This window comes from Mycolicibacter senuensis (assembly GCF_002101885.1).
GTDB lineage: Bacteria > Actinomycetota > Actinomycetes > Mycobacteriales > Mycobacteriaceae > Mycobacterium > Mycobacterium senuense.
Genome location: NZ_LQPS01000028.1, coordinates 113,746 through 156,747, shown reverse-complemented (window position 1 = coordinate 156,747; position 43,002 = coordinate 113,746). Strand labels below are relative to the sequence as shown.

The following is a 43,002-nucleotide window of genomic DNA, read 5'->3' as shown; positions in this document are numbered from 1 at the left end:
CTCAACGTCGGGCTACAGCTCCGGCGTCGTCAACCCCTGTACCCACCGCCAGTTGACAAGACCTACAGCCAGTTAGCAAGGCTCGACGAAGGAGAGCCGACGCTGGACCGCCGCATAGACCCCGCGGCTAGGTCTCGTCGGCCGGCCAGGTATTGGGCATCATCGGGCTGACCGCGCCACCGCCGAACCCGTCGTCGGCCAGCGCGGTCAGCCCGGCCGGGCGGGCGCCCGCCACCCGGTGCGAGCCACCGGCGAAGCCTTGTGCCGCACCCCGATCCGAAGCCGCCACCAGTGCCGGCTCGGGTTCCAGATCCATGTACTCATGGCCGCGGCCCAACATGTCGGCCTTCGGCTTGCGCCGCCGCCGCCGGGGCGCGGTCTGCTCGGCCGCCTCGGCTGCGGGGACGTCCGCGCTGTCCGGCTTGGGCACCGGTCTCTTGCGGGCACTGGTCCCTGATGCGCGCCGGGCACCCATGTCCAGGCCGCCGACCATGTACATGTAGGCCGGCATGGTGACCGACGGCGGTCCGGCAGGCGTGGGCGGCGGCGCACCGGGCGGCGGGGTGGGTGCTGCGGCCGGAGCGGGCGCCGGTGCGGGCGCCGGGGCCGGCGCCGGGGCCGGCGCGGGCGCCGTGGCCGGCGGCTGGGCCATCACCAGTCCGGGCGGCGGGGCGGGCGGCGGCACCGCGGCAGCCGTCGCGAAGTGGTGCGCCAGCCCGCCGATACCCAGGCCGCCGAGCACCCCGGCCGGGGCCAGCACGCTCGTGGCGGCCAGCGCCGGCAGCAATGCGGGTATCAGCGCCGTCTGGGTGACCAGGTAGTTGAGCGCCTGAATGGTGTTGCCGATCGTCGCCCCGACGATCTCGACCATCGCCAGCGGTACCACCAGGCCGAGTCCTTGCGGATTGAACAGCGCCGTGTACATGATCGCCAGCAGATCGTCGACGATGACGATGCTGGTGAACGCGAAATACGATCCCGGATCCAGGGGCACCGAGAAGATGTAGGCCAGGTTTGCCGGGTTGAAATAGCTCAGCGGGTTGCCGGTCCACCCCAGCCACGAGCCGGGCACCCCCCACGGCGGCAGCAACGACGATCCGCTCTGCAGGCTCGCGAAGAAATCGGCCAGCGGACCCGAGATACCGGTGAAGCCGATCTTGTCGAAGAACTCCGTCAACTGCGCATACAGCGGGTACTGACTGCTGTCGGGATACGGCGGGCTGGGGACGAGGCCTTCGAGCCATTTCGCGAAGTCGAGGAACCACTGGGGCGGCTCCGGCGCGGTCGCGTCGGCGCTGCCGGCAGTCTTGAGCACCGCGGGCGCCGGCGCGGTCTGCGGCGTCGCCGCCACCGCGGTGGTCGCGGTCGCCTGGTAGGCGGTCATCACGGTGGCGGCCTGCAGCCACATCCGCGCGTAGTCGGCCTCGTTCAGCGCGATCGGAATGGTGTTGACGCCGAAGAAGTTCGTGCCCACCAGCACCGCATGCGTGACATGGTTGGCCACCAGCTCGGCCATCGTCGGCATCGCGGCCAGCGCACTGGTGTAGGCCGCACCCGCGGTCTGCTGCTGCGCGGCGGTGGCCGCGCTGTCGGCGCTGGCCTGCAGCAACCAGGCCAGCAACGGCGCGTGGGCGGCCACGAACGCCTCCGCGGACGGGCCCTGCCACGCCCCGGATTGCACCGCGCCCAACAGGGCGGTCAGCTCATCGGCGGTGGCGGTGTAGTCAGCGGCCAGCGCGGCCCACGCGGCGGCCGACGCCAGCAGCGTGCCGGCGCCAGGACCGGCCGATAACAACGTTGAATGCACTTCCGGCGGAGACGCCATCCAAATAGGCGCGGTCACGTCGACCAGCTCTCTCGGGGTACACCGCCCCGGGTAGCAGGATGCGACGACGTGAGTGTCCTGACTCTCGGATCATCGCTCGCCTCGCCTTCCAACTCCCTGCGGAGCCGTGGCTGTTGAGGGTCGCTCCCCGATCACAGTGGCGGGACCGTGCCGGATTCTCACCGGCTTCCTGCACCGTCGTTGCCTTACCGGCGCATTATCGCACGCTGTGGCCTCCCGTCTCGCGGTACTGCCGGGCGAATCTCAGACGATGTAGTACAGCTGCGACATCGGCACACTGTCGGCCGGTTCGACCTCGGCGAGCTTGCCGTCCAGGTAGACCTGATGCGTCGAGGGGTCGATGCGGATGTCCGGCGTGGCATTGTTGCGCACCATCTGCTGCTTGCCGATAGTGCGGCAGCCCCGGACCGGCTCGACCCACCGGTCGATCCCGATGCGTTCGGGCACACCGGCTTCCACCGCGGCGTGGGACATGAACGTCATGGCGGTGTGTCGTGTCACGGCGGCTTCGCTGCCGTACAACGAGCGCAGCATCACCGGTTCGGCGGTGGGGATCGAGGCGGTGGGGTCGCCCATCGTCCCCCATGCCACCATGCCGCCCTTGAGGACGAACTTCGGCTTCACCCCGAAGGTGTTGGTGGGCCACACCACGATATCGGCGATCTTGCCCGGCTCCAGCGAGCCCAGCAGGTGCCCGATGCCGTGGGTCAGCGCCGGATTGATGGTGTACTTCGCCAGGTAGCGCAGAATCCGGCCGTTGTCGTGGGCCTCCGGGTCGCCCTCGAGCTTGCCGGTCTGTTTCTTCATCTTGTCGGCGGTACGCCAGGCGGTGGTGATGGTGTCACCCATCCGGCCCATCGCCTGGGAGTCCGAGGTGTTCATCGACACCACACCGAGATCCTGCAAGACGTCCTCGGCGGCCTCGGTGGCGCCGCGGATGCGGGATCGGGCTAACGCACTGTCCACCGGGTTCTGCGGATCCAGGTGATGGGTCACCGTAGTCATGTAGAACAGGTTGTCGAGCGTGTCGGTGGTGAACGGCCGGGTGGGGTTGGTCGAGGACGGCAGCACATTGGGTAGGCCGGCCATCACCATCACGTCCGGCGCATGACCGCCGCCGGCACCTTCGATGTGGTAGGCGTGGATCGCCCGGCCGTTGATCGCGTTGATGGTGTCGGTGACGTAGCCGGCTTCGTTGAGCGAATCGGTGTGAATCGCGATCTGGACGTCGTAATCGTCGGCGACGCTCAGCGCGCAGTCGATGACCGCCGGGGTGGCGCCCCAATCCTCATGGACCTTCAATCCGCATGCCCCGGTTTCGATCTGCTCCATCAGCGGGTCGGGTTGGCTGCTGTTGCCCTTGCCCAGAAACCCGACGTTGACCGGGAAGCGCGACGTCGCCTGCAGCATGCGGGTGATGTTGTGCGAACCGGGCGTGCAGTTGGTCGCCCGGGCGCCGTCGTCGGAGCCGGTCCCGCCGCCGTGGTGACACCGGCGGACAGCCCGTGTTGCACCTGACCCGGGGAGATGAAGTGCACGTGCGTGTCGACTCCGCCGGCCGTCGCAACCAGTCCTTCGCCGGAGAGCACCTGGGTTCCGGCGCCGACGATCAGGCACGGGTCGACACCGTCCTGCATGTAGGGGTTGCCGGCCTGGCCGATGCCGGCGATCCTTCCGTCCTTGATGCCGATGTCGGCCTTGACGATGCCGACGATCGGATCCATCACCACCACACTGGTGATGACGAGGTCCAAGGCGCCGTCGACGTTGCGGACGCCCGGGACCTGGCCCATCCCGTCGCGCACCGACTTGCCGCCGCCGAAGACGAGTTCTTCACCGGGCGTGAGCAGGCTGCGTTCCACCTGTGCGACCAGATCGGTGTCGGCAAGCCGGAACCGGTCGCCGGTGGTGGGTCCGTATAACGCCGCGTAGTCGCGGCGGGGTATCAAGCTCATCGGGATCCCTTGCCTTTCCGGCTGCGGGCCGGTGTCGTGGGTTTCGACGACGCATCGTCGGTCCCGTCATCGTCGTCACCGCAGAATCCGGATTCCCTGGCCCGACGCAGGATTCGTGCCGTGATCAGCTCATCGCCGAGAGAGCCGTTCACCAGTCCGTTGAACCCGAGGATGCGGCCGGTACCGCTGAGCTTGACCAGCTCCACCTCCTGCTGCTCCCCCGGATCGAACCGGATCGCCTGCCCCGCCGGGATGTTCAAACGCATCCCGAGCGCTCGCCGGCGGTCGAAGCTCAATGCCCGGTTCACTTCGAAGAAGTGGTAGTGCGAGCCGACCTGGACCGTCAGCTCGCCGGTATTTCGCACCGTGATCTGCTGGGTGGGCCGGCCCGCGTTGAGTTCGAGCGGTTCGTCGGTAAGAAGCCATTCACCGGGGATCATGGCGAATCCTTTCTGCCGCAGTCACGAGAATGGCTCGGCCACTGAAATCAATTGCGTACCGGTCTTGAACGTCGCCTCCACCTGCACGAGCGTGACCATCTCGGTGACACCGGGCATCACGTCATCGCGGGTGAGAACGCGTTTGCCGCGCTCGATCGTGTCGGCCAGCGACACGCCATCGCGTGCGGCCTCCAGCAGCGTTTCGCAGATCAGCGCGATCGATTCGGTGGCGTTGAGCTTGGTGCCGCGTTGTTTTCGGCGGCGGGCGAGTTCAGCCACCTGATAGATGACCAGCTTCTCGGTCTCCCGCGGCGTCAGCATCATCGACGACAGCCAGGTCTGTGCCCCCGGCGTCGAGGTGTCGCGCATGACCGAGCCGGAACGGTCTGCCGAACGGTCTTGTTTGGTCTGTTGTTTCCGCGCCACTGCACTGCCCCCAACCCGTCGAACCAGCCCCCGCGGGTGCCCTCGCAACCAACTACCCGCCGGGCGACGGCGACAAACCGGTGGGTTAGGACTCCCAGGTGCTCGGCATCATCGGCGTGGTGGCTTGCCCGTCGAAGGAATCCCGCGTCAGCGTCGTCAAGCCGCCGACGGCGCCGGCCGTCGTCGCCGCCCCCAGCGTGCCGGCCCCCCGAGCCGACGCCGCCGTATCAGGTCCGTCCTCGGCGTCCTCCAGATCCATGTACTCATAGCCGCGGCCGAGCATGTCCGCCTTGGCTTTCCGGCGCCGGCGGGTCTTGGCCGGCACCTCGGCGGCGGCCGCGTCCGCCGGGGCGTCGGCGGCATCGGGCTCGGGTGCTCTGCGGCGGCGCGCGCTGGTGCCCGCCGCTCGGCGGGCCTGCTGACCCAGGCCGGCCACCATGTATATGTAGGACATGCCGTCCACCGGCGACAGCGGCGGTGCGGGCGGCGGCGGGGGTGCGGGAGGTGCACCGGGGACCGGAGCGGGCGCGGGAGCCGGCGCCGGAGCGGGCGCGGGAGCCGGCGCCGCGGCCGGCGGAGTGGGGGCCACCGTCAGACCGGCGAACGGCGGGACCACCGGAACGACCGGAACCGGCACGGCGTGCAGCGCGGCCAGCCCGGACAGTCCCGCCAGCCCGGTCAGCGGCGCCACGGCCAGCGGCGCCAGGGCGGCGGTCAGCATCGGCAGCATCACCGGGATCAGCACGATCGCCTGCTCCAACAGCGTCTTGAGCAGGGCGATCACGTCGGTGATGATGGTGCCGATCGCCTCGACGGCGGTGAACAGCAAGGTGGCGGCGATGGTGCTGGGGTTGCCGCTGGCGAACGCCGCGGCCAGGTCGGCGGCGATGAACGCGAAGGTCTGCGACAGGTAGGCGGCGAACGACCCGAAGTCCATCGGGTAGCCCAGCGCGAACGCGATGTTGTAGGGGCTGAAGAAGCTGAGCGGGTTGCCCAGCACCGGCAGCCAGGGGTTGAAGCCGGAGAAGAGCGGCTCAAGGAAGGGGTTGGCCGCCAGCTCGTTGATCATCGGCTGCAGCACGTTGTTGTAGAAGTCGGTGTAGCCGCTGTTCTGCAGCCACTCCATGATGTCGTTCTGCCGGTCGGGCGGCAGCTGCGGCTGGCTGGCAGCGCTCGAACCGGCGGCTCCGGCCTTGGCGATCTGCGGCGCGGCGAGGGTCTGCGGACTCGACGCGACCGCCGCGCCGGCGACGGCCTGATAGGTGGCCATCACGGTGGCGGCCTGCAGCCACATCCGGCCGTAGTCGGCTTCGTTGAGTGCGATCGGGATGGTGTTGACGCCGAAGAAGTTGGTGGCCACCAGCACCGCGTGGGTGGCGTGGTTGGCAGCCAGTTCGGCCATCGTCGGCATGGCCGCCAGCGCCGCGCTGTAGGCCGAGGCCGCGATCTGCTGCTGGACGGCCATCACCGAACTGTTGGCGGCGGCGTGGGTCAGCCAGGCCAGGTAGGGCGCGTTGGCCGCCAGGTAGGCCTCGGCGGACGGTCCCTGCCACGCCCCGGCCTGCACCGCGCCCAGCAGGGCCGTCAGCTCGTCGGCGATCTCGGTGTACTCGATGCTCAACGCGCTCCACGCCGCCGACGACGCCAGCAGCGGACCGGCGCCGGGGCCGGCCGACAGGAGCGTCGAATGGACTTCGGGAGGAGACGCGATCCAAATCGGCGCGGTCACGTTCGCCAGCTCTCTCGGGGTGCCCCGCCCCGAATCGCAGGATGCGACGACGCGAGTATCTGACTCACAGCGGAGAGTTCACTCCGACGATCACAGTGGCGGGACCGCGCCGGATTCGCACCGGCTTCCTACGTCGTCGTCGCCTTACCCGGCGAATTGTCGCACGTGAATGCCGATCGGGAAGGACAAACCCTGCGGTCAGACCCGGCCCCGAGCGTGGCCAACGGGCAAACGCGACGAACAGCCACCCGAACACCACGGCGCCGCACGGGCGAACCCCTCACTCCTTGCCGTCGATCACCGCGTTCAGCGTCGGGCTGGGCCGCATCACCGCCGCCGTCAGGTCGTGGTCGGGGGCGTAGTAGCCGCCGATGTCCACCGCGTTGCCCTGCACCACGGTCAGCTCGTCGAGGATGACGTCCTGGTTCTTCTCCAACCCGTCCGCGACCTCGGCGAAGTGCTTGGCCAGTGCGGGGTCCTCGGTCTGCGCGGCGAGCTCCTGCGCCCAGTACTTGGCCAGGAAGAACTGGCTGCCGCGGTTGTCGAGCTCGCCGGTCTTGCGCGACGGGCTCTTGTTGTCGGCCAGCAGCCTGCCGATCGCGGTGTCCAGCGTCTGCCCGAGGATCTCGGCGCCGCGGTTGCCGGTCTTGACGCCCATGTCGTCGAAGCTGGCGCCCAGCGCCAGGAACTCACCGAGCGAGTCCCAGCGCAGGTGGTTCTCCTCCACCAGCTGCTTGACGTGCTTGGGCGCCGAGCCGCCCGCGCCGGTCTCGTACATGCCGCCGCCGGCCATCAGCGGCACGATCGACAGCATCTTGGCGCTGGTGCCCAGCTCCAGGATCGGGAACAGGTCGGTGAGGTAGTCGCGCAGGATGTTGCCGGTCGCGGCGATGGTGTCCTGGCCGCGGATCAGCCGCTCCAGGGTGTAACGCATCGCCCACACCTGCGGCATGATCTGGATCTCCAGGCCCTCGGTGTCGTGGTCGGCCAGGTAGGCCTTCACCTTCTTGCGCAGCTCGGCCTCGTGCGGACGCTCGGTGTCGAGCCAGAACACCACCGTCATGCCGGAGACGCGCGCCCGCTCCACGGCCAGCTTCACCCAGTCCCGGATGGCGGCGTCGGTGACCGTGCACAGCCGCCAGATGTCACCGGCCTCGACGTTCTGGGTCAGCAGCACCTCACCGGTGTCCAGGTCCACGATGTCGGCGACGCCGGCCTCGGGGACCTCGAAGGTCTTGTCGTGGCTGCCGTACTCCTCGGCCTTCTGTGCCATCAGGCCGACGTTGGGCACGGTGCCCATGGTGGCCGGGTCGAACTGCCCGTGGGTCTTGCAGAAGTTGATCAGCTCCTGGTAGATCCGCGCGAAGGTGGATTCGGGGTTGACCGCCTTGGTGTCCTTGGTCCGTCCGTCGGCGCCGTACATCTTGCCGCCGGCCCGGATCATCGCCGGCATCGAGGCGTCGACGATGACATCCGACGGCGAGTGGAAGTTGGTGATGCCGTTGGCCGAGTCCACCATCGCCAGCTCGGGGCCCTGCTCGTGGCAGGCGTGCATGTCCTCGATGATCTCTTCGCGCTGCGAGGCCGGCAGCGTCTCGATCTTGTCGTACAGGTCGACCAGGCCGTTGTTGACGTTGACGCCCAGGTCGTCGAAGAGCTTCTGGTGCTTGGCGAACGCGTCCTTGTAGAACACCTTGATGGCGTGGCCGAACACGATCGGGTGGCTGACCTTCATCATGGTCGCCTTGACGTGCAGCGAGAACATCACACCGGTCTTGCGGGCGTCCTCCATCTCCTGCTCGTAGAACTCGCGCAGCGCCTTGACGCTCATGAACATCGAATCGATGATCATGCCGTCGAGCAGGGAGATCTTCTGCTTGAGCACAATCGTCTTGCCGCTCTTGGTCTTCAGCTCCATCTTCACGTCGCGGGCGCGGTCCAGCGTCATCGACTTCTCACCGTGGTAGAAGTCGCCGTGACGCATGGTGGCCACGTGGGTGCGCGACGCCTGCGACCACTCCCCCATGCTGTGCGGGTGCTTGCGGGCGTACTCCTTCACCGCCTTGGGCGCACGACGGTCCGAGTTTCCTTGTCGCAGAACCGGGTTCACTGCGCTGCCCAGGCACTTGGCGTAGCGTGCGCAGATGTCGCGTTCGGCGTCGGTTTTGGGGTCCGCCGGATAGTCCGGCAGCGCGAAGCCCTTGCCCTGCAGCTCCTTGATCGCGGCGAACAGCTGCGGCACCGACGCGCTGATGTTGGGCAACTTGATGATCGTGGTGTCGGGAAGTTCGGTCAGGCGCCCGAGTTCGGCCAGGTTGTCGGGGACCCGCTGCTCGTCGGTGAGCACGTCGGGGAACTCCGCCAGGATGCGGGCGGCCAGCGAGATGTCACTGGATTTGACGTCGATGCCCGCGGGCTTGGTGAAGGCCTGCACGATCGGCAGGAACGAGTACGTCGCCAGCAGCGGCGCCTCGTCGGTCAGCGTGTAGATGATGGTCGGCTGGTCGGCGCACATGGCTGTTCTCCCGGCGTCAGGGTTCGTATGTCTGTTGTTCCGCGTGGTACACGGCGGCCTCAAGTATCGCGTACTACCGGATGGCTGCCACCGGCGGTGATCAGGTGGCGGCACCTCCGCTGGATGCGATAGGCTGCGAAGCGGTCATGAGTGCCAGCGCGAAGCCCCGGCTTGCTGGCCGGCAACCCTCCAACCGCGGTGGGGTGCCCCGGGTGATTGACCGGGTTGAGTAGCCGCCGCAGGCTACGCGGCAAGCGCGGGTCCGCCACAACGGGCCCCCCGAGTAGACAGGGGAACCTGATGCGTGCCTCCTTGCGCCGATCAGACCGTTGTTGTCGTCGCTGATACCACTCCTGCCCCAGCGATAACACTCTCTTCAGAAAGCATCTACCTATGACCGCCGGTAACAACTGGTCGTTCGAGACCAAGCAGATCCACGTCGGCCACGCCGGTGACCCGGAGACCGGGTCGCGCGCCCTGCCGATCTACCAGACCACCTCGTATCTGTTCAGCGACACCGACGAGGCCGCCGCCCGCTTCGCGCTGGCCGAGCCGGGCAACATCTACACCCGGCTGACCAACCCCACCAACGCCGTCATCGAGGAACGCATCGCCGCGCTCGAGGGCGGGGTGGGCGCCACCTTGCTCTCGGCCGGCCAGGCCGCCAGCACGTTCGCGATCTTCAACCTGGCCGGCACCGGCGACCACATCGTGGCCAGCCCGCGACTGTACGGCGGCACCTACAACCTGTTCCGCTACTCGCTGCCCAAGCTGGGTATCGAGGTCAGCTTCGTCGACGACCCCGACAGCCTGGAGTCCTGGGCCGCGGCGGTACAGCCGAACACCAAGGCGTTCTACGCCGAGAGCATCTCCAACCCCAAGATCGACATCCTCGACACCCCGGGCGTCTCGGCGGTGGCCCACGAGCACGGGGTACCGCTGATCGTCGACAACACCATCGCCACCCCGTACCTGATCCAGCCGATCAGCCAGGGCGCCGACATCGTCGTGCACTCGGCCACCAAGTACCTGGGCGGCCACGGCACCGCGATCGCCGGCGTGATCGTCGACGGCGGCAACTTCGACTGGACCCAGGGCCGCCACCCCGGCTTCACCACGCCCGACCCCAGCTACAACGGCCTGGTCTACGCCGACCTGGGCGCGCCGGCCTACGCAGTCAAAATCCGCGCCCAGCTGATGCGCGACTACGGGTCGGTGGCCTCGCCGTTCAACGCCTTCCTGATCGCCCAGGGCCTGGAGACGCTGAGCCTGCGGGTCGAGCGCCACGTCGCCAACGCCCAGCGGGTGGCGGAATTCCTGGCCGCCCGCGACGACGTGCTGAGCGTCAACTACGCCGGACTGCCCGACTCGCCGTGGCACCAGCTGGCCCAGCAGCTGGCCCCCAAGGGGGTCGGCGGCGTGCTGTCCTTCGAGATCGCCGGCGGTGTCGAAGCCGGAAAGGCGTTCGTCAACGCGCTGCAACTGCACAGCCATGTCGCCAACATCGGTGACGTGCGCTCACTGGTGATCCACCCCGCGTCCACCACGCACAGCCAGCTCTCCGGCGACGAGCTGCTGAGCACCGGTGTCACCCCCGGCCTGGTGCGGCTGGCGGTCGGCATCGAAGGCATCGAAGACATCCTGGCCGACCTGGAACTCGGGTTCGCCGCGGTCGCAACACAGCTCGGCGAATCGTCCGCGCTGGCGGCGCGTTGAGGCGGTTGTCGAAGAGGCCCACGGTGACGATTTCGGAATTCTCGACCCAAGTGCTGCCTGCCGAGGGAGAGACCGGCACGGTCGGCATCGGCTCGCTGCGGTTGGAGAGCGGGGCGGTGCTCGACGATGTCAGCATCGCGGTGCAGCGCTGGGGCGAGCTGTCGCCGCGCCGCGACAACGTCGTCATGGTGCTGCACGCGCTGACCGGGGATTCCCATGTCACCGGGCCGGCCGGGTCCGGGCATCCCACCGCGGGCTGGTGGGACGGGATCGTCGGACCGGGCGCCCCGATCGACACCGACCGCTGGTGCGCGGTAGCCACCAACGCACTGGGCGGCTGCCGCGGGTCGACCGGCCCGGGCTCGCTGGCCCGTGACGGGAAGCCCTGGGGCTCACGGTTTCCCGCCATCTCGATTCGCGACCAGGTGGAAGCCGACATCGCCACGCTGGCCGCGCTCGGCATCACCGAGGTGGCCGCGGTGGTGGGCGGTTCGATGGGCGGCGCCCGCGGGCTGGAGTGGATGATCGGTCACCCGGACCGGGTGCGCGCGGGCCTGCTGCTGGCCGTGGGCGCCCGGGCGACCGCCGACCAAATCGGCACCCAGAGCACCCAGATCGCCGCGATCAAGGCCGACCCGGACTGGCAGAGCGGTGACTACCACGGCACCGGCCGCAGTCCCGAGAGCGGGCTCGCGATCGCCCGGCGCATCGCCCACCTGACCTACCGCGGCGAGGCCGAACTGGACCGGCGGTTCGGCAACACCGCCCAGGACGGCGAGGACCCGGCCGAGGGCGGCCGTTACGCAGTGGAGAGCTACCTGGGCCACCAGGGCGGCAAGCTGGTGTCGCGGTTCGACGCCGGCAGTTACGTGACGCTGACCGAGTCGCTGTCCAGCTACGACGTGGGCCGCGGCCGGGGCGGGGTCGCCGCCGCCCTGCGCGGCTGCCCGGTACCGGCCGTGGTCGCCGGAATCACCTCCGACCGGCTGTATCCGCTGCGGCTGCAGGCCGAGCTGGCCGACCTGCTGCCCGGCTGCGCGCGCCTGCAAGTGGTCGAGTCCGACTACGGGCACGACGGCTTCCTGCTGGAGACCGACCGCATCGGCGAACTGATCCGCCAGACCCTGGACTTGGCGGACCCGGCCGGGGCTCACCGGCGGTGAACCGGTCGCGGCAGCCCCGGCACGACCGATCGCTGTCGTTCGGCTCGCAAGCGGCCGCCTACGAACGGGGCCGCCCCTCCTACCCGCCCGAGGCGATCGACTGGCTGCTGCCACCGGACGCCACCGACGTGCTGGATCTGGGCGCCGGCACCGGCAAGCTCACCACCCGGCTGGTCGAGCGCGGCCTGAACGTGGTGGCCGTCGACCCGATCGCCGAGATGCTCGAGGTGCTGCAGACCTCGCTGCCGCAGACCCCGGCCCTGCTGGGCACCGCCGAGCAGATCCCGCTGCCCGATGACAGCGTCGACGCCGTGCTGGTGGCGCAGGCCTGGCACTGGTTCGACCCGGCGCGGGCCATCCCCGAGCTGATCCGGGTGCTGCGGCCGGGCGGCCGGCTGGGCCTGGTGTGGAACACCCGCGACGAACGGCTCGGCTGGGTCAAGGAACTCGGCGAGATCATCGGCCGCGAGGACGCCCGTGACGCCGTCGACGGCGGGGTGAGCCTGCCGGCGCCGTTCGGTGCGATCGAGCATCACCAGCTGGAGTGGACCAACTACCTGACCCCGCAGGCGCTGATCGACCTGGTCGCCTCGCGCAGCTACTGCATCACCTCCCCGGACGCGGTGCGCACCAAGACGCTGGACCAGGTCCGCCGCCTGCTGACCACCCATCCGGCGCTGGCCGGTTCGACCGGGCTGGCGCTGCCCTACGTCACGGTGTGCATGCGGGCGACACTGACCAAGGCCGTTTCGTAGGCAAACCGTGACCCGGCCGAATCGCCGGTGTTATCGCTTTGATGCAGGATTTCAACCACGAGTCCCCGCGCCGCACGGCGCCGGGCACACAGACGGGGGAGATAATGCGACGCTTCATGACCATGGCCGGCCTGGGGGTATGTGCCGGCCTGATCGGCGTCGCGGCGCCGGCCCAGGCGAGTCCGGTCGACACCTCGTTCCTGTCCGATCTCGCCGGGGCGGGCATCCCCGTCGTCGACCCGGGCGCCACCGCCGAGCTGGGCCAGTCGGTCTGCCCGATGCTGACCGAGCCGGCCGGCACCGCGGCCTCGGTGGCGTCCCCGGTCACCGCCCTGGGCGGCGGGCCCGCCATGTCGCCGGAGATGGCGCAGCTGTTCACCGAGATCGCGGTGCAGGTGTATTGCCCGCAGATGTTGGCGCAGCTGGCCAGCGGGCAGCTGCCGGAACTGCCGCAGATCCCGGGGATGTCGGGCCTGCCCGGCGGGATCCCGGCCGTGCCGGTCATCGGCGGCATCCCGGCCATCCCGGCGATTCCGGTCATCCCCGCCATCGGGTAGCGCCGGTTCGGTGTGGTTTACCCACGCCGACAGCGGGTATCCGGCCCCGGCCGGCCGGGGGTGGGACGGGCCTGTGGGCGGCACGCACCAGGCCCCGCCGGACCGAAAGGCCACCTCCCATGCCACAACGCTTGACCCCGAATTTCGCTGACGTACAAGCCCATTACGACCTGTCCGATGATTTCTACCGGCTGTTTCTCGACCCCACCCAGACCTACAGCTGCGCCTACTTCAAGCGCTACGACATGACGCTGGAGGAAGCCCAGCTCGCCAAGATCGACCTTTCGCTCAGCAAGCTGGGCCTGCAGCCGGACATGACGCTGCTCGACGTCGGCTGCGGTTGGGGCACCACCATGCAGCGCGCCATCGAGCAGTACGACGTCAACGTGATCGGGTTGACCCTGAGCAAAAACCAAGCCGCCCATGTGCAATCGCGCTTCGATGCGATGGACAGCCCGCGCAGCAGGCGGGTGCTGCTGGCCGGCTGGGAGGAGTTCGACGAGCCGTCGACCGGATCGTTTCCATCGGGGCGTTCGAGCACTTCGGCTACGACCGCTACGACGACTTCTTCACGACGTCCTTCAAGGCGCTGCCCGACGCCGGAACCATGATGCTGCACACCATCTGCGGCCTGTCACCGCAGCAGATCGTCGAACACGGCATGCAACTGACCCCCGAGCTGGCCGACTTTCAGATCTTCCTGATGACGGAGATCTTCCCCGGCGGGCAGCTGCCGTCGATCGGTCTGGTCAAGGAGCATGCCGTCAAGGTGGGGTTCACGGTGAAGCGCATCCAGTCGCTGCAGCAGCACTACGCGATGACCCTCGACCACTGGGCCGAGGCGCTGGAGGCCCACGAGTGCGAGGCCATCGAGTTGCAGTCCGCGGAGGTCTTCGACCGCTACATGCGGTACCTGACCGGCTGCGCCGAGGAATTCCGGGCCGGGCGTTTCGACGTCAACCAGTTCACCCTGGCCAAGTGAGATCGAATCGCTGCCCGCAGCGTCAGCTGGTTCCCAGCGGGTCGACGGTGGCGGCGATGTAGACCATCGCCGTGGCCGCCGTCGTCATCGTCGCGAAGTCCAGTCCCCGGTCCCGCAGCACCAGCAGCCCGGCCCGGTCCTCGGACAACACCAGCCGCAGCGCGGCGGCCACCGCGGTGCCGATCCCGATCAGCAGGGCACCGCGACGCCAGAAGTTCGCGCCGGCCAACACGAACGCCGCCACGAAGATCAGCCCGACCAGCATGATCGGCCACTGGGCGGCGACCAGCCGGCGAACGTCCACGCGCGTCACAGTTCGCTCTCCACCCGCTCGACGACGTTGGTCAACAGGAAGGCCCGGGTCAGCGGGCCGACCCCGCCTGGGTTCGGCGACACGTGACCGGCCACCTCCCACACGTCCGGATGCACGTCGCCGACCAGTCCGGCGTCGGTGCGGCTGACGCCGACGTCGACGACGGCCGCCCCGGGACGCACCATGCCGACGGTGAGCATCTGCGGCACCCCGACCGCGGCGACGATGATGTCGGCTTGGCGGGTCAGATCCGGCAGGTTGCGAGTTCCGGTGTGGCACAACGTCACCGTGGCGTTCTCGCTGCGGCGGGTCAGCAGCAGCCCCAGCGGGCGTCCGACCGTCACCCCGCGCCCGATCACCACCACATGGGCGCCGGCGATCGGCACGTCGTAGCGGCGCAGCAGGTGCACGATCCCGCGCGGCGTGCACGGCAGCGCCGCGGGGGTGCCCAGCACCAGCCGGCCCAGGTTCGTCGGATGCAGCCCGTCGGCGTCCTTGGCCGGGTCGACGCGTTCCAGTGCGGCGTTCTCGTCCAGCTGCTTGGGCAACGGCAGCTGCACGATGTAGCCGGTGCACTCGTCGTTGGCGTTGAGCTCGTCGATGGTGTCGTTGAGCTGGGCGGTGCTGACGTCGGCCGGCAGGTCGCGACGGATCGAGGTGATGCCGACCTTGGCACAGTCGGCGTGCTTGCCGCGCACGTAGGCGTGCGAGCCCGGGTCGTCGCCGACCAGGACGGTGCCGAGCCCGGGGGTACGGCCCGCCCGAGTGAGTTTGTCCACCCGGGCTTTGAGATCGACGAAGATCTCGTCGCGCGTGGCCTTGCCGTCCAACGTGATCGCACCCACGCCCGACATTGTGACATTCCCCGCCGGATCCAGCGTCACCGTCGGGGTTAAGCTCCGGGAATGCCCGCCGCTCCCGACGTCTTCAGCCCCGCCAAACTCGGTCCGGTCACGCTGCGCAACCGGATCATCAAGGCCGCCACCTTCGAGAACCGCACCCCCGACGCGCTGGTCTCCGACGACCTGATCACCTACCACCGGCTGCCGGCCGCCGGCGGGGTGGGCATGACCACCGTCGCCTACTGCGCGGTCTCCCGCGGCGGCCGCACCTCCGACGACGGGCTGTGGATGCGCCCGGAAGCCATCCCCGGGCTGCGCCGGCTCACCGAGGCCGTGCACGCCGAGGGTGCGGCGATCAGCGCGCAGCTCGGCCACGCCGGCCCGGTGGCCGACGCCCGCTCCAACAAGGCCCGGGCGCTGGCGCCGGTGCGGTTCTTCAACCCGATCGGCATGCGGTTCGCCAAGAAGGCCACCCGCGACGACATCGACGAGGTCATCGCCCAGCACGCCGACGCCGCCCGCTGCGCCGTCGACGCCGGCTTCGACGCCGTCGAGATCCACCTCGGTCACAACTACCTGGCCAGCTCGTTTCTGTCGCCGCTGATCAACCGCCGCTCCGACGAGTTCGGCGGCTCGCTGGCCAACCGGGCCAAAGTGGCCCGCGGAATCGTGCAGGCGGTCCGCAAGGCCGTCGAGAAGGACGGCGCCGGCCAGATCGCGGTGACGGCGAAGCTGAACATGTCCGACGGGGTGCGCGGCGGCATCAGCCTGGACGAGTCGCTGACCACCGCCAAGTGGTTGCAGGACGACGGCGGCCTGGACGCCATCGAGCTGACCGCCGGCAGCTCGCTGGTCAACCCGATGTACCTGTTCCGCGGGCACGCCCCGGTCAAAGAGTTCGCGAGCGTCTTTCCGCCGCCGTTGAGCTGGGGCATGCGGATGACCGGCAACAAGTTCCTGCGCGAATACCCGTATCACGACGCCTATCTGCTGAACGACGCCCGGCTGTTCCGCGCCGAGTTGTCGCTGCCGCTGATCCTGTTGGGGGGCATCACCAACCGCGAGACCATGGATCAGGCGATGGCCGAGGGCTTCGAGTTCGTCGCGATGGCCCGGGCACTGCTGGCCGAACCGGACTTGGTCAACCGGATCGCGGCCGAGCCGGCGACGCTGTCGGAATGCATCCACTGCAACCAGTGCATGCCCACGATCTACCAGCGCACCCACTGTGTTGTCACCGGCGCGCCGGACGTCCTGCGCTGAGGATCCGCGCCGACTCGCGGCGCGCGGACCGGCGGTCACTTCTGTCCGCCCGATACAGTTGATCCGATGAGTCACCCTGCTCCGCCGGTGCTGACCGTGCGCTATGACGGGTCGCAAGGCATATTCTCCGCAGGCCACGACGTGGTCATCGGGCGTGACCTGCGCGCCGACATCCGTATCCCGCATCCACTGGTCTCCCGCGCGCACCTGCTGTTGCGTTTCGAGCAGGGCAGATGGCTCGGGATCGACAATGGCTCCCTGAACGGCATCTACGTCAACGGCCAGCGGGTGCCGATGGTCGACATCCGCGACGGCCAGTGCGTCAACCTGGGCAACCCGGACGGCCCGCGACTGTCCTTCGAGGTCGGGCGGCACCAGGGCCTGGCCGGCCGGCCGCCGCAGACCGTCTCGATTCAGGTGCCGCCGCCGGGCCAGCCGGGAATAGCCCGTCCGGGCCGGCCGCCACAGCAGTCACCGGGCCGGCCCGTCCCGCCGGATCCGCGCTCGGCCGGTCAACCCGGCATCCAGCAGCCCCTCCGGCCCGTCCCGCCGCTGCATCAACCACCGCCGCTCACCCACCGGCAGCCGGCATACCCGGGCGGCCCTGCCGGCCCGGGCGGTGAAGCCGCACTGCGCCCCGGGCCCGGTTATCCGCCGCCGCTGCCCGGCGAGGCGGTTCTCCCGCGGCAACCGTCCACCCGGATGGCCCCGGTGGCCGCGAAACCGCCGGAGGTCGGCAACATCGCCACCCGGATGATCGACATCCTGCGGCCGGGATCCGCCTCGCCGCCGGATGCCCCCGCCGGTGCGTTGACCATCGGGCGGGCCACCGACAACGACATCGTCATCTCCGACGTGCTGGCCTCGCGCCACCACGCCATGCTGATCCCGACCCCGCTGGGCACCGAGATCCGTGACAGCCGAAGCATCAACGGCACTTTCGTCAACGGTGTCCGGATCGGCTCGGCGATCCTCACCGAGGGCGACCTGGTCACGATCGGCAACGTCGACCTGGAGTTCCACAGCGGCAGCCTGGTGCGCCGCACCGAGACCGCGACCGGCAGTGGCGGGCTGGAAGTTCGGGACGTCTGCTTCGACGTCGAGGGCGGCAAGCGGCTGCTCAACAACATCTCGCTGACCGCCCGGCCGGGCACGCTGACCGCGATCATCGGCGGCTCCGGTGCCGGCAAGACCACGCTGGCCAGGCTGATCGCCGGCTACACCCGGCCCAGCTCCGGCTCCGCGCTGTTCGAGGGCCACAATATCCACGCCGACTACGCTTCGCTGCGCAGCAGGGTCGGGATGGTCCCGCAGGACGACGTGGTGCACCGCCAGTTGACGGTGAACCAGGCGCTGGGTTACGCCGCCGAGCTGCGGCTGCCGCCTGACAGCAGCCAAGCCGATCGGGATCAGGCCGTCGCGGAGGTGCTCGAGGAACTCGAGATGACCAAGCACGCCGAGACCCGGGTGGACAAGCTCTCCGGCGGCCAGCGCAAACGCGCCTCGGTGGCGTTGGAGCTGCTGACCGGGCCGTCGCTGTTGCTGCTGGACGAACCGACGTCAGGCCTGGACCCGGCACTGGACCGCCAGGTCATGCTGATGCTGCGCGGTCTCGCCGACGCCGGACGCGTGGTGCTGGTGGTCACCCACTCGGTGGCCTACCTCGATGTCTGCGACCAGATCCTGCTGCTGGCTCCCGGCGGCAAGACCGCGTTCATCGGCCCGCCCGACCAGGTGGACACCGCCCTGGGAACCCGCAACTGGGCCGACATCTTCGCCAACGTGGGCGCCGATCCCGACGAAGCCAACCGGCGCTTCCTGGAACGCGAAGGGGGCCAGCGGTCCTCGGTGGCGCTGGCCGAGACACCCCCCGCAGACCTGGGCAAACCGGCGGCGTCCAGTGTGCTCAAACAACTGTCGACGATCGCGCGCCGCCAGGTCCGGCTGATCGTGTCCGACCGCGGCTACTCGATATTCCTGGCCTTGCTGCCGTTCATCGTCGGGATCTTGTCGTTGACCGTCGAGGGCGACCACGGGCTGGGCATACCCGGGCCCGATGCCCCCACCGAACCGCGATACATCATGGTGCTGCTCAATATCGGCGCCGTGTTCATGGGTACCGCACTGACCATCCGCGACCTGATCGGCGAACGTCCGATCTTCCGAAGAGAGCAGGCCGTCGGATTGTCGACGGTCGCCTACCTGCTCGCCAAGATCGCGGTGTTCTGTGTGTTCGCCACCGTCCAAGCCGCGATCGCCACCACGATCGTGGTGCTGGGCAAGGGCGGCCCGGCACGCGACGCGGTGCTGTTCGGCAACGTGAACTTCGAGTTGTTCCTCGGGGTGGCCGGCACCTGCGTGGCCTCGGCGATTCTCGGCTTGGCTTTGTCGGCGTTCGCCCAATCCAACGAGCAGATCATGCCGATGCTGGTGGTGTCGATCATGTCGCAGCTGGTGCTGTCCAGCGGCATGATCCCGGTCGGCGGCCGAACCGGTCTCGACCAGATGTCCTGGCTGACCCCGGCGCGCTGGGGGTATGCGGCCGGCGGGTCGACCGTCGATTTCAACACATTGATGGACGCCCCGCAGATCCCCAAAGACCGGCTGTGGGACCACACCCGGGGCACCTGGCTGCTCGACATGGGGATGCTGGCGGTGCTGTCGGTCTGCTACGCCGTGGTGGTGTGGTGGAAGATCCGGCTCAAGCGGTAGCGGATGCCTTGGCGGGCCGCACACTCAATGGGGTCGCTCGCACACTCAACGCCCTCACCGCACACTCAACGCCCGGGGATAGCCTCGCCCCTGTAGTGCCCGACGTACCCGCTCCACGATCTCGGGTGCACGGTCTCCGGCGACTACCCGGATGACGATCCACCCCATTAGGGCCAGCGTCTCCAGCCGGATGATGTCCTTGCGCCATTGCCAGCTGTCAACCTGGTGGTGCTCGCCGTCGTACTCGACCGCCACCATGAACTCTGGCCAGCCCATATCCAGGTAGTAGGTGACGTCGGCGGTCGGCACCGGGATCTGGGTCTGCTCCGGAGGTATCCCGGCATCGATGAGCAGCAACCGCAAATAGCTCTCCCGGGGCGACTCGGCCCCCGGGTCGACCAGGCTCAACGCCGACTCCAACTGCCTCAGTCCACGCATGTGCGGGTGCCGCAGGGCCAGCGCCGCGACGTCGACGACATTAAGCCGCGTCGCCCGGGCCAGCGCGTCGAGGCGAGCCACCGCCGGCCGCAGCCGGTCACGGCGACCGATGTCGAAGGCGGTGCGTTCGGGGGTCGTCACCGACATCTCTCGGATGACCTGCACCTCGTCGTCGAAAAGAGTCTCCCGGCGGCTGATCACGCCGGCCGGCGCTCGCGGATTGGCGTGCACCAACTCGATCGGCACGTCGTCGTCAATCCACTTGGTTCCGTAGCGTGCTGCGGCCGCCGCACCCGCGATGACGCCGCGACGCCCCGACCACAGCCACGCGGCGGCGGTGCGCTCGTCGAGCCGCAACCGTCCTGGTGCGGGCACGTAGACGCCGGGGTGCGCGGCCCGATAGTGGGTCCGCAGCCCGTGCCGGCTCGGCCTTCCGGCGGCCAGGGCCTCACTGCCGATGAACGGTTGCGCTTCCACGATCGATGAGCATTGCCCGGGCCGGGCGGCTGGCGCTATTCAGCTATCCACAGGCGACTTTGAGTGTGCGGTGACGGCGTTGAGTGTGCGGTCACGGCGACGGGGCAACCGGCGGGGCGGGGCCGGCGCCGCGAACGACAAGCGGGCCAGCGCTCAGCCCTGCGCGGGTGCCAACGCCGACAGCGCGTACTCGCTGATCGCGATGAGCGCGTCGCGGGCGGACCGTTGGTCGCGCGCATCGACGCTGATCACCGGAATGTGGTCCGGCAACGCCAGTGCCTTGCGCACCGCGGCAACCGGATAGCGTGGGGCGCCGTCGAACTCGTTGATCGCGATCAGGAACGGCAGGTTGCGGTGCTCGAAGAAGTCGACGGCGGCGAAGCTGTCCTGCAGCCGCCGGCAGTCGGCCAGGATGATCGCGCCGATCGCACCGCGCACCAGGTCGTCCCACATGAACCAGAACCGGCGCTGCCCCGGCGTGCCGAACAGGTACAGCACCAGGTCGTCGGCCAAGGTGATGCGGCCGAAGTCCATCGCCACCGTGGTGGTCCGCTTGTCCGGGGTGGCGTCCAGGGTGTCGACGGCCGCCGAGGCGTCGGTGACCAGCGCCTCGGTGCGCAGCGGCATGATCTCCGAGACCGTGCCGACGAATGTCGTCTTACCGACCCCGAACCCCCCGGCGATGACGATCTTCGTCGACGCTGACTCCCTTGGGCGGATCGGACTAGCCGAGCGCTCGTAGGCCACGAAGCGTCCTTCCTATCAGTTCTCGTCGTTCGTCCCGGGTGGACGCCTCGCTCAGCGTGCGGCGCACCCGAAGGTATCCCGACGTGACCAGATCCCCCACCAGAACGCGTACCACACCCACCGGCAGGTCCAGCCGAGCGGAGATCTCAGCAACCGACGGGCCGATCTGGCACAGTTCGACGATACGGCCGCGCGGGTCGCCGGCCGGCCACTGGTTGGGTTGCGCCCGGCGCAGCGTCTGCACCGGGGCCTCCAGCGGCAGGTTGACGTCGGTGTGGGTTCGGCCGGCGGTCAGCGTGTACGGGCGCACCAGGCTGGCCTCGGTTTCCGGGGCCTGGCCGAGCTCCGGCGGCTCGGGGAGATCCATCACCGGACCCTCATGCGCGCCCGCCCGGTGACGACGCCGCGGACCGGCGCGCCGACTGCACCACCGCCCCGACCCGTTCCACCAGGACCGCCATCTCGTAGCCGACCTGGCCGATGTCGCAGGTGGCGCTGGCCAGCGTCGCCAGGTGCGAGCCGTCGCCGACCCGCATCAGCAGCAGGTAACCGTGCTCCATCTCCACCACCGACTGCAGCACCCGGCCGCCCTCGAACAACTGCGCCGCTCCGGTGGCCAGGCTGGCCAATCCGGACGCCACGGCGGCCAGTTGGTCGGCGCGCTCCTTGGGCAGGTGCTCACTGGCCGCGACCGTCAGTCCGTCGACCGACACCAACACCGCGTGCGACACCCCGGGAACCTCGCGGGCGAAGTTGGTCACCAGCCAGTCCAGCGAGCCTTCGGGAGTACGCCGCTGGCCGCTGTGATCGGTGGGAAAAGTCATTGCTGGTTCTGTCCCTGGTCGGTGTCCAAGTCGTTTTCGAAATCGTTCTCGAAGCCGTTGTCCCGGGCGTGCGATCTCGCGGCGCGCACCCCGCCGAAGTGGCTGCTGATCGAGGAGCGGATCGCCGCGGGATCCCGTGCCTGCGCCTCATGGGCCGGCCCGCCGTTGGATGTTACCGGTTCGCCGGTGTCGTCCCGGTGGTGCGCCGACGGGTCCGAGCCCGCCGGCGGCGGTTCGGCTTCGGCCGATCCGGGCACCAGCCGGGCGCCGGGTTCGCGGACCGGCAGGCCGTGCTCGGTGTGGGCGGCGACCGGCATGTTCTCCACCTCGGCGGCCACCGACCAGCCGCGATCCCACACCGACTGCCAGTCCAGGTCGGCGCGCAGGCCCGGCTCGTTGGGATCGTTGCCCAGCGATTCGGAAAGCATCCGCTGATAGATCGTGTCGGTGTCGCCGGCTGCGGCGCTGCCGGTGTCCTCCTCGGCGGCGCCGCGGGCCCGGGACCGCGCCGCGAAGTATGCCGATGTGTCTGCCGGCGAAGATTTCTCGACCACCGGCTCGGGCTCGACATGTTCGTCCGGGTATTCGTCCACGGCCGGTTCCAGACGCTGGTCGGCGCCTGGTGCCGCGGCCCGGTGGGCGGCCTGCTCGTCGGCCTCCCACCAGGGTTGCGGCAGTTCGCGGCGCTCTCGGCCGGTCTCGTCGTCGGCCGGCGACTGCACCGGCGACCCGGCGGGCACCCCGGTGATGCCACTGGACCCCGGGGTGCGTCGCGGCAGCAGGGACACGACGGGACCGGGGCCAGGTTCCGGCGCCTCCTCATACGGCTCGTACTGCTCGTACGGCTCGGGTGCACCGGGGAACTCATACGGCTCAGCCAGCTGGGGCTCGTCGGGCTGGTAGGCCTGGTACGCCTCGGGTGGGTCCGGAACGGCCGCGGTGACCATCGGCTGCTGCGGCGGGGCCGGTTCCTCGGTGTCGCGGTAGCTCAGCAGGTGCGGCGGCAGGTACACCTCGGCGGTGGTACCGCGCGACCCCGGCGACGCCGGGAACAGCCGGACCTCGATCCCGTGCCGGTGGGCCAGCCGGGAGATCACGAACAAACCCATGTGCCGGGCGTTCTCCGGACTGAACTCGCCGCCGGCGGCCAACCGCATGTTGGCCATCCGCAGATCGGAGTCGGCCACGCCCAAGCCGACGTCGACGACCTCGACCACCACCCCGCCGTCGTTCTCGAGTCCGGCGACCACCCGCACCGGCTCGGTGGGCGCCGAATAGCGCAGCGCGTTGTCGATCAACTCCGCGAGCAGGTGCACGCAGTCGGCCGCGGCGGCGCCGATCACGGTGACATCGGGCACCAGCACGGTCCGCACCCGGTGATAGCCCTCCACCTCCGAGGCGGCGGCACTGATCAGCGTCGCCAGCGGGGTCGCCCGTCCCCGCTCGTGCGGCGCCCGCGCCCCCGCCAGCACCAGCAGATTCGCGCCGTTGCGCCGCATCCGGGCGGCCAGGTGATCCAGCCGGAACAGGCTCTCCAGCCGGTCCGGGTCGTCCTCGTCGCGCTCCAGCCGGTCGATGAGCGCCAACTGCTGGTCGACCAGGGACCGGTTGCGCCGCGACATCGTCTCGAACATCTCGTTGACCAGCCGGCGCAGCCGGGCCTCGTCGCCGGCCAACAGCAGCGCCTGGGCGTGCAGCTCGTCGACGGCGTGCGCGACCTGCCCGACTTCCTCGGTGGTGTAGACCGGCAGCGGGGCGGGTTCGCGTTCATCACCGGCACGCACCCGCGCGATCTCGTGTTCGAGGTCGGAGTGGGCGACCTGCAGCGCACTGTTTCGCAGCGTGCGCAACGGCCGCACCAGCGAGCGCGCCACCAGCCACACCGCCAGCAGCGTGACGCCGATCGCGGCCAGCACCAAGGCGATGTCGCGGATGGCGGCGGCGCGGCGGTCGGCGGCGCGATCCTCCACCGCCTTGGTCACCGCTCCGGTGTTCTCGGCGATCAACCGGGCGGCGATCTGGTCGGTGGTCCGGATCGAGTCCCGCAGCACGGGGTTGTTGGGCAGCACCTGTTCCGGATCGGACATGATCGCCATCCGGGTCACCAGCTGCTGCTGCAGTGTCTTGGCGTCCGGGGAGTCGACGCCGAGCACCTGGGTCATCCCGAACAGCGTGGACGGCTCAGTGCCGGCCAGTGTCATCATCGAGCTGCGCAGCTCCGGGTCGGGAACCTCGCCGCCCCGGTTGACCAGCAGTTCCTGCATCATCATCTGACCGCGCGCGCCGACGGCGCGGCTCAGGCCCTCGGTCTGCGCCCGGATCCGTTCACTGTCCAGCCGAACTGAACCGTTGATGGCGTCCTCGGCGGTCAGCAGGATCGGCGCGTAGCCGGTCACCTCCTCGCGCAGGCCCAAACCGGCGGTCGACACCGCAGCCAGCAGGCCCTGGCCCCGCTCGATGAGCGTGCTCACCCCGGAGCGCACGTCGGTCGCGACGTCGGTGTGCGACAGCCGCGACTGGAGCTCATACATCCGGTTCTCGAAGTTCTTCCGGGCGCCCTCGGCGTCACCATCGGAGGAGGCCGCCACCAGCGCGTCGCCCAGCGCCGACATGTAATTGGTGATCGCCGGGATCATCTCGGCGCGGTCGGCGACCAGCCGGAGCCGGTTGGCCTCCGACAGCGCGCCGGAGACCCGCAAGCCGCCGAAGACGCCGGCCAACACCATCGGCAGCAGCGCGATCGCCAGCACCTTCCATCGCACCGGCCAGTTGCGCACCGACCACCGCGACGGACGTTTCGCCGCCGCCGCGCCGGATTCGTTGTCACGGTCGGCCAAGGCGTCGAGGGCGGGATCCACCTCGTCCGGGTGGTCGAAGAGCGTCACTGCTCGGCGGCCGGTTTACCGGCCGCTCGGCTGAAATTCACCGTTTGCGCCTTCATTCATCGGAGCTTCCGGCACATCGCACCCGCTGAACCATCAGCGGTGTGGGACCCGCCTTGATCTAGGCCGTCGTTAGTCGGCAATTCGACGAGTATGACAGTCTGCGCGAGCCATCACCATAGCCTTTACCGAAAAGGCACAGCTCCCGAGACGGTTTCGTGTCCCGGCCAAAACCCGCCCGCACAGCACTGACGACCAGATGTCACAGGGCTTATGGACAATCGGGGTATGGCACCGATGACGCGGATTGTTCTGGCGGTGGTCACAGCGGCGGGCGCGGGACTGCTGGGCCTCGCGGCCCCGGCCCGGGCCGAACCGGGCTACGGGCAGGACTGCATCCTGCCCGGTGTCAGCACGTGCCGGCTGGTGCCGGAGGGCAATCGGCCCCACGATGTCCAGCTGTGGTGCCCCGGTGGCCAGGGCTGGGTGAACGTCTTCACCCCGTGCCGGGACTACTACGGCCCCTATTCGTAAGTGCCTTCTGCTCCGCTGACATGCCAACATCAGTTGTGTTCAAAGTGATGTTCTGTTCACCGCGCATCCCGCCCAACACCGGCAACGCGATCCGGATGGTGGCGGCGACCGGCGCGGAGCTGCATCTGGTGGAGCCGCTGGGCTTCGATCTGTCCGAACCCAAACTGCGCCGCGCCGGGCTGGACTATCACGACCTGGCGGCGGTCACCGTGCACCCGTCGCTACCGGAGGCCTGGGCGACCCTGATGCCGGCACGGGTGTTCGCCTTCACCGCCCAGGCCGAGACGTCGTTCGCCGACGTGTGTTACCGGGCCGGTGATGTGCTGATGTTCGGTCCGGAGCCCGACGGGCTGGACACCGCGACGCTGGCCGATCCGCACATCACCGAGCAGGTGCGCATCCCGATGCTGGCCGGCCGGCGCTCACTGAACCTGTCCAATGCCGCGGCGGTCGCGGCCTATGAGGCGTGGCGCCAGCACGGGTTCGTCGGCGGAGTGTGACGCGGCGGAGCTGACCGCGACCCGCCGCGGCGGATCACCAACTGTCGAAGTGCGCCAACTGCTCGGCCGGCAACCGCTTGGCCGGTTTGAAGTCGGTGCCCTTGGTGTAGGCGATCGGGAACAACCCGCCCTGGCTGTAGTCGTCGTAGGGGATGCCGAGCACCTCGGCGGTCTGCCGCTCGCCGTCCTCGAGCAGGTGCAGCGTCGTCCAGCACGAACCCAGCCCGCGGTTGCGCAACGCCAGGCAGTAACTCCAGGCGGCCGGGAACAGCGACGCCCAGAACGACGCGCTGAGCCCCAGCGGAGCGTTCTCCGGCCGGCCCTCCAGGCAGGGGATCAGCATCACCGGCACGTCCTGCATGTGCTCCATCAGGTATCTGGCCGAGTCGCTGACGAATTCCATTCGCTCGCCGCGCACATCGCCCTCGCCGTAGTCGGGCTTCATCCGGTCCAGGTAGGGCTCCGCGTTGGCGCGGTAGATGTCGGCGATCGCCTGCTTCTTGACCGGGTCGGTGACGAACATCCACTGCCAGCCCTGGGCGTTGGAACCGGTGGGCGCCTGCAGGGCGATCTCGAGACACTCCATCAGCACCTCGCGCGGAACCGGCTTGTCGAGGTCGAGTCGCTTGCGGACCGAGCGGGTGGTGGTCAGGACTTCGTCTGCGGACAAGTTGAGGTTCATCTGTGCAGGCTAACTGCTAATTCTGCCGAAGTTTCACGCTGCGCGATATCGCCGTGGTGCCGGCCTTCATCAGCAGGCGTTTGACCTGCCTGGCGCCCGCTCCTGCGGTGGCGGCAAGGATCGACCGATCCGACGGGACGAACGCAAGCGGATCACCTTCGCGCAGTTCCCCACCGCGGACCACCGTGCCGTAGACACCGAGGCAGTGATTGGTGTGTGCGGCGATGCTGCGGGTGATCTGCCGGTCACGACTCAACTCAGGCTGGGGGTGCGACGGCATGACGCAGCGGACGGTGGGCAGCAGCGGTTTGACGGCGGCCAGCGGTGCGTGCAATGTGCCTCCGCACCAGTCGGTCTCGGGATGGTCCGAATCAGTGGTCGCATCAACCAGGATCGTGGGGCGAAAGCGCCGAACGTCGAAGTCGGAGCCCGGGGTCAGCCCGGCCATCGTGCGCAGCGTCTGCTCGGTGACCACATGTACCGGATAGGCGTCGACATAGCTGCCGACCGGCGTGATGTAGCGGCTCAATTCCGCGAGTTTCTTGACCGGGAACATCGACAGATCCGGGAGCGGTTCGTCGTCGTCGAGACCGAAGTACTGGTGCAGATCGGCCGGGCCGGCCATGGTTCCGCGATACTGATCGCGGTCCTGGATCGGTGGCAGCGGCCGCAGTTCGACGTCTCGGTCGAGGTACGACGACAGCGCGGCATGGACTCCCGGATCGGAACTGGAGATCTCGCTGCCGTCGGGGAATTCGATGACCACCTCCGGCGCGTGGCCGGGACCGGCTTCCGGCGGTGGCGGCAGCGCGTAGCGCGCTGTGCACAACAGCAGCCCCGCCAGGCGCTTGGCGCTGGTGGTCGCATTCTTCTCCAGGTCGCGGACGGCCCACGTCCTATCGGCGTGTAGGCCCAGTTTGCCGACCTCGGCGGTGGTGACGCGCTGCCCGGCCATGGATTTCACCGGGTAGCGCCAGATTCCGCTGATTCGACCGACCTCGTCCATACTCTCCAGAGCGTAATCGGCCGAGCGCGGGCAGGTCCGGTGTCACCGGAAGTCCCGGGAGCGCGACCCCACCACCAACTCGAGCGCACCCAGGCGCTCGGCCAGCACGGTGACCGCCCCGCTGGCGTTCTGCACCCGCCCGCGGATCAGCAGTGCCGTGGCGGTCTGCGCCAATCGGCGATGGCGCGTCCACACTCCCGGCGTACACAGCACGTTGACCATCCCGGTCTCGTCCTCGAGGTTGACGAACGTCACCCCGCGGGCGGTCGACGGCCGCTGCCGGTGGGTCACCGCGCCGGCCACCAGCACCCGGGTGCCGTCCGGGACGGCGGTGAGCTGTCCGGCCGGGATGACTCCGGCCGCGTCGAGGTCGGCGCGCAGGAACTGGGTCGGGAAGCTGTCCGGCGACACCCCGGTGGCCCACACGTCGGCGGCGGACAGTTCGATCTCGCTCATCCCGGGCAGTTCGGGAGTGTGCCCGTCACACCCCACCCCAGGCAGCCGGTCCGGCCGCTGTCCCGCCGCCGACCCGGCCGCCCACAATGCCTCGCGGCGCGACATGCCGAAACCGCCGAACGCGCCGGCGGTCGCCAGCGCCTCGGCCTGCGGCGCCGAAAGCTGTACCCGGGCAGTCAGATCCAGCATCGAAGTGAACTGTCCATGCGACTGGCGGTCGGCCACCAGCCGCTCGGCGAGGTCGGCGCCGATACCGCGGACGGCGGCCAGCCCGAGCCGCACCTGGGTGCCGTCGCGCTCCAGCGTGGCGTGCGCCAGGCTGGCATTGACGCACCCGCCGTGCACCACGACCCCGTGCCGGCGGGCATCGGCGACCAGCGACTGCGGCGAATAGAAGCCCATCGGTTGGGCCCGCAGCAGCGCGGCGCAGAACGCCGCCGGGTGGTGCAGCTTGAACCAGGCCGAGTAGAACACCAGCGACGCGAAGCTCATCGCGTGGCTCTCCGGGAACCCGTAGTTGGCGAAGGCCTCCAGCTTCTCGTAGATCCGGTCGGCCACCGCGCCGGTGATGCCGTGCAGCTCGCGCATGCCGGTATAGAACCGGTCGCGCAGCCGGCGCATCCGCTCCGGTGACCGCTTGGATCCCATCGCGCGCCGCAACTGGTCGGCCTCCCCCGCGGTGAATCCGGCACAGTCCACCGCCAGCGTCATCAGTTGCTCTTGGAACAACGGGATTCCCAGGGTTTTCCGCAGCGCTCGCTGCATACACGGATGCTCGTAGGCCACCGGGTCGACGCCGTTGCGGCGGCGGATGTAGGGGTGCACCGACCCGCCCTGGATCGGCCCGGGGCGGATCAGCGCCACTTGCACCACCAGGTCGTAGAACACCCGTGGGCGCAGCCGCGGCAGGGTGGCCATCTGCGCGCGTGACTCCACCTGGAACACCCCGACCGAGTCGGCGCGGGACAACATCTCATACACCGCCGGTTCTGACAGGTCGATCGCGGCCAGATCCACCTCGATGTCCTTGTGCTCGGCAACCAGGTCGATCGCGTAGTGCAGCGCCGAGAGCATGCCGAGCCCCAGCAGATCGAACTTCACCAAACCGATGGCCGCACAGTCGTCTTTGTCCCACTGCAGCACACTGCGGCCGGGCATCCGAGCCCATTCCACCGGGCACACGTCGGCGATCGGGCGGTCACAGATCACCATGCCGCCGGAGTGGATGCCCAGATGCCGTGGCAGGTCGGCGATCTGGGTGGCCAGGTCGATCACCGGGCCGGGAATACCTTGGATATCAGCGTCTTCGGCGCGGTGCAATGAACCCCAGCGGCCCAGCTGCTTACTCCAGGCGTCCTGCTGCCCCGGCGAGTAACCCAGCGCGCGGGCCATGTCCCGCACGGCGCTGCGGCCCCGGTAGGTGATGACGTTGGCGACCTGGGCGGCGTGGTCGCGGCCGTATTTGTCGTAGACGTACTGGATCACCTCTTCGCGCCGATCCGACTCGATGTCGATATCGATGTCGGGTGGGCCGTCGCGGGCCGGGGATAAGAACCGCTCGAACAGCAGCTCATTGGCCACCGGGTCGACCGCGGTGACGCCGAGGGCGTAGCAGACCGCGGAGTTCGCCGCCGACCCCCGGCCCTGGCACAGGATGTCGCTGTCCCGGCAGAACCGGGTGATGTCGTGCACCACCAGGAAGTAGCCCGGAAAGCCCAGCTGCGCAATGACTTCCAGTTCACGCTCGATCTGAGCGTAAGCACGCGGGGCACCCGAGGGCGGGCCGTAGCGCTGTTCGGCGCCGGCCAGGGCCAGCCGCCGCAGCCAGCTGTCCTCGGTGTGTCCGTCCGGGACGGCAAACGGCGGCAGCCGCGGGGCGATCAGCGCCAGCGGAAACGCGCATCGTTCGCCGAGCTCGGCCGCCGCCGACACCGCCGACGGGTGCGCGGCGAACAACCGGGCCATCTCGGCGCCGGAACGCAGATGCGAACCGCCCAGCGGGGCCAGCCGGCCGGCGGCGGCATCCAGGGACTGTCGGGCGCGGATCGCCCCCATCGCCATCGCCAGTCGCGCCCGTGACGGCCCGGCGAAATGCGCAGCGGTGGTGGCCACCACCGAGACCCCGAACCGGGGCGCCAGCGCGGCCAGCGCCGCATTGTGCTCGTCGTCGTAAGGATCGAAGTGCCGGGTCAGCTCGACACTGACCCGCGCGGCCCCGAACCGGTCCACCAGGTCGGCCAGCGCCGTGGCCGCGGCATCCGGCCCGCCGGCGGCCAGCGCCTGGCGGACGTGGCCCTTGCGGCATCCGGTCAGGATGTGCCAGTGCCCGTCGGCCGCCTCGGTCAGCACGTCCAGATCGAAACGCGGCCTGTCCTTCTCGCCGGCCAGGTGCGCGGCGGCGATCTGCCGCGACAACCGCCGGTAGCCCTCCGGGCCGCGGGCCAGCACCAGCAGGTGCGGGCCGGGCGGGTCCGGGTCGTCGGTGCGCGCGCCCGGCCCCAGCGACAGCTCGGCGCCGTAAACGGTGGCGATCTCCTGCCCCGCGGCGGCGAGCTCCGCGGCCGCCTCGGCGAACCGCACCACCCCGTATAACCCGTTGTGGTCGGTCAGCGCGATCGCCCGCAGGCCCAGCCGGGCGGCCTCGACGACCAGCTCCTGCGGGGTGCTGGCCCCGTCCAAGAAGCTGTACGCCGAGTGCGCGTGCAACTCGGCATAGGGAACCGTCGGGCCGCGCAGCGGCGGGCGCTCGGGCCGCGGCTCGCAGGGCTCGCGATCAGCCGACACACCACGGGTGTGACGAGGCTTACCATCGAGCACTCGCTCCATTTCCGCCCAGCTCGGCGGGCCACTTCCCCAGCCCATACCCGACAATCTATCGAACATATGTACGAGACGCTTGGGCGGAGTGTGAAAAAGAACTTTGATGCACTAATCTGTGTCAGGTTCCGACACGATGCGAAAGGCCCACTGCTTTCATGTTCGGCGTTGTCAGACGCGCGTGGTTACCCCTGCTCATCGTGATGGTTCTCTTGGTGGGGGGGTTCGTCGTGCATCGCATTCGCGGCTATTTCGGCGGTGATGACAGCGGCAGCAGCGCCGTCCCGTTCGAGGACACCAAGCCGTTCCACCCCAAGGTGGTGGTCTACGACATCTTCAGCCCGGACGGGACGTACGCCGACATCAACTACCTGGACCTGGAGGCAACACCGCAGCGGGTCGACGGCGCCAGCCTGCCGTGGTCGCTGACCCTGTCGACCACCAACCCGGCGGTGAGCCCCAACATCGTCGCGCAAGGTGATGGCAGCACCATCGGCTGCCGGGTCACCATCGACGGCGAGCTCAAGGACGAACGCGTCTCCAGCAGCCCCGTGAGCGCCCAGACCTTCTGCATTGTGAAATCAGGATGAGCAAACACCTCAGCGACGACACCCCGACCGACACGCTGCCGACGGCGCAGCCGCCGCACCGCGGCGCCATCGCGACATGGATCCGCCGGCTGGCGGTGCCGATCATTCTGATCTGGGTGGGCATCACCGTGGTGGTGAACGTCATCGTGCCGCAACTCGACGAGGTCGGGGCGATGCGCGCGGTGTCGATGAGTCCCAAAGACGCCCCGTCGATGATCTCGATGATGCGCATCGGCAAGACCTTCGACGAGTTCAAGTCGGACAGCTCGGCGATGGTGGTGCTCGAAGGCGACCAGCCGCTCGGCGATGAGGCGCACAAGTACTACGACGAGCTGGTCGCCAAGATGGCGGCCGACACCGAGCACGTTGAGCACATCCAGGACTTCTGGAGTGACCCGCTGACCGCGGCGGGGTCGCAGAGCCCGGACGGCAAGGCCGCCTACGTGCAGGTGTACCTCGCCGGCAACATGGGCGAGACGCTGGCCAACGAGTCGGTCCAGGCCGTCCAGCAGATCATCGCCGACACCCCGGCACCCCAAGGGGTGCAGGCCTATGTCACCGGGCCGTCGGCGCTCAATGCCGATCAACACATCGCCGGCGACAAGAGCCTGAAGATCATCACCGCACTGACGTTCGTGGTGATCATCGTGATGCTGCTGAATTTCTACCGGTCGATCGGCACGGTGCTGCTGGTGCTGGGCATGGTGGTGTTCGAGTTGAGCGCCGCGCGCGGCATCGTGGCCGTGCTCGGCTTCTACAACATCATCGGGCTGTCGACGTTCGCGGTGAACCTGCTGGTGACGCTGGCCATCGCCGCCTCGACGGACTACGCGATCTTCCTGCTCGGCCGCTATCAGGAGGCGCGGTCGCTCGGCGAGGACAAGGAGTCGGCCTTCCACACCATGTATCACGGCACCGCGCACGTGATCCTGGGCTCGGGGCTGACCATTGCCGGCGCGACCTTCTGCCTGTCGTTCACCCGATTGCCCTACTTCAAGTCACTGGGTATCCCGCTGGCCATCGGCATGGTGGTGGTGACGTTCGCGGCCTTGACCTTCGGTGCCGCAGTGGTGGCAGTGGCCAGCCGGTTCGGGATGCTCGAGCCCAAGCGGGCGATGCGGATCCGCGCGTGGCGGCGGCTCGGCGCGATGATCGTGCGCTGGCCGGGGCCGGTGCTGGTGGCCACCACCGGGGTCTGCCTGGTCGGGCTGCTCACCCTGCCGGGGTATGAGACCAACTACAACGACCGGGTGTACATGCCGGACTACGTGCCGGCCAACATCGGCTACGCCGCCGCGGACCGGCACTTCTCGCAGGCCCGGATGAATCCGGAACTGCTGATGATCGAGTCCGACCACGACCTGCGCAACCCGGCCGATTTCCTGGTCATCAACCGGATCGCCAAGCGGGTGTTCGAGGTATCGGGCGTCGGACGGGTGCAGACCATCACCCGGCCGCTGGGCACGCCGATCGAACACACCACGATCCCGTTCGCAATCAGCATGCAGGGCACCACCCAGCAGCTCAACATGAAATACCAGCTCGACAGCATGCGCAACATGCTGAAAATGGGTGAGGACATGCAGGTCTCGGTCAACAGCATGAAGGAGATGCTCGAGGTCACGCGCGAGATGTCGGCGACCACCCACAGCATGGCCACCAAAATGCACACCATGCTCGACGACATCCAGCGGATGCGTGACGCGATCGCCGACTTCGACGACATGTGGCGCCCGATGCGCAGCTACTTCTATTGGGAGCCGCACTGTTTCGACATCCCGATCTGCTGGTCGATCCGGTCGATCTTCGACGTGATGGACGGCCTCGACCAGATGACCGAGGATTTCGAGAAGGTGCTGCCCGACATCGACAACCTCGACCGGCTGATGCCCCGGATGCTCGAGATCATGCCGCCGATGATCGAGACCATGGAAAACATGCGGACCACCCAGCTGAAGATGCAGTCCACCATGGAGGGCCTGCAGCTGCAGATGGAGAAGATGATGGAGGGCCAGAACGCCATGGGCAAGGCGTTCGACGACTCCAAGAACGACGACTCGTTCTATCTGCCGCCCGAAGCGTTCGACAACCCCGACTTCAAGCGCGGCATGAAGATGTTCCTGTCCCCGGACGGGCATGCGGTGCGGTTCATCATCTCCCACGAGGGCGACCCGATGTCCCCGGAGGGCGTCAGCCACATCGAGCCGATCAAGCACGCCGTACACGAGGCACTCAAGGGCACCCCGCTGGAGGGTTCGCGGGTGTACCTGGCCGGCACCGCGTCGGTGTTCAAGGACATGAAGGACGGGTCGGCGTGGGACCTGATGATCGCGGGCATCGCCTCGCTGTGCCTGATCTTCATCATCATGCTGCTGATCACCCGGGCGATCGTGGCCTCGGCGGTGATCGTCGGCACCGTGCTGCTCTCCCTGGGCACCTCGTTCGGGATCTCGGTGCTGGTCTGGCAGCACATCATCGGGCTGCATCTGCACTGGATGGTGCTGGCGATGAGCGTGATCATCCTGTTGGCGGTGGGTTCGGACTACAACCTGCTGCTGGTCTCCCGAATGAAGGAGGAGATGCACGGCGGGCTCAAGACGGGCATCATCCGCGCCATGGGCGGCAGTGGCTCGGTGGTCACCTCGGCGGGTCTGGTGTTCGCGTTCACCATGATGTCAATGCTGGTCTCCGACCTGCGGGTGATCGGTCAGGTGGGCTCCACCATCGGTCTGGGCCTGATCATCGACACCCTGGTGATCCGCTCGTTCATGACGCCGTCGATCGCGGCGCTGCTGGGCCGCTGGTTCTGGTGGCCGCAGCGAGTGTGGTCCCGGCCCAGCCCGGTCGCCCAGCAGGTTGCGCCGACCCCGGTGTCCGTCGGCCGCGGCTGACCGCGGCCGTCACCTCTCCGGGCGGACGACGAGCACCGGCGCGTGCGCTGACTGCACCACCGCCTGGCTCACCGACCCCAGCAGCATGCCGGTGAAGCCGCCACGGCCGTGGCTGCCCACCACCACCAGCTGGGCCTGCTTCGACTGCTCGATGAGTTGGTCGGCCGGCCGGTCACAGACCACCACGCGGCGCACCGTGACGTCGGGATAGCGCTCCCGCCAGCCCGCCAGCCGCTCAGCCAGGGCCAACTCCCCGTCCGATGCCATCGCGGCCAGGTCGATGCCGGGGAAATCCAGCATGCCGCTGTCGTGCCAGGCGTACACCGCCACGAGTTCCACCCGCCGCAACGACGCCTCCGCGAACGCCAGTTCGGTGGCGGCCTCCGACACCGGGGAGCCGTCGATACCGACCACCACCGGTGCGGTGTCGGGGTGCGGGTCGCTGTCGGGGTGCGGTTCGTGGATGACCACCACCGGGCAGTGCGCGTGGCGGACCAGTGACGAGCTGACCGAGCCGAGCAGGCTGCGCCGCAGCAACCCGTGGCCGCGGGACCCGACCACCAGCATGGCGGCGTCGCGGGTGGCGTCCACCAGCATCGGAACCGTCGACCCCACCACGATCCGGGCGTCGATCCGCAGCGTTTCGCCCGGCGCCTCGGCGATGGCGACGGCTTCCCGCAGGTGGCGTTCGCCCTGCTCCTGCTGCCACTCGGTGTAGCCCGGCGGCATCGGGGTCTCGGGGAACGTCATCACCACCGGCGGGGCCAGCACGTGGACCAGCGTCAGCGGGACGTTGTGCAGGGCGGCGGCGCGGGCCGCCCATTCGACCGCGGTGTTCGACGACGGCGATCCGTCGACACCGACCAGGATTGCAGGGTTCACCCCTCCACGCTAAGCGGTGTGACACGGTGGTGACCAGCCATCGTTCAACTCCAAGGAAGGCGGTCGGCACGTTGTCCGTCACGATCGACCCACGCCGGCACGACGCGGTGCTGCTCTGCCTCGATGACGACGCTGAAGCACTGGCCAAGGCCCTGACCGAGCGGCTGCAGCAGGCCGGGGTGCGGGCTCGCCCGCTGGCCTCGAGTGCCGAGCTGGTCTCCGCGGCCGCCGAACTGGGGGTGCGGCCGGGCCGGTGTGTGGTGCTCACCGACGCCGAATCGGACGTAAGCACTGCGCGCAGTGCCGGTTTCGCACTGGTGATCGGCGTCGGGTTTGACGGCGCCGACGCGGCGGTGGCCGACTCGGACCAGGTTGTGGTGCGCACCGGCGACCGGCCGATGTCGTCGCTGGCCGACGCGATGACCGCGACGGAGCTGAGCGAGCTCACCCACCCGGCGGTGTTCTTCGACTTCGACGGCACGCTGTCGGACATCGTCGAGGACCCCGAGGCGGCCCGGCCGGTCGCCGGTGCGGTGGATGCGTTGGCCGCGTTGGCCGCCCGCTGCCCGGTCGCGGTGCTGTCCGGCCGGGATCTGGACGACGTGCGGGCGCGGATGGGCCTGGCCGGGATCTGGTATGCGGGCAGTCACGGCTTCGAGCTGACCGGGCCCGACGGCGCCCACCACCAGAACGACGCCGCCGCCGACGCGGTGCCGGTGCTGGCCGGTGCCGCCGCGTCGCTGCGCGAGCAGATCGGGCCGATACCCGGAGTCGTGGTGGAGCACAAGCGATTCGCCGTCGCGGTGCACTACCGCAACGCGGCCCGGGATCGGGTCGGCGAGGTGATGGCGGCGGTGCGCGACGCCGGGCGGCGGTTGGGGCTGCGGGTGACGACCGGTCGCGAGGTGATCGAGTTGCGCCCGGAGATCGACTGGGACAAGGGCCGCACGCTGCACTGGATTCTGGAGCGGCTGGGCACGGTGACACCGCTGTTCCTCGGCGACGACATCACCGACGAGGACGCGTTCGACGCGGTCGCCGATCTGGCGGGCGCCGGAATCCTGGTGCGGCACAGCGACGATGGCGACCGCGCCACCGCGGCCCGGTTCGCACTGGACAGCCCTGCCCGGGTCGTCGAGTTCACCGCGCGGCTGGCCGGCAGGCTCGGCGCCGGGTAGGCCGACGTTTGGCCGATCGGCGAACGGGCAACTCCCGTCCATGACCTTCGATCTCAGGCCGACCGCGGCGCAGCACGATCTGGCGCGGCGCACCCATCAGTTCGCCGAGTCCGTCATCCGTCCGGTCGCCCTCGACTACGACCAGCGGCAGGAATTCCCGTGGCCGGTGCTGGAGGAAGCCGCCCAGCAGGGTTTCTACAGCCCGTTGTTCTACCGGGATCTGATCGGGGACTCGACGGGCCTGTCGATGCCGATGTTCATGGAGGAGCTGTTCTGGGGTTGCGCCGGAATCGGGTTGGCGATCGTGATGCCGGCGCTGGCGCTCTCGGCGATCGGTCAGGCCGCCTCCCCAGAACAGCTGCTGCAGTGGGCGCCGGAATGCTTCGGCACGCCCGGTGACCTCAAACTCGCGGCCCTGGCGATCTCCGAGCCCGAGGGCGGCAGCGACGTGCGCAACCTGCGCACCACGGCCCGCCGCGACGGCGACGACTGGGTGATCGACGGGCACAAGATGTGGATCGGCAACGGCGGCATCGCCGACGTGCACGTGGTCAATGCCGTCGTGGACGAAGACCTCGGTCATCGCGGGCAGGCGTTGTTCATCGTGGCCGGCGGCACCCCCGGCCTGGAGTTGGTGCGCAAACTCGACAAACTGGGCTGCCGGGCCTCACACACCGCCGAGTTGCGTTTCGATCGCGTCCGGGTGCCGCAGGCCAATCTGCTGGGCGGGCAGGAGAAACTCGACCACAAGCTCGCCAAGGCTCGCGAAGCCGCCGCCGGCGGCACCCCGGCCAGGTCGGCGACGTTGAGCACCTTTGAGCAGACCCGGCCGATGGTCGCCGCGCAGGCCATCGGGATTGCCCGCGCCGCAATGGAATACGCCACCGGCTACGCCACCCGCCGGGTCGCCTTCGGCGGACCGATCATCGACAATCAGGGTATCGCCTTTCCGCTGGCCGAGCTGGCCACCGCGATCGACGCCGCGCGCCTGTTGACCTGGCGGGCGTCGTGGATGGCGGCCAACGGGATCGCATTCGGCCGCGGTGAGGGGTCGATGTCGAAGCTGGCGGCCAGTGAGGTCGCGGTGCGGGCCACCGAGCGTGCCGTTCAGACCCTCGGCGGCTGGGGCTACATCACCGATCACCCGGTGGAGAAGTGGTATCGGGACGCCAAGTTGTACACCATTTTCGAGGGCACCAGTGAGATACAGCGGATCGTGATCTCCCAGGCGCTGGGCGCCTCGGAGGGCGCTCCGCCGCTGCATGTCGAGATCGAGCCGTCCGGCGGTCCGCTGAACCGGATGTTCGGCCGCGGCGCCCCGTTGCGTACCCGCGCGGCCGGCGCCGCGCTGGCGATGCAGGACCGGATCCCCGATCCGCTGATGCGACTCGCGATGAAGGTGCTGCGGCCACCGCGGCCGTAACCCGGTGCGACCCTAAGCGTCCTCGCCCGCCATCCGCAGCCCGGTGGCCAGGCCGTCCACCCAGATCGAGACCATCAGCTCCAGCACCGGCGGGTGATTCGACGGCATGAACATCTTGGTGAGCTTGCCGACGCGGGCGTGGGCCAGCCGCTGAAAGTCACGGTCGTCGAGCTCCGGGAACTCCAGATACTCACTGCCTATCTCCGCGTTCGCTGCGACCGTATACGCGTCCATGGCCACATCCGATCAAGACCCGTGACGCAGCGGAAGGGACGGAAGTCCCAAAGGGCGGTCAGGCCCGGTACTCGGCGGCGCCGTCGTCGAGCACCACCCGCGGGTCGGCGCCATCGGGACCGGTGGCCTCGGTGCGGAACACCGCCCTACCCGGCTCGGTCCGCCAGATCGAGGTGGTCAGCGTCTCGCCGGGGAACACCGGTTCGGTGAACCGTGCGGTGATCGCGGTGACCCGATCGGCGTCGCCGCCGCCGAGTTCGGCGACCAGCGCCCGGCCGGCGAAGCCGTAGCTGCACAGCCCGTGCAGGATCGGCTTGGGGAAACCGGCCAGCGTGGTGGCGAACCACGGGTCGCTGTGCAACGGGTTGCGGTCGCCGGAGAGCCGGTAGAGCAGCGCCTGGTCCTCGCGGGTCGCATAGGCCACCCGCGCATCCGGCTCGGAATCCGGTAGCTGCGGAGCGACCGGGCGCTGCCCCGGCTCCCCGCCGAAACCCCCGGCCTTGCGGATGACCAGGGTGGTCAGCGTCTCGGCGACCGGTTCGGCGGTCTTGGGGTCGGTGCCGCGCGCCCGCAGCATCACCACGGCATTCTTGCCCTCCCCCTTGTCCTGGATGTCGGCGACCTCGGCGACCACCTGCAGGCTTCCGGCGGCCGGCAGCGGCGCCAACAGCCGCACCTGCTGGGAGCCGTGCAGCAGCAACGCCGGGTTGAAGGTGCCGATCTTGCCGGCGGCCGCAAAGCCCATACAGCAGACGACGGCAAAGGTGGGCAGCACCTGCTGGGGGATGTCATGACTGTTCTCGGTGGTGAACGCCAGGTCGGCTGTCCCGGCGCCGACGCCGAGCGCATACAGCATGGTGTCGCGATCGGTCCATTCGACCAGTACCGGGTCGGTGGTCGCGCCGACGGCTGTCGGATCCAGTGCCATGGGTTCTCCTTACCGCGATGGAGGTGGATTCGCCTCACCATTTCAGCAGAACCGGCCCCGGCGGTACCGCCGACACGGCAGGCTGTCGCCATGGGGAAGCGCATCTGGAACCGCACCGGCACGGTGTTCGCAATGTTGGCCGCCGTCCTCGCCGCAGCCCTGGTGCTCGGGGGTTGTTCGGGGACACCGCATACCCGCACCATCACTTTGACGTTGATCCGCCACGCCGAATCGGAGGCCAACGCCGCCGGCATCATCGACACCACGGTGCCCGGCCCGGGGCTGACCGAGAAGGGCCGTGCCCAGGCGCAGGAGATCGTGGATCAGTTGTCGCGCAACCACTACGACGGGGTGTACGCCTCGTCGATGGCGCGCAGCCAGCAGACCGCCGCGCCGCTGGCGCGCGAGCTCGGCCGTCAGGTGCAGATCCTGCCCGGGTTGCGGGAGATCGACGCGGGCTGGTTCGCCGACAAGGAGAACACGGTGGTCAACGCGACCTATCTGCTCGCCCCGCGGGCTTGGGTCGGCGGTGACCGGACCGCGACCATACCGGGCTCGATCGACGGCAACCAGTTCAACGACGAGTTCAGCGCCGCGGTGCGGCGGATCTACGACAGCGGAGACGCCAATCCGGTGGCGTTCTCGCACTCGGCGTCGATCATGGCGTGGACGCTGATGAACGTCAGGAACCCGCGCGACGGGCTGATGACCGACCACCCACTGCCCAACATCGGCCGGGTGGTGATCAAGGGCAGCCCGGGCACCGGCTGGAAGCTGGTGGACTGGGACGGAATTCGCGCGTTCTGAGCCCACGGTTGACGTGGTGGCCGCGACAGGCCACCATGACCGAATGCGCTATGTCGTTACCGGCGGTACCGGATTCATCGGGCGACGGGCGGTGTCCCGTCTGCTGGCGACCAGACCCGGCGCCCAAGTGTGGGTGCTGGTGCGCCGCGAGTCGCTGGGCCGCTTCGAGGCGCTGGCCTCGCAACCCGGCCAGGCCTGGGACGAGCGGGTAAAACCACTGGTCGGCGATCTGACGGCGGAGAACCTCGGGTTGACCGACACGGTGATCGAGGAGCTCGGCCGCATCGATCACGTGCTGCACTGTGCGGCGATCTACGACATCACCGCCGGCGCGGCCGAACAGCAGGCGGCCAACGTCGAGGGCACCCGCGCGGTGATCGGGCTGGCGAAGCGGCTCGATGCCACGTTGGCGCACGTGTCGTCGATCGCGGTGGCCGGCGATTACCCCGGCGAGTTCACCGAGGACGACTTCGACATCGGCCAGGCGCTGCCGACGCCGTATCACCAGACCAAGTTCGAGGCCGAAGCGCTGGTGCGCTCGACGCCGGGGCTGCGCTACCGGGTGTATCGACCGGCGGTGGTGGTGGGCGATTCGCGCACCGGCGAGATGGACAAGATCGACGGTCCCTACTACTTCTTCCCGCTGCTGGCCAAGCTGGCGGCGCTACCCCGGCTCACCCCGATGGCCCTGCCCGACACCGGACGCACCAACGTCGTCCCGGTCGACTACGTGGTCGACGCGCTCGTCGAGTTGATGCACGCCGACGGCTCACCGTCCTGGGACGGGCGCACCTTCCACCTGACAGCACCGAAATCGATTGGGCTGCCGGACATCTACCGGGCCGTCGCGGCCGAGGCGGGGTTGCCGCCGCTGCGCGCCAAACTGCCCGGGGCGGTGGCGACCCCGGTGCTCAACGTCGGCGGCCGGGCACGGGTGTGGCGCAACATGGTCGCCACCCAGCTGGGCCTGCCCGCCGAGGTGCTCGACCTGGTGAACCTGCGGCCGACGTTCGTCGCCGAGGCCACCCGGGAGGCGTTGCGCGGCACCGGCGTCGAAGTTCCGCAGTTCGGTGCGTACGCGCCACGGCTGTGGCGATACTGGGCGCAGCAGCTGGATCCCGACCGCGCCCGCCGCGACGATCCGGCCGGACCGCTGGTCGGCCGGCACGTCGTCATCACCGGGGCGTCCAGCGGCATCGGCCGGGCCTCGGCGATCGCCGTCGCCGAGCGCGGCGGGGTGGTCTTCGCCCTGGCCCGCAGCGGTGCGGCACTGGATGAGTTGGTGACCGAGATCCGCGCCGCGGGCGGGCAGGCCCACGCGTTCAGCTGCGACGTCACCGATTCGGCCTCGGTGGAGCACACCGTCAAGGACATCCTGGGCCGGTTCGACCACGTCGACTACCTGGTGAACAACGCCGGCCGGTCGATCCGCCGATCGGTGTCCAGCTCCACCGACCGGTTGCACGACTACGAGCGCACCATGGCGGTCAACTACTTCGGTGCGGTGCGGATGGTGCTGGCGCTGCTGCCGCACTGGCGGGAACGCCGGTTCGGCCACGTCGTCAACGTCTCCAGCGAAGGGGTGCTGGCGCACAGTCCCCGCTACAGCGCCTATGTGCCCACCAAGGCCGCACTGGACGCGTTCGCCGATGTGGTGTCGACCGAGACGCTGTCGGACCACGTCACCTTCACCACCATCCACATGCCGTTGGTGGCCACCCCGATGATCGCGCCGACGGGCAAGCTGGTTCCGATGGGGGCGATCAGCGCCGAGCATGCGGCCGCCATGGTGGTGCGCGGTCTGATCGAGAAGCCGGACCGGATCGACACCCCGCTGGGCACCCTGGCCGAGGCGGGCAACTACATCGCCCCGCGGCTGGCGCGCCGGCTGCTGCACCAGCTCTACCTGGGTTACCCGGACTCGGCCGCCGCACGCGGCCTGGCGCCCGCCGCTGCGGAGCAACCGCCTCGGCAGTCCTCCCGCAGGCCGAAGCGGCCGGCTCGGGCGATCACCGGGGTGCGGGTGCCACGCCCGGTCAAGCGGGCGGTCCGGCTGGTGCCGGGCGTGTACTGGTGATCGTGCGGTCGTGACGCTGCCGGTCTTCGCCGACGTCGACACCGGAGTCGATGACGCCGTTGCACTGGTCTACCTGCTGGCCGACCCGCAGGCCCGGCTGGTGGGTCTGACAGCGACCGGGGGAAACGTTGCGGTGCAACAGGTCTGCCGCAACAACCTGGCGCTGCTGGAGTTGTGCGGGGCGACCGGCATCCCGGTGTCGCGGGGCGCCGACGCGCCGCTGAACGGACCGGTCCGCACCGCGGAGGCCATTCACGGGCCGCAGGGGCTGGGGTATGCCGAGCTACCGCCGGGCAGCGGCCGGCTCACCGGATACGACGCCGCCGCGGCGTGGGTCGCCGCCGCGCGGGAACACCCCGGGCGGCTGATCGGGCTGGCGACCGGCCCGCTGACCAACCTGGCGCTGGCACTGCGGGCCGAGCCCGCACTGCCCACGCTGCTGCGCCGACTGGTGATCATGGGCGGCGCGTTCTCCGGCGAGCGCGCCGGCTGGGCCGAGTTCAACATCGGGTTCGATCCCGAGGCGGCCGCCGAGGTGTTCTCGGCATGGTCAGTTGTTGCGCCGCAGCGACTTCCGCTGGTATGCGGACTGGATCTGACGCAGCGCATCGCGATCACCCCGGCGATCCTGGCGCTGCTGCCGGCTCCGACGGACAGCCCGGTGATCCGGTTGCTCGACGACGCACTGCGGTTCTACTTCGAGGCGCACGACGCCCGGGGGCACGGCTACCTGGCGTATCTGCACGATCCGCTGGCCGCGGCGGTCGCGCTGGAACCCGGCCTGGTGACGACGCGGCCGGCCGCGATACGGGTCGAGCTCACCCCCGGCGCGGAGCGTGGGCGCACGATTCCCGACTGGGACGCGCGCCAGCCCAACGCGCTGATCGGCGTGGGTGTCGACCCGGCTGCGTTCTTCGACCGGTTCGTGCAGCGAATCGGCGCGTTGGCCCGCCGGCTGGGCTGAGTGCCTCCTCACTCATAGCTGCCCTCCAGGTACCACCGCCGCAACCGGTAGCACAGCAGCAGCGCCGCACCGGGCGCCCCGGCCGGACCGTCCAGCAGCGCCTGGACCCGGGCGGTGCGCCCCGTCCCCGGGCCTTCGCGCTGCGGATCCCACCACCGCTCGTCGACCGGCCAGGGCCCGGCCCACCAGCGCAGCCGGTCGTCACGCCCCCGGGCGACCAGCCATACCGGGTCGGCGGAGAACAATCCGCGGCCGGTCACCCGGATCGGGTTGCGTTCGGCGTCAAGCAGTTCCACCGGGTCGTCGAGCAGCACCGCCGGTGAGGGCTCGGGGAGCCGGCCGGGCCACGGCTGGCGCGGGTCGGCCAGCGGCACCGGCTCATCCCCCAGCGGGGTCAAGGTGATGCGCTCGGCCGGGCCGCGACCACCGGATAACACCGGCACCCGCACCG

At 69.3% G+C, this 43,002-nt stretch carries 34 protein-coding genes, 2 pseudogenes and 3 riboswitches (1 of these 39 only partly in view); of the genes and pseudogenes, 16 read left to right on the top strand and 20 right to left on the bottom strand.

Features of this window, described 5'->3' with window-relative positions:
* Nucleotides 1–127: 127 nt before the first annotated feature.
* The 6 genes and pseudogenes from AWC24_RS06875 to AWC24_RS06850 form a co-directional block, all read right to left on the bottom strand.
* Nucleotides 128–1,843: a PPE family protein gene (locus tag AWC24_RS06875; protein WP_085083277.1), complete on the bottom strand. Its 1,716-nt coding sequence runs from the start codon at nt 1,841–1,843 to the stop codon at nt 128–130.
* A 33-nt stretch (nt 1,844–1,876) separates the two neighbouring features.
* Nucleotides 1,877–2,060, bottom strand: a riboswitch (cobalamin riboswitch).
* A 29-nt stretch (nt 2,061–2,089) separates the two neighbouring features.
* A pseudogene (ureC, locus tag AWC24_RS06870) lies at nt 2,090–3,801 on the bottom strand (urease subunit alpha).
* Complete coding sequence (locus AWC24_RS06865; RefSeq protein ID WP_085083275.1) at nt 3,798–4,241, bottom strand: urease subunit beta; 444 nt, start codon at nt 4,239–4,241, stop codon at nt 3,798–3,800. The pseudogene ureC and the gene AWC24_RS06865 overlap by 4 nt, the downstream one beginning before the upstream one ends.
* Nucleotides 4,242–4,262: 21 nt before the next feature.
* Nucleotides 4,263–4,667, bottom strand: a complete 405-nt coding sequence (gene ureA / locus AWC24_RS06860; RefSeq protein WP_407663402.1) for an urease subunit gamma — start codon at nt 4,665–4,667, stop codon at nt 4,263–4,265.
* An 85-nt stretch (nt 4,668–4,752) separates the two neighbouring features.
* Nucleotides 4,753–6,396 carry a PPE domain-containing protein gene (locus AWC24_RS06855; protein WP_085083273.1) on the bottom strand — a complete coding sequence of 548 codons (1,644 nt, stop codon included), beginning with the start codon at nt 6,394–6,396 and terminating at the stop codon, nt 4,753–4,755.
* Between the two features lie 33 nt (nt 6,397–6,429).
* A riboswitch (cobalamin riboswitch) is annotated at nt 6,430–6,570 on the bottom strand.
* Between the two features lie 106 nt (nt 6,571–6,676).
* The gene (locus AWC24_RS06850) at nt 6,677–8,911 is read right to left on the bottom strand and encodes an NADP-dependent isocitrate dehydrogenase (RefSeq protein ID WP_085083271.1); all 2,235 of its coding nucleotides are present in this window, start codon (nt 8,909–8,911) and stop codon (nt 6,677–6,679) included.
* A gap of 142 nt (nt 8,912–9,053) precedes the next feature.
* Nucleotides 9,054–9,174: riboswitch (SAM riboswitch) on the top strand.
* A 130-nt stretch (nt 9,175–9,304) separates the two neighbouring features.
* On the opposite strand from AWC24_RS06850, the gene AWC24_RS06845 reads away from it, so the two are divergent.
* The 5 genes and pseudogenes from AWC24_RS06845 (at nt 9,305) to AWC24_RS06825 (ending at nt 14,084) form a co-directional block, all read left to right on the top strand.
* A complete protein-coding gene (locus AWC24_RS06845; protein ID WP_085083269.1) occupies nt 9,305–10,627 on the top strand; it encodes a bifunctional o-acetylhomoserine/o-acetylserine sulfhydrylase in 1,323 nt (440 codons plus the stop codon).
* Nucleotides 10,628–10,650: 23 nt separating this feature from the next.
* The gene (gene metX, locus AWC24_RS06840) at nt 10,651–11,790 is read left to right on the top strand and encodes a homoserine O-acetyltransferase MetX (RefSeq protein ID WP_085083267.1); all 1,140 of its coding nucleotides are present in this window, start codon (nt 10,651–10,653) and stop codon (nt 11,788–11,790) included.
* On the top strand, nt 11,787–12,545 hold the full coding sequence (locus AWC24_RS06835) for a class I SAM-dependent methyltransferase (RefSeq protein ID WP_085083265.1): 759 nt from the start codon (nt 11,787–11,789) through the stop codon (nt 12,543–12,545). The genes metX and AWC24_RS06835 overlap by 4 nt, the downstream gene beginning before the upstream one ends.
* A 104-nt stretch (nt 12,546–12,649) precedes the next feature.
* Nucleotides 12,650–13,102, top strand: coding sequence for a DUF732 domain-containing protein (locus tag AWC24_RS06830; protein WP_234807281.1), 453 nt, complete (start codon nt 12,650–12,652; stop codon nt 13,100–13,102).
* A gap of 119 nt (nt 13,103–13,221) precedes the next feature.
* Nucleotides 13,222–14,084, top strand: a pseudogene (locus AWC24_RS06825) (cyclopropane mycolic acid synthase family methyltransferase).
* Between the two features lie 22 nt (nt 14,085–14,106).
* On the opposite strand, the gene AWC24_RS06820 reads toward AWC24_RS06825, so the two are convergent.
* Entirely contained in the window at nt 14,107–14,349 is a 243-nt protein-coding gene (locus AWC24_RS06820) for a DUF3017 domain-containing protein (protein WP_085083305.1), read from the bottom strand.
* Between the two features lie 44 nt (nt 14,350–14,393).
* Entirely contained in the window at nt 14,394–15,242 is an 849-nt protein-coding gene (locus tag AWC24_RS06815) for a bifunctional methylenetetrahydrofolate dehydrogenase/methenyltetrahydrofolate cyclohydrolase (RefSeq protein WP_085083304.1), read from the bottom strand.
* Nucleotides 15,243–15,302: 60 nt separating this feature from the next.
* Here AWC24_RS06815 and AWC24_RS06810 point away from each other — a divergent pair, with 60 nt between their 5' ends.
* Complete coding sequence (locus AWC24_RS06810; protein WP_085083263.1) at nt 15,303–16,502, top strand: NADH:flavin oxidoreductase; 1,200 nt, start codon at nt 15,303–15,305, stop codon at nt 16,500–16,502.
* 66 nt (nt 16,503–16,568) lie between these two features.
* Entirely contained in the window at nt 16,569–19,214 is a 2,646-nt protein-coding gene (locus AWC24_RS06805; protein ID WP_085083261.1) for an ATP-binding cassette domain-containing protein, read from the top strand.
* Between the two features lie 54 nt (nt 19,215–19,268).
* On the opposite strand, the gene AWC24_RS06800 is transcribed toward AWC24_RS06805, so the two are convergent.
* The 5 genes from AWC24_RS06800 to AWC24_RS06780 form a co-directional block, all read right to left on the bottom strand.
* Complete coding sequence (locus AWC24_RS06800; protein ID WP_085083259.1) at nt 19,269–20,129, bottom strand: endonuclease domain-containing protein; 861 nt, start codon at nt 20,127–20,129, stop codon at nt 19,269–19,271.
* A gap of 153 nt (nt 20,130–20,282) precedes the next feature.
* Nucleotides 20,283–20,849 (bottom strand): GTP-binding protein, encoded by a 567-nt coding sequence (locus tag AWC24_RS06795; protein ID WP_109560352.1) that lies wholly within the window; start codon nt 20,847–20,849, stop codon nt 20,283–20,285.
* Between the two features lie 4 nt (nt 20,850–20,853).
* Entirely contained in the window at nt 20,854–21,243 is a 390-nt protein-coding gene (locus AWC24_RS06790) for a DUF742 domain-containing protein (protein WP_085083255.1), read from the bottom strand.
* A gap of 10 nt (nt 21,244–21,253) precedes the next feature.
* Complete coding sequence (locus AWC24_RS06785) at nt 21,254–21,700, bottom strand: roadblock/LC7 domain-containing protein (RefSeq protein ID WP_085083253.1); 447 nt, start codon at nt 21,698–21,700, stop codon at nt 21,254–21,256.
* A complete protein-coding gene (locus tag AWC24_RS06780) occupies nt 21,697–24,585 on the bottom strand; it encodes an ATP-binding protein (protein WP_085083251.1) in 2,889 nt (962 codons plus the stop codon). Before AWC24_RS06780 ends, AWC24_RS06785 begins: the two co-directional genes overlap by 4 nt.
* A 294-nt stretch (nt 24,586–24,879) precedes the next feature.
* On the opposite strand from AWC24_RS06780, the gene AWC24_RS06775 reads away from it, so the two are divergent.
* Nucleotides 24,880–25,116 carry a hypothetical protein gene (locus AWC24_RS06775; RefSeq protein ID WP_133055706.1) on the top strand — a complete coding sequence of 79 codons (237 nt, stop codon included), beginning with the start codon at nt 24,880–24,882 and terminating at the stop codon, nt 25,114–25,116.
* 35 nt (nt 25,117–25,151) lie between these two features.
* Nucleotides 25,152–25,616 (top strand): tRNA (cytidine(34)-2'-O)-methyltransferase, encoded by a 465-nt coding sequence (locus AWC24_RS06770; RefSeq protein ID WP_085083247.1) that lies wholly within the window; start codon nt 25,152–25,154, stop codon nt 25,614–25,616.
* A gap of 34 nt (nt 25,617–25,650) precedes the next feature.
* Here the strand turns inward: AWC24_RS06770 and AWC24_RS06765 are convergent, their stop codons facing one another.
* Genes AWC24_RS06765 through AWC24_RS06755 form a run of 3 tightly spaced genes read right to left on the bottom strand, consistent with a single transcriptional unit; the run spans nt 25,651 to nt 30,622 of the window.
* A complete protein-coding gene (locus AWC24_RS06765; RefSeq protein ID WP_085083245.1) occupies nt 25,651–26,298 on the bottom strand; it encodes a nitroreductase family protein in 648 nt (215 codons plus the stop codon).
* Nucleotides 26,299–26,314: 16 nt separating this feature from the next.
* A complete protein-coding gene (locus AWC24_RS06760) occupies nt 26,315–27,304 on the bottom strand; it encodes an MOSC domain-containing protein (RefSeq protein ID WP_085083243.1) in 990 nt (329 codons plus the stop codon).
* A gap of 42 nt (nt 27,305–27,346) precedes the next feature.
* Nucleotides 27,347–30,622, bottom strand: coding sequence for an error-prone DNA polymerase (locus AWC24_RS06755; RefSeq protein ID WP_085083241.1), 3,276 nt, complete (start codon nt 30,620–30,622; stop codon nt 27,347–27,349).
* Between the two features lie 113 nt (nt 30,623–30,735).
* Between AWC24_RS06755 and AWC24_RS06750 the strand changes: the two genes are divergently transcribed.
* Nucleotides 30,736–31,167 (top strand): MmpS family transport accessory protein, encoded by a 432-nt coding sequence (locus AWC24_RS06750; RefSeq protein ID WP_085083240.1) that lies wholly within the window; start codon nt 30,736–30,738, stop codon nt 31,165–31,167.
* The gene (locus tag AWC24_RS06745) at nt 31,164–34,058 is read left to right on the top strand and encodes an MMPL/RND family transporter (protein WP_085083238.1); all 2,895 of its coding nucleotides are present in this window, start codon (nt 31,164–31,166) and stop codon (nt 34,056–34,058) included. Before AWC24_RS06750 ends, AWC24_RS06745 begins: the two co-directional genes overlap by 4 nt.
* Before the next feature lie 9 nt (nt 34,059–34,067).
* Here AWC24_RS06745 and AWC24_RS06740 read toward each other — a convergent pair whose 3' ends face one another.
* The gene (locus AWC24_RS06740; RefSeq protein ID WP_085083236.1) at nt 34,068–34,940 is read right to left on the bottom strand and encodes a universal stress protein; all 873 of its coding nucleotides are present in this window, start codon (nt 34,938–34,940) and stop codon (nt 34,068–34,070) included.
* Nucleotides 34,941–35,011: 71 nt separating this feature from the next.
* On the opposite strand from AWC24_RS06740, the gene otsB reads away from it, so the two are divergent.
* Complete coding sequence (gene otsB, locus AWC24_RS06735) at nt 35,012–36,118, top strand: trehalose-phosphatase (protein ID WP_085083234.1); 1,107 nt, start codon at nt 35,012–35,014, stop codon at nt 36,116–36,118.
* A gap of 40 nt (nt 36,119–36,158) precedes the next feature.
* Nucleotides 36,159–37,541 carry an acyl-CoA dehydrogenase family protein gene (locus tag AWC24_RS06730; protein ID WP_085083232.1) on the top strand — a complete coding sequence of 461 codons (1,383 nt, stop codon included), beginning with the start codon at nt 36,159–36,161 and terminating at the stop codon, nt 37,539–37,541.
* A 12-nt stretch (nt 37,542–37,553) separates the two neighbouring features.
* Here the strand turns inward: AWC24_RS06730 and AWC24_RS06725 are convergent, their stop codons facing one another.
* Both AWC24_RS06725 and AWC24_RS06720 read right to left on the bottom strand, forming a co-directional pair.
* Nucleotides 37,554–37,775 (bottom strand): hypothetical protein, encoded by a 222-nt coding sequence (locus AWC24_RS06725; protein WP_085083230.1) that lies wholly within the window; start codon nt 37,773–37,775, stop codon nt 37,554–37,556.
* A gap of 58 nt (nt 37,776–37,833) precedes the next feature.
* Nucleotides 37,834–38,703 carry a MaoC/PaaZ C-terminal domain-containing protein gene (locus AWC24_RS06720; protein ID WP_085083228.1) on the bottom strand — a complete coding sequence of 290 codons (870 nt, stop codon included), beginning with the start codon at nt 38,701–38,703 and terminating at the stop codon, nt 37,834–37,836.
* 90 nt (nt 38,704–38,793) lie between these two features.
* Between AWC24_RS06720 and AWC24_RS06715 the strand changes: the two genes are divergently transcribed.
* Genes AWC24_RS06715 through AWC24_RS06705 form a run of 3 tightly spaced genes read left to right on the top strand, consistent with a single transcriptional unit; the run spans nt 38,794 to nt 42,551 of the window.
* Nucleotides 38,794–39,510, top strand: coding sequence for a histidine phosphatase family protein (locus tag AWC24_RS06715; protein WP_085083226.1), 717 nt, complete (start codon nt 38,794–38,796; stop codon nt 39,508–39,510).
* Nucleotides 39,511–39,553: 43 nt separating this feature from the next.
* Nucleotides 39,554–41,587 carry an SDR family oxidoreductase gene (locus tag AWC24_RS06710; RefSeq protein WP_085083224.1) on the top strand — a complete coding sequence of 678 codons (2,034 nt, stop codon included), beginning with the start codon at nt 39,554–39,556 and terminating at the stop codon, nt 41,585–41,587.
* Nucleotides 41,588–41,597: 10 nt separating this feature from the next.
* The gene (locus tag AWC24_RS06705; RefSeq protein WP_085083222.1) at nt 41,598–42,551 is read left to right on the top strand and encodes a nucleoside hydrolase; all 954 of its coding nucleotides are present in this window, start codon (nt 41,598–41,600) and stop codon (nt 42,549–42,551) included.
* An 8-nt stretch (nt 42,552–42,559) separates the two neighbouring features.
* On the opposite strand, the gene AWC24_RS06700 is transcribed toward AWC24_RS06705, so the two are convergent.
* Nucleotides 42,560–43,002, bottom strand: the final stretch of a protein-coding gene (locus tag AWC24_RS06700) for a DNA polymerase Y family protein (protein WP_085083220.1). Its footprint extends 1,147 nt past the window's final position; 443 of the gene's 1,590 nt are visible here — the last part of the coding sequence; the start codon falls outside the window, past its right edge — the gene reads right to left on this strand; it ends in the stop codon at nt 42,560–42,562.

Excerpts from the sequence above, each read along its gene's own strand:
- AWC24_RS06865 (WP_085083275.1), bottom strand. The coding sequence starts at position 4,241 with ATGATCCCCGGTGAATGGCTTCTTACCGACGAACCGCTCGAACTCAAC.
- AWC24_RS06850 (WP_085083271.1), bottom strand. The coding sequence starts at position 8,911 with ATGTGCGCCGACCAGCCGACCATCATCTACACGCTGACCGACGAGGCG.
- AWC24_RS06845 (WP_085083269.1), top strand. The coding sequence starts at position 9,305 with ATGACCGCCGGTAACAACTGGTCGTTCGAGACCAAGCAGATCCACGTC.
- AWC24_RS06830 (WP_234807281.1), top strand. The coding sequence starts at position 12,650 with ATGCGACGCTTCATGACCATGGCCGGCCTGGGGGTATGTGCCGGCCTG.
- AWC24_RS06820 (WP_085083305.1), bottom strand. The coding sequence starts at position 14,349 with ATGCTGGTCGGGCTGATCTTCGTGGCGGCGTTCGTGTTGGCCGGCGCG.
- AWC24_RS06810 (WP_085083263.1), top strand. The coding sequence starts at position 15,303 with ATGCCCGCCGCTCCCGACGTCTTCAGCCCCGCCAAACTCGGTCCGGTC.
- AWC24_RS06805 (WP_085083261.1), top strand. The coding sequence starts at position 16,569 with ATGAGTCACCCTGCTCCGCCGGTGCTGACCGTGCGCTATGACGGGTCG.
- AWC24_RS06790 (WP_085083255.1), bottom strand. The coding sequence starts at position 21,243 with ATGGATCTCCCCGAGCCGCCGGAGCTCGGCCAGGCCCCGGAAACCGAG.
- AWC24_RS06785 (WP_085083253.1), bottom strand. The coding sequence starts at position 21,700 with ATGACTTTTCCCACCGATCACAGCGGCCAGCGGCGTACTCCCGAAGGC.
- AWC24_RS06775 (WP_133055706.1), top strand. The coding sequence starts at position 24,880 with ATGACGCGGATTGTTCTGGCGGTGGTCACAGCGGCGGGCGCGGGACTG.
- AWC24_RS06765 (WP_085083245.1), bottom strand. The coding sequence starts at position 26,298 with ATGAACCTCAACTTGTCCGCAGACGAAGTCCTGACCACCACCCGCTCG.
- AWC24_RS06760 (WP_085083243.1), bottom strand. The coding sequence starts at position 27,304 with ATGGACGAGGTCGGTCGAATCAGCGGAATCTGGCGCTACCCGGTGAAA.
- AWC24_RS06755 (WP_085083241.1), bottom strand. The coding sequence starts at position 30,622 with ATGGGCTGGGGAAGTGGCCCGCCGAGCTGGGCGGAAATGGAGCGAGTG.
- AWC24_RS06750 (WP_085083240.1), top strand. The coding sequence starts at position 30,736 with ATGTTCGGCGTTGTCAGACGCGCGTGGTTACCCCTGCTCATCGTGATG.
- AWC24_RS06745 (WP_085083238.1), top strand. The coding sequence starts at position 31,164 with ATGAGCAAACACCTCAGCGACGACACCCCGACCGACACGCTGCCGACG.
- AWC24_RS06730 (WP_085083232.1), top strand. The coding sequence starts at position 36,159 with ATGACCTTCGATCTCAGGCCGACCGCGGCGCAGCACGATCTGGCGCGG.
- AWC24_RS06725 (WP_085083230.1), bottom strand. The coding sequence starts at position 37,775 with ATGGACGCGTATACGGTCGCAGCGAACGCGGAGATAGGCAGTGAGTAT.
- AWC24_RS06720 (WP_085083228.1), bottom strand. The coding sequence starts at position 38,703 with ATGGCACTGGATCCGACAGCCGTCGGCGCGACCACCGACCCGGTACTG.
- AWC24_RS06715 (WP_085083226.1), top strand. The coding sequence starts at position 38,794 with ATGGGGAAGCGCATCTGGAACCGCACCGGCACGGTGTTCGCAATGTTG.
- AWC24_RS06710 (WP_085083224.1), top strand. The coding sequence starts at position 39,554 with ATGCGCTATGTCGTTACCGGCGGTACCGGATTCATCGGGCGACGGGCG.